Below are 57,671 nucleotides of genomic sequence, written 5' to 3' on the forward strand. Positions count from 1 at the left end.
GATACCTGTGTTGTAGCCGGTACTATACTGAACGGCATTATCCGGGCCACGGATCCGGACGGTGACTTTATAAGGCTTACGGCCACCGGCGGTATTATACCGCCAGCCACCTTTAGCCAGACAGTAAATACCGCAGGTGCTGCTACAGGAGCATTCAGATGGTCTACTACCTGCTCTGATGTGCGTGAACGCCCTTACCAGGTTATCTTTAAGGCAGAGGACGTACGCCCACCGAACGAGACAAAACTGGCAGACCTGCAACCCTGGAACATTACCGTGGTGGGGCCGCCGCCTCAAAACCTTGCCGCTACTGTTTCTAACAGAACGGCTACAATAACCTGGGACTCATACATCTGCCAGAATGCCTCTACTATCCGTATTTACCGGCGCGAGGGACCTTCAGGCTTTGTGCCGGATGCTTGCCAAACGGGTGTGCCTGCCAGCACAGGATATGTGCTGATAGCGGAGGTAAAAGCCAGTGAGACCTCTTACACAGACAACAACAACGGCGCCGGCCTGAAAGCCGGGGCAGAATATTGTTATATTATTTATGCTGAGTTTCCGGGCCCGGCTAGGGGTAAGAGTATTGCCTCCAATGAGACTTGTATTACCGTTGAGCAGGATATACCTTACCTGACCAATGTAACCGTAGACCAGACAGATGCAACTAATGGCCGGATAATCGTGAAATGGACACAGCCACGGGATGTGTCGAGATTAACACAACCGCTGGAGTACCGCCTTTACCGCAAGGAAGGTATGCAGACAGGAGCAGGTTTTACAGAAGTGAAACGTACCCGTAATATGGCTGACACTACCTTTACAGATCAGGGACTTAACACAGTTGAGAAAGCGTACCGTTACAGACTGGAGTTTTACCAGGCACCAACTGCCGGAGCTCAGCCTACCGAGTTGCGCGACAGTTCAGAGGCATCCAGTGTGTTCCTCACGCTTACCCCGTCTGCAGGCGACCAGAAGGAGATCAAACTGGACTGGACCTACAGCGTGCCATGGCAAAATGAAGTGCGCAGGCACTTAATATACAGGCAAATAAACGGTACTTTTACCCTGATAGACAGTGTGACTGCAACAGCTACCAGCGGAACATATACTGACCGTGGTACATTTGGCGGCACAGAGCTGATGCGGGGCGTAGAATACTGCTACTATGTGCAAACAGTAGGAGCCTACGATATAAAAGACGTGCCAGCGCCGTTACGCAACAACAGTCAGCAGGTATGCGCAGCATTGCCTAAAATTGTGTGCGCGCCTGTGTTAAGTATCGAGCAGCTGGATTGCGCCGCCTTCAGCCAGAACCCTACGCAGCCGCCCTACCAGAACCTGCTTTCGTGGGTGCCGCAGATCACCGGGGACTGCACCGACGAGATTGATTTTTACACGGTATACTTCAAGCCGACGGACGACGCCGAGTACGTTAAGTTAGCCACGACCAAAGAAACTACCTTTGCTCATACAGGGCTTCAGTCGTTTGCCGGGTGCTACGTGGTGACGGCCACCGACCTGCTGGGGCGCGAGAGCCCGGTGAGCAACGAGGTATGCAACGACAACTGCATCACCTTCATCCTGCCAAACATCATCACCCCGAACGGCGACGGGCTCAACGACGTGTTCCGCCCCGACAAGCGGGCCGCCTTCATCAAGAGCATGAAGTTCAAGGTGTTCAACCGCTGGGGCGTGCAGGTGTTCGAGAAAACGGCCACCACCGGCGACGACGTGTTCATTAACTGGCGCGGGGTGGATAACGATGGCAACCGCCTGAACGACGGCGTTTACTACTATGAGGCGGAGGTAGAGTTCTTTACCAGAAACCCGGCTGATTCGCGCAAAAAGTATAAAGGCTGGGTAGAGATAGTCCGATAATACATGATTTTAGAAAATATAGAAGAGCTTAGCAAAAGAGCCATCGTGTTTTACGATGGCTCTTGCGGCTTTTGTCAGGCGAGCGTTCAATTTTTACTAAAGTATAATAAAAAACAGGATTTATACTTTTCTGCCCTGCAATCCGATGTTTTGCAATCACTTGTTCCGGATGCTCAACTACCTGAACCGCTGCCGGATTCCATACTTTTTTGGGAAGGCGGAAAATTATACACAGAATCGGAAGCTGCATTGCGCATAACGCGGCATCTCAATTTTCCGCTTTCTATACTTTACTATTTCCGGTTTATTCCTTTATCTTTCCGTGATTTTGTGTACCGCTTTATAGCCAGGCACCGCTACAGCATTGCAGGCCGCACCGACAGCTGTATGTTGCCAAGCCCAGCACAGCGAGCCAGGTTTTTAGAGTTTTGATTGTTAGTTGTTCTGATAAAGTATAATGTTTTGTATACGCAGCAACCAATCTTTAGCGATTAAGCAATTTAACAATCAACAATTAGCAATTAACAATCAAATAATATAGAATGAAAAAAGCATACGTTTTCCCGGGACAGGGTTCTCAGTTTGTTGGTATGGGCAAGGATCTGTATGAGCAGCACGTGGAGGCGCGCCAGTTATTCGACAAAGCAAACGAGATTCTGGGCTTCAATATTACAGAGATCATGTTTAACGGCACCGATGAGGAGCTGAAGCAGACCAAAGTGACACAACCTGCCATTTTCCTGCATTCTGTGGCACAGGCTGCTGTAGCCAAGGATTTTGCTCCTGATATGGTGGCTGGTCACTCTTTGGGTGAGTTTTCTGCACTGGTTGCCAGTAAGGTGTTGAGTTTTGAGGATGGCTTGCGTTTAGTGTCTAAAAGAGCTTTGGCGATGCAGGCTGCCTGCGAGGCTAACCCATCAACGATGGCCGCTATACTTGGCCTGGAAGATGAGAAAGTAGAAGAAGTATGTGCCTCTATTGACGAAGTAGTTGTTGCTGCAAACTATAACTGCCCTGGACAACTTGTAATCTCCGGTTCTAACAAAGGTATTGAGATCGCCTGCGAGAAAATGAAAGAGGCCGGTGCCAAGCGTGCCTTGCCGTTACCGGTAGGAGGTGCTTTCCACTCGCCGCTGATGAAGCCTGCAGAGGAAGAACTGGCAAAAGCTATAGAAGAAACAACGTTCAGCCAGGGCATTTGCCCGATTTACCAGAATGTAGATGCCCAGCCGCACACCGACCCAGCTGAGATCAAAGAAAACCTGATAAAGCAGCTTACAGCCCCGGTGCGCTGGACGCAGTCTGTACAGCAGATGCTTGCCGATGGTGCCACACATTTTGTTGAATGCGGTCCGGGGAAGGTATTGCAAGGTCTTGTGAAAAAAATTGAGCGTACGGCAGAGGTTAGCTCGGTAGAATAGAGGACCTAAAAACACAAAAGGCCTTCTCCTGACAGTGCAGGAGAAGGCCTTTTTGTTCTTAAGCTTTTCAGTACCCTTAGAACATATAGCTTAATCCAGCTTTAAAGAAGAAAGGTATGCCAGGTGTAAAGTGTATTTCTGATGTAGGTTCTACCTCATTTCGTAGACGGGATTCCGTATCGAACTGGGCTTCTTTCCATTCTTCGTTTAGCAGATTCTCAACTGTTAGCTTTAGCTCAAACTTTTTTAAAGTATAGCCAGCCACTGCATCCAGCAGTAAGTAACCGTCGGCAGTAATGGAGTTGTCTTCGTTGGCCGGCCTGCTTTGGAGGTAGCGGTACCGCAGGCTTCCGTTAAAGCCCTGGGCGTTACTGCTGCGGTAGCTGATACCACCTGTGCTGGTTACAGCAGGTGCTAACGGAATGTAGTTGTTTCCTTCTGGCTCCTCTTTGGCTCTTGGCTTTGCCAAAGACAGATCTGCATCTGCAAAAAGGTGTCTGTTGAACTGGTAGCGTGCTGTCACATCAATACCATAGCGACGCGTTTTACCGGATGGCTCTACAATTCCCTCGTCTCCCACATATACAAATTCCTGGTCCAGGTCCAGAGCCCACAGCGCGGTCTGTAACAGCAAGCTTCTATGAGGCTTAAAGATAACGCCCAAGTCTGTGCCGTAGGCTGACGGTAGAATTCTATTCCTGTCTGCTACTACAGAAACACGGGCATCATTGGAGTGGAAGCCGATGCCGGCGCTGGCGTAGATACGTAGGGTAGGAGAATGAGTATAATAAACATTAGCTTTTGGACTGAACTTGTGCTGTGCTGCTGACTGGCGGCTAAAGGTAGAGTCGGGGGAGATGTCGCTGGCATAGTTAAAGTATAGCTGATCAAACCGCAGTGCTGCATTTACGGACCATTTTGGCGATAACTCCAGTGTTTCGCTTAGATAAGCGTAGGCATTGGTCTCAGTAATGTCGCCTAGCTGCTCGTTAGATAGCGTGGTGTTGCGGCCAATTGTGCGTGATAGTTCTGAGTTACTTACTACATCGTGGCGAAGCCCTATGCCTGCCTCACTTCTTAATTGTATGCCAAATAAACTATGTTCGTGGTTATAAGAGCCGTTATAGCCATAAATGTTACGGCCCTCTTTTTGCCTTATCTGGTCTCCGTTTACAGGGTCGTTCAAGAAAAAGGTAAAGTTAGAGTACAGCTCAAAGTCATACTTTACAAAGTATACCTGGTTCTGCAGTATATCCCCGTTGGGAAGTATATTTGTCAGACTTACATTTGCATTCTGCCTGGAGGTGGTTCCTCCTTCAGTGTCATCGATAGCCCCGAAGCGGGTAATTTGGCCGGACTCTATGGCGCGTACCGGAATCTGGCCAGAGGCATCCCAGGTGCTGGTAAACATAGAAAGGGAAGCAGAGAGTATTTTGTTTGTGCCAAACATGCCCTGGTAGCGCCCGAACACATTTAGCCGGTTGAAATTTTGCGGAGACTCAAAGTAGCCGTCGCTGAACATGTATTCTGTGGCCAGGTAAGCATTTTGATGCTTCATCCGGGCAGAGTCACCGAGCAAATCAAACATACCTACAGCCCGATACGTGTTAAAGCGACCCGCCTCCAGTTTAACCAGGCTGTTATCCAATGAGGAGCGTGTATTGAAGCCGGCATAACCCGCGGTGGCAAAATTACCTTGATCTGCGCGGTAGGGACCTTTACCAAAGTCTATGGATTCTATCGTTTCAGGTATGATAAAATGCAGATCGGAGTACCCCTGACCGTGTGCGTGAGATACCATATTTACGGGCATGCCGTCCACTGTAAGGCGAATGTCGGTGCCGTGGTCGATGTCGAAGCCGCGCAGGAAAATCTGCTCTGCCTTGCCGCCACCGGCATGCTGGGCAATAAACAGCCCCGGCACGTTCCGCAGCACATCCTGTGAATTCTGGATTGGACGGAGACTCATGTCAATGGTGCTGATGGTGTTGAGCGGTTCCTCGTCGGCGGCTGCCACAGTAACCTCTGTCAGGTCGAAGATGCCGCGCTCCAGCCGAGAGGTCATCTGAGTTGTTTCGCCTTCCTTCACTTCCAAAGTATAACTGGCAGACTTATAACCTAAGTATGATACATATAGTTGGTAAGTACCTTGTGGCAGGTTGGCGAATTTAAAGCGCCCAAACATATCGGTGGTAGTTCCTTTATCGGTATTGTCGAGTACTACAGAAGCGCCTGCCAGTGCAGTGTTGTCTTCTTTACCCAGCACAGTTCCTTTTATCGAGCCGCTGTGTCCGTAAGCTGTAGTTATAAACGAAGTTAATATGGTTAGAAGGAATAAAAATTTTTTCATAGTATAGGCGTAGTAATCCTTCAGACATCTGTAGAAGATGTCGCTTAGCATCGGGTATATTTTAGAGTGATATAGTTTACAGGCTAGACAAGCTGCGACTCAGCAAAGCCTTACCTTCTGTACTGACGCTACTGCTTTGAAAGGGATCTATGGAAAAAGCTTTCCGGATTAACTCTTCACCGTCAGTTTTTTTACCCAGCTTATAGTTTACCAGTCCATTTAACGTTAGCAAAGACGCGTCCTGCTTTTGTGTGCGGATAGCTTTTAGCAAATACTTGTTAGCTGTCGCATAATCCTTCTTTTCATAGTAGATAGATGCCATCATCTTACACACGTCAATATTGTTTGGCCGGCTCTTATACTCTTTTAAAGCGTATTCAAGTGCCTTGTCTGGGTTATTGTCCAGTTCAAGGTATACATTGGCAATTTCCATGTTCATGTTGTGGCCGGCTTCTTCGTCTTCATCAAAGCCTTCCAGTAGTTGCTCCATTATTTCCGCAGCCTTTTGTTTCTGGCCTGTCTTTTTATACAAATGCGCTAGTTCTTCCTGAAAAGAAAACTCCGGGATTGTTCCGGCTGCTTGCTGGAGTAGCTCAATTGCTTCTTTATCATTTCCTGTCTTCGCTTTTATTCTACCTAAGCCTGCAGTTGAGAAAGCATAGGAAGGGCGCTCTACCAGTGACTGTTTGTAATAGATTTCTGCCATTTGAAGATCACCGATTCTCTCATAAAGATTTGCCAGGTTATACTTAGCCCACGCCGTTTGCTCCAGTCCCGGATAACCCGCGTTGGCGGCCATCTCCATGGCGCGTATAGCGCCAGCCATATCCCCGTGTATTTCCCTTAAATAGGAAATTCGTGCATAAGACATTAAATCCGGGCGAATGGCTACCATTTGGTCTGCCATCTCTATAGCCTTCTCGTAATCACCCAGCTCTACATAGGCATCGCACAAAACACCATAAACTGATGCTCTGTTCGGATTTAGTTTATGTGCAAGCTTGCCTGTTTCCAGCGCCTTGTCAAAATGATGCAGAGACAGCTGTATCATTGCCTTCGCAACGGTAGCTTCAAAGCGTATGGCCGGGTCTATGTTGTTGCGGTCAAGCACATCTTCCACAAGTTTAAGGGCCGCAGGAAAATAGTAGGGGTGTTCGCCTGTTACACGCGCCTCCTGCATGTAGGCCATGGCAAGTAATAATTTGCTTTGGGTATCGTTGCTGTTTTTGCGGATTTTGTATTGCAATCCTTCGATAGCTGCTTTTGTGTTCAACCATTCGCTGGTAGTAGATATAGGACCCTGTCTTTCTCTTAGCGGAGGAATAGGTTCCTCGTGGTTCCTGCTATAAACAAAGACGCCAGCAGCAATAACAAGAAGAAGCACAAAACTTATTGCGTAGATATTTCCTCTTTTCATATATAATTCTTTAGTGAGATGAATAAAAGCAGGCCGGTGCAAAACCGGCCTGCCCTTGATTATTTAGATACAACTATTTTAACTGTCTGTGTTTTGCCGTCGCTGTTTTGCATGGTGGCGTAGTAAATTCCGTTTCCGAATTTGCTCACGTCTACTTTCACCTCATGCATGCCGGCCTTAAGCTTTCTGTTAGACATTGGTGTTGCCACCAAACGTCCGGCCGCATCAAACACTTTCATGGATACAGCAGTGTCGTCTCTTAAACTGTATCGAATGGTGGTTGTCTCGGAGGCAGGGTTAGGATAGGTTTCAACCTCTTTCATCATGATGTCCGGCGGCGCTACGTTCAGGTTCATGCCCTGTATGTTCTGCATTTGTGACATGCCGTTTTGCTCACCGCATTCACAGGTGCTGCCCTCCAGGCCGCTCCACGGCTGAGCCACATAAGGGAATCCCTGCAGGTATGGTTTGTCGTTAGTATCCACACCATCATAAGGGTAAGTAAGCACCGTTAGCAGATCCTTGGTTACCGGGTTAGGGCTACCTGGTACATAATCATCATACCAAAGACCGATGGCTGCCAATACCACACCACTTACGGCCATCGTCTCGATGTCCACTACGTCATCCTCTATGCGTCTGCCGTTCGGGAAGCCATCCATGTTCGGGATAAACTGCATGTCAGAAGTTTTGTTGAACCGTGGGTCTGTCAGACCAAGAACTGCTGCCTGCACCAAGCCCAGTCTGCTAAAGTCTGGGGAGTTTCTTTGCGTAACTGGTACGGCCATGTTTACGCGTAGCATGTCACCAAATGTAGGCAGGAAGTTATTGATGAATGGCTTGCCTTTTGCCAAAGGATTACCTCCTTTGCCTGTAGCCAACTGGTACGGAGCCAGGTTAGGTACTCCTGTGTTAAATATAGGAAGTATGTCCACGGAGCGAGGTGCATTCGGACGAAGCAAGTAGTTACCGAAAAGAGCTGGATCAAGAGCTGTGCCTTTTACAGCCTGTGTGTTGAGCAGCGGGTATAGCCCTGCTTTATTGTTACGGAAGTCATACTTGCCTAGCGAGTTCATTTGTAATGGCAGCGCACCAAGTTGTGGAATCTCATCTCCAAATGCGGTATTGTCTATGTAAAGCGAAAGCTCTGGATTGGTGAAATACTGCTCAAACTCTTTCTCATTATAAGGTGTGGCGGCATTCCACTCGTCCTTGCGGCCTACAGGTATAATTACCTCATTTGTTAATGGCATACCTAAACGGGATACCTGTACCAAAGGTCCGTTGTGGTTCACTTTTCCGCCTGCTTCGCGCACGGTTATTTTCGGACGGCTGGCAGAAGCCCACACGCCGATAATATAGTCAGAGTCCAGTATGTTTTTAGCCATGTCTGGGTGCTTACCGTCTTTTTGCAGTGTGGTTATAGGTATGTTCAAAGCGATGGTATGCACGTTTTTGCAAGCAAGTCCATCCACAGCATTGTTCGGTCTTAGGTTGCCTAAATCAAAAAAGGCACCCACATCGATAAAGAAGGGATCATCTACTGGGCCAACAAATATTTTTTCACCTGAAGGCAGTCGTTGTATACCTTCTATCAGTGATTCTTGGTGGTAATTACTGTTAAGACCCACGGCACTCTCAATAGAACGAGGTCCCTGGTTTGGTGGTGGTACTACAGCGTTGCTAAGGATGGTAGTAAAGCTTTTTCCATTGTCAGTGCTTTTCATTACATTGTATGTTACCTTCTGGTTTTCCTTTCCAAGTCGGATGTTAAAGAAGGTTGTCGGGTCCTCGTTTTTCTTGCTGAAGTCGAATCTGTAAATGATGTCATCCCCTTTTGTGTTTGGGTTGTTCTTGATGTGGATGTCATACATTACCTCTTCTCCGAAATTGTAATAGTAAGGCCCTGCCTGCGGGAGTTGGAACGGGATATAGTTGGCTATAATAACCATCCTACTAGGGTCGGTAGGATTTCGAAAGGCGTAAACGTCAGTGTTGTCTGCAAGTGGGTCATTCATGATCATTGGCGCCTCCCTGTGACTCGACGACTCCAGGAAATTTGTTTGTGATCCAATACCTACTATGCCGACAATGGCCAGTAGTGTTAGCCATAGTTTCAGGCTAACTTTAGTAAAATACTTCATAAGCAAATAAATTAAAATGTAAAAAATAAACATCGGGTGATGTTAACACTCATCGAAAGGGCTGTGATGAGAATGGTGTGGCAGGTACTTTAGCGTGTACAGAGAAATGTACGATGCCTGTTTTATATCGGATTTCTTAAATATCCTCTATATAAATTTACTTAAATGCACTTTAAGTAAAAAAATAATAATTTATATTTTAAAAGTATAAATTATTGGTTCGGTTAATATTCTGTATTAGAAAAAGTGAGGGTAAACGTGTAGTATTTTTTAGGGAAAAGTTTATACGTTTATTTTGCAAGAAAATATTGGTCAGTTATTAAGCATATATAAGTTAACTTAACTCCTAATATTTGGGTTAGTAGCAGGCATTATTGTATAAAGTATATACGTTAGAGTATAAACTTTTATTAAATAGTTGCATAAGGGGTAAGCTTATAAATGCTTGTCTTTTATGGATGCAAGATCAGAGCAACGTAATTTATAAATTACTGCTTCTAGTTGAATATTTCAAAATTTGGCAACCTGTATACCAGAAAGCTATGAGAAGGCACAAATTTAGGGCTAAGCTAATTAACCCAAAGTATTTATACTCGCCTTCATGTTCTCCAGGAAGAGGTGTATATGATAACCATCTACCAGCGCATGATGCACACGCACACTTACCGGAAGTATAACTCTATCGTCTTTAAACTCCAGTCTGCCGAACGCCAGTTTTGGAATAGAGTCGTCTGGTTGGTCGATATGCGCGTGCTCCATACCTTTTAGCGGAAACCAGGGAAGGGTAGTGGCGTGCACCAGATCAGGACCATTATAACCGTAAAACAACCTGTTGCTTTTTTTTACTTCAGCCACAATCTCAGAGGCCTCATTGCAGAAAGTATGCAGATCGGGGTGGTGTGGGAGGTGCACAAAAGATACTGTTTTGTTATCTTTCAGAACAGTGGTGGAAATATCCACGGCCTCATATTTTACCACACCTTCGCCCTCCAGCCTTAACAGGAAATTCTCAGTGGCGCGCACTCCCTCGGTGGCAGCGTGCAGGTAAGCCAGGAACACCGATAGCTTCTCCTTTTTGGCGTAGTGGTACAGGTTGGTAATGTCTACTTCGGTGTGTACGTTAAAGAAAGGCTGTGTAAATGCCTTAAAAAAATGAAAGTGCTCTTCGCGTTCCCAGCCCTTCGTTTCGAAATTGGTTTTACTGTATTGTGTTTTCGTATGCATGTATTTTGTGCTGCAGCAAATGCAGGTTTATTTCTTTGATAATGGTTTGCTGTGTTTTAATGATATGCTCAGCTTCAAGTTGTACCAGCAGCCGGTTTAGATTTCGGGTAGAGGTGCCCAATGCCTCTGCCAGCAGTGCCTTTGATATCTGAAGTTCGTTTAGTTTCGAAAACTCCCGCAACACGATCATCAGCGAGTAAAACAACTTGTTAGTGCTTTGTATGGCTGCTTTATGGGATGTATTCAACAACTTCGAGATCACGTTGCGGTGAATGAGCAAATTAAATTCCGGCTCCTGCGACAGCATTTTCAGGAACTGCTGCGGAGCAATCCTCCAGAAGGTACAGTTCGTAATGGTCTCTACGGTACCAAAATGATGCATCTCCATGATGGCCTCCACATCTCCTAGTACCTCTCCTCTGTCGAAAATGCCCAGTGAGTAAGCCTGGCCCAGCGATGTAGTACGCACCACCTTTACCAGTCCCGACTGAAGTATAAACACACTATATGGAGATGCATCCTGTTTCAGCAACTGGTGCTGCGGCCCGAACTGCATAAACGCAATGCCATACTTCTCCAGCAAGTATGGCTGGGAGTCCATATAATAGATAATGGCACTCCTGTACTCGGTTAATAGATGCTCTTGCATGGTACAAAGGTAAGGTATACTGCTACATCTCTAAAAGGACATTTGTCCGGTGTGCATATCTTTCTGGTAGTAGTGTAGCGTAGTTTAATTTATTACAAAGCATAAAAATTTAGGTTAATTAATTTAGATTAATTCCAAATAGTGTTTGAGCTTAGTACTTTTACCTGTAGTTTTGCGCAGTTCATTTCGTATAGATGTTTTGCCTGTTTAAAGAATGGCAGCAGACAAATGGGGATCTAAAGGTACAAAGACTTGAAAAAGCGGGTAAAGAAAACGTATTCCATTCATCATTGGCTGGGCCTGGTGGCTGGGCTATTCCTGCTTATTTCAAGTATGACAGGCTCGGTACTGGTTTTTCACCGCGATATCGACCATGCGCAGTTCAGGCAGCTTTCTACGTTAGAATCTCCGGCTTCTGAACTAAAGATTGATAACTCGTTTGAGCGCATAAGAAAGGAAAATCCGGAGAGTGATATCCGGGTGCCAAAGCTGCCGAAAGACCTGAATGAGGCGCTGAAGTATGAGATTCGAAAAGGAAGTGTTCGGAAATGGTTTTTTGTTCACCCTGAAACAGGAGAGACTTTAGCGACTATAGACCGTGCTGATAAACGCCTGGTGCACGTGCTGCTGGACCTGCACTACAACCTGCTTTCAGGCACGCCGGGTAAAATTATTGTGTTGCTGGGCGGTTTATGTCTTATCGTACTTAGCATAACCGGTTTCTTGCTGTACCGCACGTCTATACTTAAAGTGCTTTTATTTAAGCAACTGGTATCTTTCAAAAGCAGGAGGTCTTTTTTCTCCAGTCTGCACCGGGTGGTTGGGGTTTGGAGCCTGATTTTTAATTTATTTATAAGTATAACCGGCACCTGGATAGCCTATACTATCGTAGAATACGCATTATCGCCGGCAGCAACTGCTGTTGCCGAGGTTCAGCCAGCAGCCGTTTCGGTAGATGAGGTTATCCGGAAAGTGAAAGCAGATCACCCTAAGTTTGAGATAAATTACCTGCGCTTTGCAGGCGGTAATCTTTCTGTATTGGGCAGACACCAGGAAGACCCAGCCTATTACGGCTTTACTTACAGCAACATTCAGGTAGATCTAAGCACAGGTGAAGTTAAAAGCGTGAACATGTTGCGCGACCAGCCGTGGCATAAGCGCCTGCTTGCCATCCTTAAACCGCTGCACTTCGGCGATTACGCGGGTATCTGGGTTAAATTGCTTTATAGCTTCTTCGGCCTGCTGCCGGGCATTCTGGCTATTTCAGGGTTTGTGATCTGGCGATTACGTAAAATAAAGCCAGCGCCTAAAATGCCACGCAGAAAAATCTCCAGGGCTCATACTTCCGCAGCCTAGCCGTAGACCTAATTTGCCTTTTACAGTCCCATTAAACCCTTCTTTGGGTTAAGACTTACGCCTTGTTAAGTGCATTAGCACCATTCTATACTATGCATTTGATGGGGCAGGAAGAATCTCCAAAAATATATACTTGTTTATTTGGACTAATTCTAAATAGTGAATAATATTGCAGCGTCATCTATTTAAATTTAATCTAAATAACGATATGCGAAAGATTTTACTATTACTCCTGTTACTGGTGCTTACTAAGGTTACCTATGCTCAGGTAAGTTCAGCAAAGCTTGTGGGTACAGTAAGTGATTCTACAGGCAGTGCAGTTGAATATGCAACAATAGCACTCCTTAACACCACAAAAGGCGCTACATCAGATGCAAAGGGCAACTTTACTATAGCAGGTCTTCAGGCTGGCAGGTATACAGTTGTTGTTTCTGCTATTGGCTACCAAACTAAAAGACAGGTGGTGGAAGTACAAGACAGGGAGCTAAGAGAGCTTTCTTTTGCGCTACAGGACGCCAGAAGTATGCTGAATGAAGTGGTAATTACCTCCCGTAAGCGTGACCAGCATAAAGAAAATCTCACTTCTTCTATTACCTCTGTAAATTCGCAATTGCTCCAGGAACAGCAGCAGGTAAGCAACAACCCAATCGATATATTGGCTGTAACGGTGCCGGGTATGGGGCATTCTTCTGGTACAAGCAGCAACTGGGCTCAGACGCTTAGAGGGCGCCAGGTGCTGGTAATGGTGGACGGGGTGCCGCAGTCTACGCCGCTACGCAATGGCTCTGTGGATATGAGAACCATAGACCCACACGTGCTGCAGGGCATTGAGGTAATTAAAGGCGCTACATCTATTTATGGAAACGGTGCCGCTGGTGGTGTGATCAATTACATTACAAAAGATACCGATGCGATCAAGAAATTCTCTTCTAAAACCCAACTGGCCTCTACAGGTTCTTTTACAAATACCAAAGAAAGTATAGGTGGCCGCCTGAACCAGTCGTTTTTTGGCAAGGCTGGGAAACTAGGCTATATTGTAAGCGGCGGTTACGAACAAACAGGTGTAGCCAGGGATGCCGATGGTGATATTATTGGCCCGATATACGGCATGAGCAACCTCGAAAACCGCAATGCTTTTGGTAAACTGAGTTACGACATTACCTCTAAACAGCGCGTGCAGCTTAGCTACAATTACTTTGGCAGCCAGGTAAAAACGCACCTGAGTGAGGTAATGGGAAGTATAAAAGAAGACCGTAAAACCACAGCTGTGCCAGGTGCAGTACTGGGCTCTCCGGAAGGCACCCGCTGGAACCACAACGGCTTACTAAAGTATTCTTACGATAGCCTGTTTCTGAACACAAGCCTGAACGTGAGTGCTTATGTGCAGGACATCAGCACTGTGTTTGTGTACAGCCCAACGTTTGAGGGTGGTGGTCAGTCTACTATTCAATCCTCTAAAAAAGGTGTTCGCCTTGATCTGAACACACCTTTTGGAATTGGCGCAAATGTTATCGGAGACCTGATCTATGGCCTTGACCTGCTGAACGACATAACATCACAGCCTTTGCTGGATGGCAGAACCTGGGTGCCGAAAATGGACATGGTGAGCACAGCTCCGTTCCTGCAGCTACAGGCTAATTTTCTCAACGACCTGGTGTTTAACGGTGGTGTTCGTTTTGAAAACATTAACATAGGCATGCCGGATTATACTACCCTTAAGCCTTATAATAATAACACAAAAACCTTTGGCAACAGCGTAGATGTAAAGGGTGGCGAGTTGCAGTATAACAACCTGGTGTTTAACAGTGGCTTGAAGTATAACCGATTCAATTTATTTAAACCATTTGTTAACTTCTCGCAGGGTTTCTCTGTGGCTGACCTGGGTGTGCTGCTTCGTCGGGCAACTGTAAATGATATTGCGCTTATCCAGACAGAGGCTGTGATCGTGAACAACTATGAGGTAGGCTTTGCCAGCGAGAACAGAATCTATAGAGTAGAGGCAGCGGCATACATTAGTCAGTCAGATTTGGGTTCCAGCTTTATGGAGCAGAACGGCTTTTACAACATTATTCGCCTGCCGGAGCGTGTGCATGGTTTTGAGGTTGCAGCAGACGTAAACCCAACCCGAGACCTGACAGTTGGTGCCACTTACTCTTATGTAGAAGGCAAACGCGACGTAAACGATAACGGTAGTTTTGATGATGCAGAAGATACTTACCTGGGTGGTGAGCGAATTTCTGCGCCAAAGTATACTGCCTATGTGCGTTATACCCCGATCAAGAGCCTGAGCCTGCGAGCAGACCTGATCGGTTCAGGTGAAAGAGATCGCTTTACAGTGCAGGAGTCTACTGGACTTTACAAGGTTTATGAAGGCAAGATTAGCCCTTACAGCATAGTGAATTTTGCAGCTTCTTACAGAATGTCGCCATCTACTACCTTTAACCTAGGTGTGGAGAATGTGTTAAATGCAGATTACTTCCCGGCACGTTCGCAGTTCCTAATGTTCGACCAGTACTACATTAAAGGCCGCGGTGCCAGCTTTACGCTTGGTTTAACGGTAGAGATATAATATTAACAATGCCCGCTTAGTTTTGCTAAGGCCATTCCGGTATATCTGGGGTGGCCTTTTTTATACTCGAGGGTTAACTAGGTTTATTGTTTAGTCTGGATTAGCAGTTCAACTCAATAACTCTGCCACGTGTTTTCTAATGTTATGGCAGATCTGGTCAGTAGGCAGGTCATTGTCGTCGGTACCAAAGGGGTTTTCAATTTCCTCAGCAATTAGCTCTAAGCTAGCCAATGCGTAAAGTATAAGTACCACTACAGGTATAATGTAATAGCCCAGGCTAAACGACCAGCCAAAAGGCAGCGTCATCACATAAAAGAACACGAATTTTTTAATGAACACGCTATAGGTAAAGGGTATAGGTGTGTTTTTGATGCGTTCGCAGGCGCCTGTGTGGTCGGTTAGGGCATGTACGTCGGCACTAAGGGCCAGCATCTGTGAAGTAGAGAGTGTGCCGTTTTCGTGCAGGGAGTTTACACGGCTATAAATAGCAGATGCGATCTGGTTAGGCAGGTGTCGGCCTCGCTTTAAATCCAGTACCGGGTCCAGTTCCTCGAAGTTTTCATTCTCGCGCAGCATGTTCTTCAGGGCAAAGGCAAAGTTTGGGATCATGAGCCTGAAAAAGCGGCGGTCTTCTTCGTGGCGCAGCATGGCGCTTACTTTAATAGCCATGTTACGGGAGGTGTTGGTAAGTCCTCCCCATACTTTGCGGCCTTCCCACCAACGGTCATAGGCAGTGTTGGTCCTGAAGACAAGCAGCAAAGAGATCACAAAGCCCAGCACCCCGTGAATCATTCCAAAGTTACGGATATACTTAGATTCGTCGGAGGTCAGGTAGTTTAGTTCTACAAAGGCAATACCACCGGAATATACGCTTACAGCCACCATAAGCGGCAGCAGCTTACGAAACGTATCGGCCCTCGAAATCCTGAAAATAAAGATGAACCATTCTTTGGGGTTATAATTGATCACAGTGTTTAGGTATGTGGGTGATGGTGCTTATACTTTGCAAATTAAGAAAGCCCGCTTTTGGCTGAACCTGATAAAGTATAGATCAGATAATTTTGGCGGCAAGATACAAATTCTTTGAAGTATGGGTAGATTTAAAGAGAATCAAGATACGCCCTCACAGAATCAATGATGGTAATTTGTGCTGGTGCGAGCTTGCAGCTCGTACCCCCCTTGTTAGATAGGAAAGGCTACATTGATGAGGGGTATATTACTGACAGGCGGTTTTAAGTACGAGTTGCAAGCTCGCACCATCAGAGGGAATTGACTCAGGTTATACAAACTTATACTTTACAATTTCGGGGCAGCAGCAGAGCTTATCAGTTGCTGTTCTTTCCAGCGCATGCGGTAGGCGTTCATGGCGGTGTTACCCAGTTTCTTTAGCAGCCTGTAGTTAACTACAGCGCCTATAGGTGCCCCAACCAGCGGAATCATCTGGGCCATTTTTGCCAGGTCAATGTAATCGCGGTACTCCTGTTGAAAGGCACGCCAGTTAAATTGGTCAATGTCTTCAGGCAAGTGCTGTTTCTTGGTTTCCCAGTCTTCCATTTGCAGGTATACTTCGCGGCGATGCTCGTGGCTACTAAACGCTAACTGGAATATGTGCAGTAAGTACACTCGTTCGCGGTAGTCTGCGGCATCGTAACCATAAATGGCGGATATCTCAAATAGCAGTTTTAGTTTTAGGCTGAGAAGCAAGGGGAAATCTGCAAAACCTAAAAGTATACCTCCAGCCCCTGTAATACCTCCCTCAGCAGCGGCTGCATTCTGGTAAAATTTGATCCTGTCCTGCACCATTAGTTCCCGTTGCTGCAAACTCAGGCCCTCCAACGGTTTTGTGGTTACAAGTCCGGCACCAAAAAGCATAGCGCGTGTCATTTGCTTAATAGTGGCAGTTATGGCAGCGTGTACTTTATCTGGTATGTAGCTGTTTATTTTATACTGCAGCTTACGCGCCACAGCATTTAAGAAAGAGGGCGACTGCAGCATTTCTCCCTGCCATTTTCTTAGTTCACCAAATGCAAAAGTGTTATAGTAGGCAGACATAGGACTTTAAATCAGAACTTAAGCAGCTATACGGGGGTAGTATACATCTAAGGTAAAAAACTAAAATGAAACTTGTTTCTCAAATTCAATGTATATACATTTGATGTATGTATATGTAATGTGTATCGGTTTATAATATACTTGCAGTTTAAAACTACATAACAACTATACTTTACGAAATTAAACAATTGAGATTTTAGCGAGGTATAGATTAAGTCAGAAATTCATAACACTAAAAATAAGATTATGGCAACTACTAAATGGTCGATAGACCCAACCCACAGCGAAATACAGTTTAAAGTAAAGCACCTGATGATCACAACTGTAACAGGCTACTTCGCAAAGTTTAACCTGGAAGTGGAGACTGAGGGCGATGACTTTACAAAAGCTAATAAAGTTGTTTTCACAGCTGATGTGGACTCTATCAACACCAATAACGAGCAGCGCGATACGCACCTGAAATCAGCAGACTTCTTTGATGCAGATAACCACGAGCAGGTAAGATTTGAAGGAAAAGACTTTGAGAAAGTATCGGATGAAGAGTACAAACTGCACGGCGACCTGACTATTCGTGGTACTACGAAGCCAGTTACTGTAAAGGTAGAGTTTGGTGGTATTGTAGTAGACCCTTATGGCCAGACAAAAGCAGGCTTTACTGTTGACGGCAAGATAAATCGCAAAGACTATGGCTTAACCTGGAGTGCTGTAACTGAGGCTGGCAGCATAGTAGTAAGCGACGAGATTAAACTGCATGCTGAGATACAGCTGGTGAAGCAGGCCTGATAAATATCAGGACAAAAAACGTTTGGCAAAGGACAAAAGACTTCTGAAGATTTCCAGTAACCGTTATTTGGTCTCTGTGTATACTTTAGGCTATGTCTGTCCTCATTGATAAGTAGAATAGAGACGCAAAATTTTGCGTCTCTATTTCGTTTTATACTTTACTGAAAGCATATAACATCTCACGGCCAATCTGCAGCGTTTTTTCAAAGTATACTTCATCTTGCTCGGCTGTCCCGTCTGATGCTTTTGGATCTTCGTACGTGATGGCAATACGCTTTTCAGCGCCTGGTACAAAAGGGCAGTTGCCATCGGCATCGGAGCAGGTCATGATGGCGCCAAAACCGGAGGCAGGGTTCGCCGCATCATCAAACTTTTTAGACCATACTTGTACAGGATTTCCGTCTGAAGCATATTTAACTTTATACTTCGGATTTTGGCCTTCCTCAGCTTTTTCAATTTCGAATCCTGCTGCCTTCATGGCCTTTACTGCTGCCGGATAAAAGGCTGTAGCCTCTGTACCTCCTGAGTAAGAGATTACCCTTTCAATACCAAAGTATACAGCTGCTGCCTGTGCCCATAGTTGCGCCATGTGGCTGCGACGGGAATTGTGGGTGCAGATAAACACTAGTGGTATCGGCTGGCTCGCTGCTTTCTTATTCCTGATATAGTCGCTTAGCTGCTGTAACAGTTCTTTTCTTTCTGCGGGTATCTGATCAAATGTTTGAGTCAGTTGTTGGGCAGTTTTGGAGAGTACAGGTAGTAAACTCATGCTAATTTAGAGTTGGTTTATTGTGCATAAAATCTTTTTCTGAGCCAGAAGGCCACGTTAACCAAAGCAATAAGCGCCGGCACCTCCACTAGTGGCCCCACCACACCGGCAAAGGCCTCACCGGAGTTAATACCAAACACGGCAATGGCAACCGCAATGGCCAACTCAAAGTTATTACCTGCAGCCGTAAATGCTACTGATGCATTTTCAGAATAGTTTGCTCCGGCCGCCTTGCCTATAAAGAAGCTTATCAGGAACATAATGGCAAAGTATATTACCAGTGGCACGGCAATACGCAGCACATCAAATGGTATACTTACAATAAGTTCTCCCTTTAAGCTAAACATCACAAGTATGGTAAACAGCAGTGCTATTAGCGTAATAGGGGAGATGGCAGGTATGAATTTGGTCTGGTACCACTCCTGGCCTTTTAATGGCACAAGTATAACCCGGCTCAGCACACCAGCCAGAAACGGTATCCCCAGGTAAATCGCTACGCTTTCCGCAATTACGCCGATGGAGATGTCTACAATAGCACCCTCGAATCCAAAAAGCGTTGGGAGCTTGGTAATAAATAACCAGGCATAAAAACTGTATAGGAAAACCTGGAAGATACTATTCAGCGCTACAAGCCCTGCTGCGTATTCACGGCTGCCTTCCGCCAGGTCGTTCCATACTAAAACCATGGCAATACAGCGTGCCAGGCCTATAAGTATAAGTCCGGTCATGTACTCAGGGTAGTCGCGCAGAAAAGTAATGGCAAGTATAAACATGAGCAGCGGCCCGATCACCCAGTTCAGGATTAATGACAAGCCGATGACTTTTACATTTCCGAACACCTTGGGCAGCAGCCGGTAATTCACTTTTGCCAGCGGCGGGTACATCATCAGGATCAAACCAATGGCAATAGGTATATTAGTGGTGCCGGTTGACAGGGAATTGACATAGCCAGAGCTTTCTGGTAAAAAATATCCGATTCCGACGCCAATCAGCATCGCCAGGAAGATCCAAAGGGTGAGGTAGCGGTCTAAAAAGCCAAGTTTCTTGCGGTTATAGGCAGGTGCGCAATGTTCCATGTCAGGGTGTTAAAGTGGTAATGTAGTTGGGTTTTAATCAGTTTTTTGCTGGCGCGAGTTTGTAACTCGTGTCTTATAATGATGTTGAGTTTGTAACTCAACTGGGCCGGGGGCCCACACTATAGCCGGTCACGAGCGAGGACGCTCGCGCCATCAAAAACCAGTTCAGTTTAACAGCAGCCGGCACCAGGCTCGCAGCACGCTGAGGTAAGAGGCTTATCACCGTAAACTGTAATGCTGAAAATGCCGGTATTGCTGTTTCTAAATTCTTTGATCTCTGTTTCGCTCAGGTAATCCTTCAAGATCTCGTCGGGCACCTGTATCGCCTTTTCCTTCTGTACGGTAATGTTCTCAAAGCCAGCCTCACGAATAATCTGCATGTAATCCTCTTTCTGGATAGCACCTGATACACAACCTGCATACATTTCGCTGGCTTTTACCAGGCCTTCAGGCAACTCGCCTACCAGCACCACATCCGAAATACTGAAATGGCCACCGGGCTTAAGTACACGGAAGGTCTCGGCAAAGGCTTTCTGCTTATCCGGCACCAGGTTCAGGACACAATTACTTACCACTACATCGGCACGGTTGGCGGCAATGGGCAGGTCTTCTATCTCGCCCTGACGGAATTCTACGTTGTTAAAACCTAGCTTTTCAGCATTGTCTCGTGCTTTAGCGATCATAGCCTCCGTCATGTCTACGCCTATTACTTTGCCGCCTTCGCCTGCTAAAGCACGGGCCACAAAGCAGTCGTTGCCGGCACCGGAGCCAAGGTCTATTACCGTGTCGCCTTTTTTGATCTGGGCAAATTCTGTTGGCAGGCCGCAACCTAAGCCTAAGTCAGCATCGGCATTATAGCCTTCCAGTTCGGTGTAGTTATCGGCAAATATAGCGTAGTCTACGGTGCCGCAACCGGTGGCGCCGCAGCACGAAGCTGAATTCTGGTCTTTGCTCTGGTTGGCTATTTCGCTATACTTCTCGCGAACGATCTTCTTTAATTCTTCTGCATTGTTCATAGTTTCTGGGTTTAAATTTATCGGTATTTTACGATTAAATAAATCAAATTTTTTTAACAGCAGCTGGTATCGCAGGGTTTATACTTGCCAAATATTATCTGCAGCAGTTGCTGCGCTTCTTGCCATGCTTGTGCATCAATGCAGTAGCATACTTTTTTGCCCTCAATGTCGCCTTTTATCAAACCGGCCTCTTTCAACTCCTTCAGGTGCTGCGACACCGTAGACTGCGACAGCGGCAGTTCTTCCACAATATCGCCGCAGATGCAGGAGGTGCGTTCCAGCAAAATACGAAGTATGGCAATGCGGGCAGGGTGTCCCAGCGCCTTCGCATACTTTGCCACCGTTATATCGGCGAGTGTGAATTCTTCTGTTTTTGTAGCTCCCATAGTTTTATTATCGTAAAATTACGATTAAAAGTTTCAGATGCAAGAGGTTTTGTTATGAAAATATTTTAAACAGACTGTTGTCATTTCAATCAGGCTGTCATCTCCACGATAGGAGAGATCTTTATAGAATTCCGGATAGATCTCTCCCGATGGTCGAAATGACAATTGAGCAGGTTATAGATGAAACAAACGCAAAAAGCCCCGGAGAACTTTATACTTTCCGGGGCTTTCTGATTCATACTTTAAATAGCTTACGCCATTACTTTTTTCTGTAAGGCTGCTATTTGCTGGTTTAGTTCGTCGATGCGGTTCATTTCTGTTTGCAGGTCGCGCTTCAGTTTTAGTTCTTTTTCGCGGGCCGATTTCTTTACTTCCTGCAGTTCAGCGTCAATCTCGTCGTAAGCTCTCTTTTTCTCGTCGGTAACTACTTTGCTGTTTTTATACTGGAAGTATAAAATACCAGCAATAAGCAACAATACACCTATTACAGAGAACATCATGATCACGAAAGCCTGCTTAGGGATGTAAAAAACACCAAAAACAGAGATACTGTCACTTTTCTTTACTTCTTCGTCCTTTAAAGCATTGTCTTTTTCCAGTGCCTGAATCTGAGCTTGCTGTGCGTCTATTTTAGACTGCGCCTGCTCCAACTCTTCTTTAGAGCCGCTTCTGGCTTTTTCAAGTTTAGTTTCGGTGGCTTTAATGTTGCCTTCTACGCTCTTCCAGAAAGCATCCATTGCGCTAACGCTAACAACTTTATACTCACGGTTGCCTTCTCTGTAACTGTTGGCGTTTTCTTTCAGGCTTTTAAACTGATTTTGCAGTTGGTCCGAAGCTTTTACCTCTTTGGTTGCCGCGTCCTGTGCTTGCGTTACCACAACAGACGACATAAAAATCAGGGATAAAATAAATGCCTTCTTCATCTTGAACAATTATTTAAGTAATGTAAAAAGGTTGAAAAATTTTACCGGAGCAAGCAAAACAGAAAAGTTAAAACTGCCCGGCGCAGGTATTAACACCTGTTAAGCTAAACCCTATAAAGGATTCATTATTGTATTTAGTTCGAAGAAAACCTTTATTTTTCAAAAATCAAACTTTTTGTATTGCATATTTCCAATCTGATAATGCTTCTTAGTAAGGTATTTCGAATAGTATAAAAAAAGGAGGCTGCCGTTATAAAAGCCTATAAAGGGTGGTGCTCATTAAATTTTTCTGATACATTTGCTTTAACCATTAAACTCTGAAACTATGGAAGCGCAATCTACACTTCAGGTATTTGTAAACGGAGATTTTGTACCGGCGCAACAGGCTTTTCTGCATATAAGCGACCTTGCCATTCAGCGGGGTTACGGTGTGTTCGATTTTTTTAAAGCAGATAAACATAAGCCCCTGTTCCTGAACGATTACCTGGAACGCTTCTACAACTCAGCCAGCCTGATGTACCTGCCAGTACCTTATACTAAAGATGAATTAAGGCAGATACTGCAAAAATTGATCAGCCTGAATAATCTGGAGGAATCTGGGGTAAAGATGATCCTGACGGGTGGTTACTCTGAAAATGGTTTTGACCCGGCCGCGCCCAACCTTATTATACAACAGCAGCCACTGGTGTTGCCTTCAAAAGAAAAAGTAAAAAAGGGCATTAGCATCATCACCCACGAATACCTGCGCGACCTGCCGATAGTTAAAAGTATAAACTATACTACAGGCATCCGGTTGCTGCACCATATGAGAGAACAGAATGCAGAAGAAGTGCTATACTTTAACTCAGGAATTATAACTGAATTTCCGCGCTGCAATTTCTTTATAGTAACTGAAGATAATACACTTGTAACGCCTGCCCACAACATACTTAAAGGCATAACCCGCAAAAACGTAATGGCCCTGGCAGCTAAAAAGTATAAAGTAGTAGAAAGAGACATAACCCTGCAAGAAGTAAAGCAAGCAAAAGAAACTTTCCTGACCAGCACAACCAAGCGTATTTTGCCTATTGTGAAGATAGATGGCGAGGTGATAGGAACAGGCAAACCAGGTCCGATTACGCTGGAGTTGCTACAGGATTTGATGGCATTGGAGCAGGAGGTGCTGGCTGAGACAGTGAGGTAGCACAGTTTATACTTTAAAAATATACCCACGGCACGTTTTTACTTGCTCCATCGTTTCCAAAGTATGAAAATGTTTGTGAATGAGAACTCTGTTGTGCGGGAGATCTGGGGTAAGAGCGATACAGTGCTTTTTATCTTTGCCGGAGCCTCAGCAGAGTTTGCCTTAAATAAAGCTGTTGACTGGTTATACTTTACTGGCCGCCTGCCAGCAGACCCATTGGGACGATTGTTTTCTACAGTTGGTTATGCCCGTCAGATTGTTTTCTCTACAGAAGAAATAGCGCATAAAGCCATCGATAAAATGGCTGCCATACATGCCGGTGTAGAGCAGAAACGCGGCCAAAGTATACCTGACTGGGCTTACCGCGACGTACTTTTCATGCTGATAGATTACTCGATCCGGTCTTATGAACTGCTGGAACAAAAACTGTCTGAAAGCGAGAAAGCGGAAGTGTTTGAAACGTTTTACAGGGTAGGCAGCCGCATGGGGCTGAAAGATTTGCCACAAACTTACCAGCAATGGCTTATTGCCCGGGAAGAGCACCTTGTTCAGAATCTGCAGGAAAGCAAGTATACTTCAGACCTTTACAAACAATACAGAAAGCACCTGGGTCCGATCCGATATTTACTGTTACTGGAAGCACAAAAGCTTGTAGTACCAAATTTAGTTAAGACTTTGCTTAACTTTAGTAGTACTGCCTGGCTTGTGCCGGTGCTGGCTGTTTATAAAATTGCCCGCAAATTTAACCTCGACTGGTTGCTTAAAGAGGCCATACTTCCGGGAGAATATAAATCCGATATCAAAGCGCTGGATCGTATGCCGGCGTAAAATATCATCAAGATAAGTCAAAAGTGCTGGCTCAAAAGACCTCACAGGTCTCTAAGACACTGTGAGGTCATCGCAAACTATTAAATATTACAATAAACACCTTTCTAATCGCGGCCCCTGCCTTTCTTTCTCTTTTCTTTACGTTCTTTTCGCCTTTCCTTCCAGCTTTCTTTCCACTCCTCAAAAGATTGGGCTGCTTTACCAGTTACTCTATCCAGTACCCGCTCCAGGAAGTTTTCACGGGGTGGCTCGGCTCGGTAAGATTCACAGTTCAGACTGGCAAGTACACGTGGCGGTAACCTTTCAAACCTACTGTTGTAGTAACCTTTGTATGCTGGGTCAATGGCAATGCGTCGGATATAGTCTCCCCAAATAGGGAGGGCAGTACGAGAACCCTGGCCTAACTCTAATGTCCGGAATCGTACCTGCGGACTCTCACCGCCGACCCATACGCCTGTTACCAACTGCGGCGTAATGCCTATAAACCAGCCATCTGTATTATCCTGTGTAGTTCCTGTTTTGCCGGCAATATCCATCTGCAGTCCAAACTGCGAACGTAGTTTGTTTGCACTGCCTTCTTCCACAACGCCCTGCATCAGGTACAGCATGATAGCAGCTGTTTGCTCTGATATTACCCGTTTAACATCGCGGCCGTCCTGGTGCTGGCGAATAATGTTGTCGTTTCGGTCTGTGATTTTGGTTATGTATACCGGCTCTACACGCAGCCCACGATTGGCAAAAGTGGCATAAGCTGTTACCATTTCCTGCAGCGATAGGTCTGCTGTGCCTAAGGCAAGCGAAGGTACTTCGGGTAGATCGCTTTTTACGCCCAGGCGGTGAGCCATGTTCACCGTTCTGTCAACGCCAGTTTTCATGATGATCTGCGCGGATACCGTATTCACAGAGTGGGCCAGCGCACCACGCATGGTATATTCGCCGCCATACTGCTCGTTGGCGTTTCTCGGCGACCAGTTGTCATTTGTAGGGAAAGTCATGCGTTCGTTTGGGAAGTAGTCGCAGGGTTTCATGCCTCTTTCCAGGGCCGCGGCATATACTATAGGCTTAAACGTTGATCCCACCTGGCGCTTAGACCGCACATGATCATACTTGAATATGTTGTGGTTGATGCCGCCCACCCAGGCACGTACATAGCCTGTATGCGGCTCTACTGAGAGCAGGCCAGTGTTCAAAAACCGCTGATAATACGCAATAGAGTCCAGGGGGCTCATGGTACGCTGGTTACTGCCGTTCCAGCCATATACCTGCATTTTTCGGGGCTCTCTGAACGCTTTTGCAATTTCTGCCTCTGATGCTCCGGCTGCCTGCATTTTTTTATACCTGTCGGAGCGTTGCATGGCCACCTGAATTACATCGGAATTAGCACCCCAGGGGCTGCGGCCACGCCAGTGTGCATCAAAAGACTTTTGCAGTTGGGCCATTTGTTTGCGCACGGCTGCTTCGGCATGGCGTTGCATGCCTGCATCAATGGTAGTATAGATCTTAAGGCCATCTGTGTAAAGATTATAAGGCTGTCCGTTTTTCTTTTTCTTGCTGGCAGCCCATTCAGCCAATTCCTGTCGTAGCTGCTCTCTGAAGTATGGAGCCAGTCCGTCGTTGTGGTTGGTTACTTTGTAGTCGAGTTTTAGTGGCAACTGTTTTAGCGAATCAGCCTGGGCAGGAGTAAGGTAGTTATACTTTGCCATCTGGCCCAATACCACGTTTCGTCTTGTTTTAGACCTCTCCGGGGAAAGCCTTGGGTTATAAGTGGTAGTAGCTTTTAGCATTCCGATTAGTACGGCTGCCTCTTCGGTTTTAAGCTCGTTGGCAGATTTGTTAAAGAAGCGCTGCGCCGAACGTTCAATACCATACAAATTACCGCCCATAGGCACTGTGTTCAGGTACAGTTCCAGTATCTGTTCTTTTGTGTAAAGGCTTTCCAGTTTTCGGGCAATGATCATTTCGCGCAGCTTGTTTACCGCCATGTCGCCAAACCAGTAGTTTTTGCGCGGATACAGGTTCTTGGCCAACTGCTGACTTAATGTACTGCCGCCACCGGAACTCTCATTCTGCATCAGCAGCGATTTGACCACCACACGGCCCAGGCTTCGGGGATCCACGCCGCTATGCTCGTAAAAGCGTACATCTTCTGTTGCAATCAGGGCATCAACAGCAGCAGGAGAGATGTCAGCATACTTTACATTTGTACGATCCTGTATGTAATACCGGCCCAGCAGCTCACCGCCTTTAGCATATACTTCGGAGGCAGTATTGTTGTGCACCGACTGCATCTCTTTAGTAGAAGGCATACCACCCAGCAAACCGGTATAAATGGCAAAATAGAAGAGCACCAGAACAAGTACACCAACAAGTGCCAGTTTGTAAAATATCCTGAAAAGGAATTTGTAGTTAGATTGGCTGCGGCTTTCCTGCCATTCTGCCCATTTTTGTTTCCAATAAGTGCTGGTAAACTTTGGTTTAAGGCTACTGAAAAAAGCAGATAGTTCGCCATGAACCAGCCGCACAAACGGCGCCATTATTTTCGTAACAATGAATTTTATTATCTTCTTAAGCGTACGCTTCATGTTCTGTTTCTGATCATTTGCATGCCTAGGTTGATATTTTACCGGGCATACTGCATACAAACGATGAATGAGTGATTTTGGTGCACTATCTGTTTAGCAATAACTGGACCGGTGATTAAGGAGATTAGATTGATTTTTAAGATTTCTCAGCAATACCGGGTCCAACCACCCCTGCAAGTTTACCTCACCCCAGCCCACTCCTAAGAACAGGAGAGGGAGTTTTTGCATTTTATTCCCCTCTTGAGAGGGGCAGGGGTGTGTTTTTGCTCTGACGCGCCAGCTTAACCTCCCTTCTATCAAAATCCTTACAGGATGACAAAAGAAAAAGTAGCAGCTATTGTGATGGCAGTTGGTATAGTAAGTAAAACTCGCCGCCTTGGACTAGTGAGAACGGGAGTTCGAAACTAGCGAGCGTAGCTCTGAGGGGTAGGGGTAGTTTGACCTGGTATTGCTAAAAAACACCCCTTCAATCTATCTAATCCTCATAAATCTGTGGTCCTCTACAGCGGCCTCTTCTTGGTGCCTCTCGTTGCCTGCGCCTCCAGTGGATTATCCGGCCAGTGGTGCTTTGGATAACGGCCGCGTAAATCTTTGCGCACATCAAAATAGCCGGTATTCCAGAAGCTGCGTAGGTCGCGGGTAACTTGTACGGGGCGTGAGGCTGGGGAAAGCAGGTGCATAAGCAAAGGTACTTTTCCTCCACCGATTTTTGGCGTTTCCAGCATGCCGAAGACCTCTTGCAGGCGCACTGCCAGCACAGGCGTTGTTACATCTGTGTAATCTATGGAAATTCTGGAGCCGCTGGGTACCTGCAGGTGTGTAGGTGCAAGTCTGTCCATGTCCTGCCGCTGTTCCCAATTTAAATCAGATAGCAGTACTTCATTAAAGTCCAAACGTGCCACTTGGTCCAAAGAACGGAGGCCGGAGAGGTGCGGACGAAGCCATACTTCCATACTTTCTTGTAGAGTCTCATCCGATACATCTGGCCAGTTATCAGGAGCTAGTTGGTGCAGAAACGCCAGCCGTTTACGGGATTTTATAGCCTCATCAGACCATGGTAAATTAGCCACGCCCTTCTCCTGCAACGCCTTAAACAGCGCATCAGCAATCTGCTCTGGGTCTGGCTTAGGCTGTTGTTTTTCCTCCAACACTAGGGCTCCTAAGCGTGTTATACTTCGGGCTACTACACGACCAGTTGCATCATCCCAGCGTACTTCATCTATTGTCTCAGTTTGATCACCAAAGTATTTCAGGATCTCAGATTTAGAAAGTGGGGCAGCCAGTAAGGCCCGTGGTTTAGCGCCAATCTCCAGGTGAGCTATGCTATAAAAAGGAGCTTCTCCGAATAATTCTGTCTGTAGTGCTACACGCTGGCCGGTTACCAATCGCACTCGCCCTGATGTTTCCAGTTGGGCAATACGGTCAGGGTAGGCGAGGGCGGTAAGTATACCGGCAGTCTCATGATTGATAGTGGCTTTTTGCTCGCGCAAACGCAGGCGCATGTGCTGTGCCTGCTCTTTTACTCTACGCAAGGCATTTTCATCTACTACAAAACCTGGTAGGTATGGCCTCTTCCCCTCCAGAAGCTCCAGGCGCACCTGCAGATCTGGGAGCGGCTCCGACCAGGGTTGTTGCACCGACTTTAGCACATCTTTTTCAGAAAGTAATGCAGCCAAAGCACATGCCGTAGAAGTATGGCCAAGCTCACGACCACGAATTACCAGGTGACCCAGGCGCGGTGTTAACCCCATAGAGGCGATTGCTTTTCCGTGTGCAGTAGCGTTGCCAGGTTCATTAATAGCCTCCAGGCGCAAAAGCAGGTCATGTGCCAATGATAGGGCGGCGGCAGGCGGTACATCCAGCCACTTTAGGTCTGTTGCATCTTTTACTCCCCAGATGGCAAGCTCCAGGGCAATACCTGTTAAGTCTGCCTCGCAGATTTCGGGAGTCTGGTTTTCGGGTAGTTGCAGTTGGTCGGCAGTAGACCAGAGCCGGTAGCAGATGCCGGGGCCAAGTCTGCCAGCACGACCACGGCGTTGGTCGGCAGCTGCTTTAGAAACAGGAATGGTTACGAGGGTAGTTAGTCCGGTGCGGGGAACAAATCTTGGTACGCGAGCAAATCCTCCGTCTATTACTATTTTAACGCCTTCTATAGTTAAGCTGGTTTCGGCGATGCTGGTTGCCAGTACCACTTTGTGCCTGCCTTGCGGAGCAGGTTGTATGGCAGCCAATTGCTTAGATAGCGTCAGGTCACCATGTAAAATGTGCAGGTCTATACTTGGAGCTAAACGCCCTTCCAGTTGCTCGGCCACTCTTCGCATTTCACCCATGCCCGGCAGGAAAACAAGTATATCGCCCTCCGGTTCCTGTTCCAGCGCCTGCCGGATGGCTTTGGGTACCAGGTTTGCCAGACGTTGTGCCGGACGTGTACCAGCTGCGGCTACTTCGGCGTTAGACAAATAAGTTGTTTCTACGGGATACTGCCGTCCCATACTTTGCACCACCGGCGCATCGAGCCATTTGGCTATGGCAGCGGCATCCAAAGTGGCACTCATCACCATAATGCGCAGGTCTGGCCGAAGTAGAGCCTGAGCATCCAGGGCAAGGGCTAAACCTAAATCGCCCTGCAGGTTGCGTTCGTGAAACTCGTCGAAGATAATAGCGGAGATGCCTTCCAAGGCCGGGTCTTCCTGCAACAGGCGGGTAAGTATACCTTCGGTTACGACTTCTATCTGCGTATTTGCCGACACCACGTGCTCCATCCGCACCCAATAACCAACAGTTTGCCCAACCGTCTCCGAAAGTATATCCGACATGCGCTGAGCAGCGGCACGGGTAGCCAATCGGCGTGGCTCCAACACCAGAATTTTACCACCGTTTCGCCACGATGCCTCCAGCAATGCCAGCGGCACAAGCGTAGTTTTACCTGCTCCGGGAGGTGCTTCCAATACCACGCGGGTATGGTTATCGAGGGCAGCCAGCAGTTGCGGTAGCGCCTCCTTTACAGGTAAATCAGGTAATCGGTGGAATAAGTCTGTAGTAGCCATCTGCTGTAAAGGTCTGAAAAATATTGGTGGGATGCAGTAGGGGAGGGAAGGTTCATGGCGCGAGCGTCATCGCTCGTGATTGACTATAGTATGGGCCTCTGGCCCAGTTGAGTTGCAAACTCAACATCATTGTAAGACACGGGTTACAAACCCGCGCCAGTATAAAATAAGTTGAGCCTACAAAATGCTTAATAGTGTTTACCTGAGCGAGTCTGGAGACTCACATACACCTAAAGTCACAGGAGTGATTCCTGCGCCAGTAGCTTTAACTCCCTCTCCTGTTCTTAGGAGAGGGTTGGGGTGAGGTACCTCCCTAAATCAAGCCCCTGGCCTTCAATTCCAGATACTTATTAATCGTGTTCACCGTCAGGTCCTTAGGAGGGGTAAGTATAGCATGAATACCGTGCTGCTGTAGTTGCTTCACGATCTGGCGTTTATCGTAGTCGAATTTCTGGGCGATGGCTTTGGTGTATACTTCTTCGGTGTTGGTGGCTGGTTTGTGAAGTTCAGCGTGCAGCTCTGTGTTCTCAAAGAAGATGACTACCAGCAAATGATGCCTGGCCATGGCGCGTAAGTAGGGCAGTTGGCGTTGCGCCCCGTTAAGCGTTTCGAAATTGGTGAAGAGCAGGAGCAAACTGCGCTGCTTAATTTTGTGCCGGATAGTGGCGTAAAGGCGTTCGTAGTCAGTTTCCTGGTACTTAGTTTTCTGATTGTAGAGCAGCTCCATGATGCGCCGTACCTGGTCTGCTTTGCGCTGGGCCGGCAGCATGTTGCTAATGTTGTCGGAGAAGGTGATCAGGCCAGCTTTGTCGTGCTTTTTAAGAGCGATGTTGGAGATTACCAGCGATGCGTTTATGGCATAGTCGAGCAGGGTAAGGCCTTCAAACGGCATTTGCATCACACGGCCTTTATCAATCAGACAAAACACTTGCTGCGATTTCTCGTCCTGGTAGCTATTTACCATTAGGTCGGATTTGCGTGCGGTTGCTTTCCAGTTGATAGTGCGCTGGTCGTCTCCGGCTACGTAAGGGCGGATCTGCTCGAATTCTGAACTATGGCCGAGGCGACGTACTTTTTTCACGCCTACCTCGTGCAATCTGTTCGAGATGGCCATCAGCTCATACTGCCGCATCTGTATAAACGACGGATACACCGACACTTCCTGGTTCTGGGCAAATTTGTAGCGGCGCTTTACCAAAGCGAGTTTACCCATGGCAAACACATTGATTGCCCCAAAGTTATAGCTGCCGCGCTTAGTTGGTCTTAGGGTGTAATGGATGATATGTGTACGGCCTGCTGGAATGCGTGCTTTAAAAACAGTATCACGGCGCTGAAACTGGAAAGGCAGTTCGTCTATCACCTCGGCGTCTACGGCAAAGTTATACTTGTTCTCAAGGTATAGGTAAATGTCGTTGTCGCTACCATTAGAGAGTTTTTCCTGCATGCTGCGACTGGCGAACACACCCTCTTTGTTGCGATAAAGTTGTAAGAGATCTAGCAGGGTAAGTAATAGCAGTACCCCGAAGGCTACTTTGGCTAAGACCAGTAGCACGGGTATGAAAAAGGCCACAACAAACAAGCAGACTAAAGCTGCCAGGCTGAAGTATAGGCGGTTGGTGAAGTATAGACTGCGGATGAACTGCACTATTGGTTTATTGTTTTAAGTTGCATTAAATGCTTGCTGATTTTCATATTAGCTTCCTTGCTTTTAGCCAGCTTTCGCCTCGCCGGCTGGGCCCTACTTTTTGTCCCCGAATCAAGTTCAGGATATTCTACTTGACACAAGGAACCACCCCGCCTGCGGCACCCCTCCTTGAAAAAAGGAGGGGTGTGAAAAAAGTCAAGTGGCACATCCCGAACTTGATTCGGGGACGCTCCTTTCCCGATGGCCCCTACCCCCACTCGCTGAACGCTCTTTATCGATGGCCCCTACCCCCAACAGTGGACCGTCGTTAGTGCACCTGGCTGTAACCGTTGCTGCGTATCCAAATTTAGTTCTATAAAGGATAACTTAGGGTTACTACTTTTCTTCTTGTCATCCTGTAAGGATCTTGGTAGAAGGGAGGTTAAGCTATTCTATAACACACCCCCAACCCCTCTCAAGAGGGGAATTGTTCCTAGCTAAAGTCCTCTTTGAAGTCGCATATTCAATATTAGTTTCGGGAGGGGATGATTTTCCTTACCTCGGCACCTCTATTTTCTGAATGATCTGCTTGATCACGTCGTCAGCGGTTAGGCCTTCCATTTCGCGTTCCGGGGTTAGCAGGATACGGTGGCGTAGTACTACCGGGGCAAGCTCTTGCACATCCTCAGGCGTTACAAAGCCACGGCCGCGTAGGGCGGCAAAGGCTTTGGAGCTGTTAAGTAAGGCAATGGATGCACGCGGTGATGCGCCTAAGTATAGCGACTTGTTCGTGCGGGTTTCGCCAACGATCTGGGCAATATACTCCAGTAGCTTCTTATCAAGGTGCACCTGCTGTACGGCTTCTCTTAAGGCGATTAGCTCATCCGCAGAAAGCACCGGCTGCACGCAATCCAGGTCGCGCTTCAGTTTTTCGCCGTTGTGCTGCAGTTCAAGTATGGCAATTTCTTCCTCCAGGCTTGGGTACTCTACCAGCACCTTAAACATGAAACGGTCCAGCTGGGCCTCTGGCAGACGGTAAGTGCCTTCCTGCTCAATCGGGTTTTGAGTAGCCAGCACCACAAATGGAGATGCCAGTTGGTATACTTTGCCGTCGTGGGTTACGTGCTGCTCTTCCATTACCTCAAACAAAGAGGCCTGGGTTTTGGCTGGGGCACGGTTTATTTCATCTATCAACACAATGTTAGCGAAGATAGGGCCGCGCTTATAGTCAAATGTTATGGTGCCCGGGTGGAAAACCGAAGTTCCCAACACATCTGATGGCATTAGGTCCGGCGTGAACTGAATTCTGCTGAAATCCACCTGCACGGTGCGGGCAAGCAGTTTAGCTGTTAAGGTTTTTGCAATGCCGGGTACACCTTCGATCAGCACGTGGCCTTCTGCCAGCATGGCTACCAATAGCAACTCTATCAGGGTTTCCTGACCAACGATTACCTGGCGCAGCTCTGCTTTAATGCGGTTTGTTGCTTGGCGCAGGTTGCTGTAGTCTGTTTTGTTTTCCTGTGCTGTTATCAATACTTCTTCTTCCATCTTTATGCGTGAGCCTTTGGCCCTATTGATGTTTGTCTGTAAAATTCTTCTAAATAGTTGTTGAGCATCATCAGCGTTTGTACACCGATGCTGCTGCTTTCCCGGATGCTGCTAACCAGGTTGAAAATGTTAGTTACCAAGGCTTCGTCTGCCCCGGATTTATTTACAAGCCTATCTTTTAACTCTTCGTCCCAGGTGTTGGTGCTGATGTGGTAATGCAGGCGCAGGTGCTCCAGAAAGTATGATATCTTCTTCTCGGCTATATTCTTGTGGTCGCCGTTGTTAAAGTATAAACTGCCGATGGTCTTGACAAAATCAAGCGTAGTGTTGCGTGGTGGCTCAACAACCGGAATAACACGCTGTGTGCGTTTGCTCTTGAACAGCAGGAATAGCACCATACTTACCAAAGCAATGTAATAGGCCCAGGTAAGCGGCTCATACTCCATCAGCACCCGAAATACAGATTGATTCTCTATTCGACCCTGTTTCTGGTACTCGTCCCAATAAACCGTTTTTACTGGTAAATGGGATAAAGCTGTGGCTGCATATTCGCTTTGATTTTGGGTAAGCAACTGGTAGTTTGTAAAAGCCAGCGGAACAGAGCTGATGTAAAACCAGCCACGGCCAAACCGCACTTTCATGAAATTAAGATAACCGGCTTTGTTTCGGCCCAATGCTATGTGCCCGGCTTTGGGGTCTGCGTCTAAGTATACAGCTTCCTGGTTTTTAGGGTAAGTATAAACAAGGTGCGCTTGCTGGCTCGTAAAGTATAAAGCAGTAGAATCAGGAGATGTGCTACCCAACGTTTCTGTGTCAAACTTTAGCGTATCGGTCAGAAACATAGAGAAGTGCTCTGCAGCAATGAAAACCTGGTTACCACGGCTCACGAAGTCCAGCAAAGCATTAGTATCTACACTATCTGCCTCAAAATTATTATGGATAAACACATAGTTGCCCGACAGGGTAGAGTCCTGCAGCAGATTATAGATTGGCTCCCGGACTTCCTGTGCTTTTTTGCCCGGAAATATGCCTGGCAGCAGGTCGTACAGGGCATAGGTGCCAAACGGTATCTTATCTTTACGTGAGTAAGTATGCGTCCAGTCTACAGGCTGCGGACGGAAGTACTCCAGCAGTACCAAGGCGCCGAAAAGCAGCACGATCAGGGCGATATATCTGCGGTAGCCTTTCATGCGTACTGTTTTATCTGTTTGTCGAAAAGTATAAATTCTGCTCTGGCGGAAGTAAAAAGCTCGTCGCCGAGGGCTGCGCCGCCGTACCATACATACTCAAACATGCTGGTAAGCTGCTCAAACTCACGGCGTAGTTCAGGTGCTTTAATTTCGTTGATGTAGCTACGGTTGGTCTTGCCCGGTTTCCAAAGTATAAATCCATGGTCGGTCAGGTTCTTTAGGCTTTGCAGGTAGTGCAGGCGTATGGCCTTACGGAAATCGCGCTGCCCTATGGCTTCCTCGATCAAAGACCTGATGTCCATTTCGTGGATGTTCTCTTCATATACTTCATAAGCCATTTCGCTCTCAATTGATTTGCGGGAGAACAGGTTGGTCATATCCATTCTCAGCAGCTTTACAATAATAAAGATGATGCCCGCCACGATAAATGCATAGATCAGATACTCCCAGACAGGACCGGACTTCGTACTGTAAAATACTTTGCTAAGCCACCTGGTAAACTTGTTCCATACTTTTTCGAGGAAGGTCTTGTCGGGTTTAACCTCTTCAAAATACTGGAAATCCTTATCGGAGCGTAGTTCCTCTACCTGTTCTGGGTCGAACTGGCGCACCGTAACAGGTACCTGCGAAGCCGGAATGCTATCTTTTGACTGGGCATAGGTAGCTGGGCCAAAACCAAGAAGCAGGCAAAGTATAAGTATAAAAGTATAAGGTTGCTTAAAAGTCTCCTTCATTCTTAAAAGTATGGCTGTCACGCTTGCCGATCAGGTTTACCTGCTCCATCCATCCGATGCCGTCTTTCTGCTCTACCAGATGAAAGTACTGAAAAGCAATGGCAACCATGGTAATGCAGGAAATATAAATGTTGAAGACAGAGGAGATAGTATTAGCCGCTACAAGTAGTACATCACTGTCTACGCCTGGCACCTCTAGCATACGCAGCATAGTAATGATACCTGCAGGTAAGGCAGCCAGCCAGCCAATCATTCCCTGAATAAACGCTACGATAAGCAGAAAGCCAAACGTGGCCCACCAGTTGTGCTTGATAAGGTAAAAGCAGCGCTCCACCGACTCGATCACTCCCAGTTCTTCGCGTATCATCACCATAAAGAACAAAGAGCAAACTACACCCAGGTATAAGCCAAAGCCTAGTAAGAAGAACCCGAAAAAGCAAACTAGGCCTATGCCTATGCCAGCGTAGATGGCCTGTACCATGTTAACCTTTATATGCTCCCACACAGCGGCAGGCGATACCTCATCGTCGGAATCCATATACACTACAATAAAACTATACACCACCAGCGACACCATAATATAGCCCAGCATGGTAAAGAACAGCATGACAATGTAGTTAAGCGACGTTACCTGCTGAAAAAAGCTGAACTCGCCGTAGGATCTATAATCACCGGTGCCGGATATAGACTGGAACAGGCGTGCCTGGTATAAGCCCGAAAAGATACCAGCCATTAAGGCAACCGGTGTTACGTAAAGCAATAAGGCTCTGGATAACGGTTTTAAGTTGTGCTTTATAAAATGGAAGGTGGCATTTAGTTTTTCGCCGAAGTCGCGCTCTTGCCTCAGGTTAATTTTCTGGCTTGTCTGGTACATGTTGCTTGTGCAGTAAACGTGGGTAAAGTATAAAGTAGTAAAGTATAAATGCTGCGGATGATAGTATGATAAACAAGCTAAGTGCCAGCGGCATATCAGTGTGGCGGGTAACAAAGCCCTCTAAAAAACCTGCGGTGATAAAAATTGGAACCAGCCCGACCACGATCTTGAGTCCGCGGCGGGCGCCTTGTTTAAAAGAGTGCAGCCGTGAATAGGTTTTCGGGAAAAGCAGGCTGTTGCCCATCACAAAACCGGCACAACCGGCAATTACAATGGCCGCTATCTCCAGGGTGCCGTGTATCCAGATGGTGAGTACGGATGTTAAAAGCAGGCCTTGTTTGTAAAAGAAATACTGGAAAGCCCCCAGCATGATTCCGTTGCTGAACAAGACCCAGAAAGTGCCCAGCGAAAAAAATACCCCCAGCACAAATGCCACAAAAGATACCTTTATGTTATTCAGCGTGATGTAGAGGAACATTTCTGTTTCGCCCTGACTTTTGTAAACAGCCATCGGGTCTCCGTTCCGGATATTCTGCAAGGTCTGGTTTACATAGCTGTCGCCGAGAATAAGCCGGACAAAGGTATCATCCATGGCAGCAGAAAGTGCGCCTATGCCGCAGGCTATGGCAAAAACCAGGAAGGCATAGAGTAGCTGGCGGTGGTGCTCCCGAAACAGCAATGGCAACTCATACTTCCAGAAGGTAACAAAGCGGTTCTTCTTTTCTTTCTTGTTTTTGTAGATGGCCTGGTGTGTTTTGCCAGCCATGCTGTTCAGGTAAGCAGTTGTGTCGGAAGTAGGGTAAAAGGTACGCGCATAGGCCAGATCGTCGGTGAGCTCTATAAACCTGTCGGCTAGCGCATCGGGGCTGGTTGCCGCCTCAGTTTCGTAGGATTTCCACTTAAGTTTGTTTTTTCGGATAAAAGCTGCCTCGCGCACGGTACGGTGTGTGTTGTGTTATAAACCAAATATATATATCTTGTGATGTAAATAAAAGAAAGCAAACTTTTTTCTCAGATGAATACCGTAAAAATCCAGACAACGCAGAACGTTGAGGTGGAGTACCCGCTGGCTAGTGTAGGCGACAGGATCGTAGCAACTATTATTGATGGGGCTGTTTTTGTTGTTTGGTTTATGGCAATGGCTGTGGCATTTCAGTTCAGCAATTTTGTAAATGAGGTAGTATACTTTGTTTTGCTGATGCTGCCACCGATGTTTTACCACCTGCTCTTCGAGATTTTTATGAACGGGCAAAGTATAGGCAAAAAAGCCCGCGATATTAAAGTGGTAAAGCTGTCCGGAGAAGCACCATCTGTTGGCGATTACCTGCTGCGCTGGCTTTTCAGGTTAGTAGATATGGGAATCTCGAGTGGTTTAGTGGCTGTAATTACGGTTGCCGCCAGCAGCAAAGGTCAACGCCTCGGCGATATGGCTGCTGGTACCTGTGTTATCCGTACACGCGCTGTGCAAAGACGGGCTCCTTTGATGATGAAAACCGAAGAAAATTACCAGATTGTTTTTCCGGAAGTGAGCCAGCTTAACGACCAAGACCTGGTCCAGATACGGAAATTGGCCTATAAGGCAAAACAGCATCAGAACTACGAACTGCTAGAGAAAACAGCTTTGCGCGTAAAAGAAGTTACCGGTATTCAAACCGATTTATCTGACTGGGAATTTCTTAAAACTGTTGCCAAAGACTACCACCATTATACCCATGGCGAGATAGAGGTACGTTAGTTGACGAAAATATAACATACAAAAAGTTTACTGCTAAAAGCCGTTCCCAAAGTATGGGGACGGCTTTTGTATTTTAAGGAATAGCAGTCAGATCTAAAGCCGGTTTATTAAATGAAATAAAGTATACAAATTGTTTCTATAGTATAAATTGAATATTTATATTAGATGTTATGAAAGTATTATCTTGCTAGAATAAGTTCGCAACCATACTTCCTGATTGGTTAAATGCTGCCCTGGTAGTCTAAAATATATGTATGCAAAAAAACATCTTGATTATAGAAGACGAACGACTGGTTGCAGAGTACATATCTTCCATACTTAGGGAGGCAGGGTATAGCGGGGCTGCCATAGCAGACAATCGTGCCGGTGCTGTTGCATTCTATACAAATAATCCTGTAAGCCTTATCATCAGTGACCTTAACCTGTTTGGCGTGTATGAGGGGCACCTTATCGTGCGCGAACTGCAAAAGATAAAGCCTGCTCCTGTAGTCTATTTAACCGCTTACTCTGAGCAGCAAACCCTGGAGGATGCCCTGTCTACGGAACCTATAGCTTATGTACTAAAGCCTTTTACCGAAAGGCAATTGCTGGTAGCTGTTAAAATGGCTTTACGGCAGCACGCTGAAGCCTGCGTAAATGGCAGTGAACAAAGACCCTCGGACCGGGAAATGGACATTGTACGCTACCTGGCAGAAGGATACAAAAGCAAGGAAATTGCCGAGAAACTTTTTATCAGTGAAAACACAGTAAGAACACACCGCCGTAACCTGCTCCGCAAATTCGACCTTAGAACCAGTTCAGAGCTTATAGCCATGGCCGTTAAGTTGAAGTGGATAAAGTCTTAGGCCGGGAAGTATGCAGCAAATCAAAAAGTATGTCAGTGCTATAACCGGCGACAGCCAAGCCTTTCGCCTGGAGCATCGCATCTTTAATATCTCCAGTTTCTTAATAACTACTTTCGCTATTGTAGGAGCTGTAGCCAATTACCTGATAGACTTGCCCCCGGCCACTGTCTGGCTAAGTGTAGCCGGAGCCCTTATCTCAGCGTGGTTATACTTTGTTGGGCGAGTAAAAAGGATTTTTTCTGCCAGCCTGATTTTTTGCTATGTAGCTGCTTCGCTGGGTTTGCTAAGCGTAATGCATTTTTATAACGGCGGCATCGATGGCAACCTGTTTTACCTGATCATCATGCTGCTGAACATCTTTCTGCTGATGGTGCCGCCGCGGTATCAGTACTGGGTGTTCGGAATTATGTATACAGATTTGCTCTTGTTGCTGGTGCTGGAATACTATAATCCGGGCTGGGTGATACCCTACGACTCTCAGGAAGAAAGAATGATAGACTATGGGGTAACATTGCTGTACTCCATGTTCTACACAACTATCGTTATTGTTACCTTCCGGAAGAGCTACAATTCAGAAAGGCAAAAGGTGGTTGAGCAGAATAACCAGCTATTAACCCTAAACGAACAGATTCTGAGTCAGCAGAAACGGCTGGAGGAGAAAACCCATGAGCTGGAGGCTTCCGTTAAAATCGCCAACGAACGTAACGAGCACATAAACATGCTGTTACGCGAACTTAACCACCGTGTAAAAAACAACCTGCAGGTAGTAAGCAGCTTGCTAAACCTGCAGGCCTATGCTATAACCGATGAGAATGCTAGAAGGGCGCTGCTGGAGGGAAAAAATAGGCTGCTATCTATGATTCTGATACATCAGCGGCTGTACCAAAACGATAACGCCACGGAGATATACATGCCGGATTACCTAAAAGACCTTACTGAAACCATCATGTTTACCTATAGCAACGAGTTTGACGAAGACATGCTGGAATATGACGTTGAACCTATTTGGATGAACGTAGAAGCTGCAATACCTGTGGGCCTTATCTGCAACGAGTTAATTACAAATGCCTTTAAGTATGCTTATGCTGAGATAGATGAGCCATTACTTCACATCAAACTATCCGCTATGCCGGATAAATACCTACTGCAGGTAAGCGACAATGGACCGGGTATGCAAGATAATGGACAAGCTAAAACCTTCGGCCTGGATCTGATCAGCTCGCTTTTAAAGCAACTAGACGGTAACATGGAAATGGATACAGATGCCGGAACAAAAGTAACGGTTAAGTTCAGTAAAGTACTCAAGCCTGTATTGTTGGAGTAGGGTGATTTTGATTGTTATACAGGTCCCAACCACCCTCCTGTATTACCTCACCCCACCCCTCTCCTAAAAACAGGAGAGGGAGTTTTATACTTACTGCTTTTTCTGCCATCACAATAGTTAAAGCACTTCCTCTTTGTCATCCTGTAAAGGATCTTGTGAGAAGGGAGGTTAAGCAACAGCTACTAAGTTTACACAAATGCTAAAGTAATAGCAGAACTCTCCGCCTTATCTAAGTCATAGATTCCAGACTTGTTTAGGAGAGGGGCCATGGGTGTTTGGATAAATAATGTGCTGCTACTATAAGAACCTCACTGTAATGTAGCTATCCGTGTTCCTGCCCTGGTCATCAGTGCAGGATATTTTATACTTACCGGCCTGCTTCGGCTCAAAAAAAACCTTCTCGTTAGCGGCTGTGGCACGAAGGAACTTGTCGTTGATGTACCAGTATACTTGCTTTACCTCGTTGTGCGTGTTGCAATGCAGCATCAGTTGCTGATACTCTTCCTGCTCGAGTAAATACTCCATACCTGCTGCAGGAGAGGTGATAACAGGAGCATGTTCTTTAAAAATGCGGCTACATTTAGGGTTGTGGGCCGGAATCTGTTGGTACGGTATCCTTTCAGAATCGTAAAAGGTGAGTAGCTCCGGTGCATGGTTTGGGTACAGCTGTTGCACAAAACCTGTGGCAGGTTGGCAACTGGTGCAGTAGCTATACTTTTTATCCTGGGAAACAGAAATGCGCTTCAGGTGGCTGCACTTTTGTGTGGACGATATGCCGGGTATAAACGTATCCATCACCTGGTTACTGCAGAAGCTGTTGGCGGGGCTACCGCTTTCTGAGCATACTACTCTTAAACCTATGCCTTTAGGTTGCTGAAACCACCTATCTGTGGAGTTATAATCGATGCTGTTAAAGATGTCGAAGAGCAGGGGAGTAGCTGAGTCGGTACCGTTCAGTTCTGGTACGCCCTCGCCGGAGAAATTGCCAACCCACACGCCCACCGTATACTTTTTATTGTAGCCTATGCTCCAGGCATCTTTGCGGCCATAGGAGGTTCCGGTTTTCCACGCAATTTTGGGCAGGTTAGGGCTATTGTGTGCATTATGCGGCAGGTCAGGACGCGTGAGCTGCGTCAGGACCTGGTTAACCATAAATGCCGAGGCAGGCGAAAGTAACTGTGTTACCTGTTGGGTAGTATCCTGTTGCAGCCATTTGATGGAGTTATACTTTCCCTGGTTGGCAAAGGCAGCATATAGCAAGGTGAGCTCTTCCAGCTTTACATCACATCCTCCCAAAATCAAAGACAGCCCTAATTGGTTGCCATTACGTTTCATTTCCGAAAACTCTGCCTGCTTCAGCTTCTGTACAAACGTATAAACGCCCAACTGGTCGAGCACTTTTACAGCAGGTACATTAAGCGAGGTAGCCAGCGCATGTGTTATGGTAACATTGCCGTTGTAGTTGCCGAAATAGTTCTGTGGACGGTAGCCGGCATAGTCAATCGGCACATCGGTAATTACAGTTTTAGGAGTGAGCAGGCCTTTGTCGAAAGCAGTGGCATACAGAAAAGGCTTTAAGGTACTGCCTGGTGATCTTGCTGCCTTAATGCCGTCAACCTGCCCGTGGTGCGCAAAATCGTTGAAATCTGCAGAGCCCAGGTATGCTTCTACTGCTTTTGTTTGGTTATTGATAACTAGTACCGCTGCGTTGTGAATGTTCTGGTAGCGCAGCCGTTGCATGTAGTTATAGGCCAGCTGCTCTACTTTTTCCTGCACCTGCCTGTTAAGCGTGGTTTTGATGATAGGCTGATTTTTATACTTGCGGTACATTCGGTAAGCAAAATGCGGAGCTACTTTGGGTGCATCCAGTCTGCGTGCCTCAAGCGGCTCCAGCAAAGCATCTTCAATGTCTGCAGCTGGGAAAGCCTGTTGCGCCTGGTAGTAGTGCAGCCATTTATTCCGGAACTCCACGATGCGTTCGTTTTGTTCGCCAATTCTTAAGGAGGATGGCTTGTTAGGAATAACCGTTAAAGTAACCGCCTGCGCCAGGCTAAGCTGCTTCGGCGACTGGTGGAAGTATAAAACAGAAGCCGCCTTTATCCCCTCGATGTTTCCACCAAAAGGCACCAGGTTTAAGTATAGCTGCAGGATCTCGTCTTTACTGTAATACCACTCCAGTTGCAACGCCCGGAACATTTCGCATAGCTTGTTGGCGTAGGTGCGCCGCTGCGGGTAAAGCAGTCGGGCTACCTGCATGGTGATAGTAGAGGCCCCGGAAGTTTTCTTGTCTTGAAGTAAGTTGTTGGCTAAAGCTCTGGTAATGGCAAATGGGTTGATGCCGGGGTGGTAATAAAAGTACTTGTCCTCCTTCAGCAGCACCGCCTTCTTCAGGACAGGGTTGATTTCGTCGGGCTCCAGCTGCATCCGCCACTTATCATCCCGGCTCAGAAATGCATTGATCACGCTGCCATCCGAGGCGGTGATAACAGGGGAATAGGAGATGTTTACTTTTAGAGGATAGAGATAGTTGAGTGTGGCAAAGGCAATGCAAAGTATAAATGCAAAGTATAAAGTATACTTTAGCAGGGGCTTGCTGTAGGTTAGCAGCCTTTGGTGAAGTATATACTTTGGTTGTTGGGTTTGCATGTTGAATTTATTAAGCTTTGCTTCCCATTGCGCGAGCGTCCACGCTCGTGACTAATTATAGTGGGGCCTCTGGCCTGGTATTAAATTTTCGGTCCCAGGTCAAACCACTCCTTATCCAAGGCAGGGAATCTTTACTGTAACTACTTTAGCTGAGGTTAAAGCTTAATTGCTGCTTTCCTCAAGCGGACAGGTCGCGACCTGTCCCTACAAAATATATCATTCAATTAATGACTCAACTATAATGGGCCGGAGGCCCCGCTATAATTAGTCACGAGCGTGGACGCTCGCGCCATGATAATTAACTCCCAAACTCTACTTCACTTTCACAACCCCACCGCCCGAGTAACTATGATACTCCGCATTGTACATAGCATCAGCCCCAATCGGCCCTAACTGAAAATCACCTTTGCTAACCGCGCGTACCTGGTAGAAAAAATACTGCTTCTCCGGCTTGGCGGTGGCGTATAGGTTTATCCTGTCGTCTCTAATATCAATATGATCCGGAGTGGCAGGTTCCTGCGCTTCAATCCAACCAAACTCACGGGCAGTCATCAGGCGTGGGTTCTCTATCTCGAAACCGGCAGGCAGCATATCGGTGATGGCTACATTAGGTATACTTCTGCCGTCCAGCGATTGCAGCTCCACACGCACTACTACCAGGTCATTTTGCTTAAAGGTGTTATTCTTAATCTCTTTGCCGTTTCTGTCGAAGAAGGTTTTGCGCACTTTTAGGTAACTGTCTTCTTTTTTGATATTGCCGCTATGGCTGATGCCTTCCAGTTCCCAGAAATAGTATAAAGCGCCAGTGCCTTTGCCTCGGATGCTGATCGGGCCGCTGCTGATGTTATTCGTTAAAGTAAGGTCGTTGCCGGTAAAGGTGCCGATCTGTTTACCATTTTGGTATACCTGTGCCGTTTGGCTGCCTCTGTTCCTGCTCGAGAGCTTGCCTAAAGCCATTAAGGCGAAAGCACGTTCCTGGGTATTGTACCAGCGTTTGGAGCGCAGCTCCTGCGACAGGTGCCTGGATAAAGTACCGATCTGCGGATTATCCGGATCAGCCTCAATTAAACCATTCAGAGATATAGCCATATCGCGTAGCGGAGAGTAGAAACTGCCATCCAAAGCACGCAACGAAGTTTCGCCGGAGAAGGAGCGGGGCAGGATCTGGTTAAAGCTTTCTCGGCTGCCGTTCAGGGCATAGGTGCTGGCCAGCAGATAGCGGGAGTCTATTGATAACAGCTCCGGTTTTGCCTTATAATAGTTCATGGTAGACCAATCCACTTTGCCGGCTATACTTAGCACGTACAGCGAATAAGTGGTTTCGCGGGCTGCGATATACTTGGTCTGCACCTGGCGGCTGGCATCATAGTAGCGGTACTCTTCCAGCGCTTTGCCTTTTACCTTTTGCTGCAGGTAGCGCACAGCCTTCTCCAGCACCTCCTGCGTTACCGGGAACCCGGCTTTTTTGGCCTCCAGTAAAAAGTGCGTGGCATAGGTGCTGCTCCACCAGTCGGTGTAAGTGGCGCCGGGCCAATAAGTAAAGCCACCATCATACTGCTGCATCAGCTCAATTTTGGTGATGGCCTCCTGCACCAGGTAGTTCGGGTTAAAGCTGCGGTTCTTTTTATCCTGGTGCAATGACCGGGCAAGGTCGGTATAGTATAAAAGCGGGAAGGCTGTAGAAGTAGTCTGCTCCAGGCAACCGTGCGGGTAGCGCAGCAGGAAGGTAATATCGTCGGTAAACTGTGCCAGCGGCGAACGGCTTACCACCAGCTTTGCTGACACAGACGAAGGGATAAAATCGTTGGCCAGTTTGATATCGGCTATGGCTCCATCTTTTATACTGCCGGCCTCTGTTACTTTGGTAAGCGGCGCTATAGGGCGAACGGTAATGTCGGTGTTGCTGGCAAATTGCTCATTCAAGGCATTTACCAGCACTTTTACAGATGCCTGACCAATGGCGGGAGTAGCCACTAATTTGTAAGTTACCTGCGCCTCCGCATTCGGATTTATACTTGATGATTTTCTGGTTTCGCCTACCACACGCAATGGACCCGTTACCGATATGCTGCTACCAGCTGTTGCTTTGGAGGCAGTAGTATTGCTTAGTGTTACTGGAACAAGTATGGTATCTCTAGGACTCACAAACCGAGGCAGCGCCGTACTGATAACCACCGGATCAGAAACGCGCATCAGCTGCTCGGTAGAGCCGAAGGCATTGTCTTTATAAGCCACTGCCATAATACGAACGGCTCCAGAAAACTCCGGAATGCGGACACGTATGTTTACCTCACCATTGCTGTTGGCCTTTAAATGCCCACTCCACAACGATACTAGCTTTACACGTTTTGAGGTTAACGGATTGATGCGTTTTGCCAGATCATAGCCATCGCCGCCTGTGCTGGAGCGTGTACCCAGCTCAGGGAACAAGTATGGATAAAGATCATAGCCAGTTACTTCCAGTGCGCGCTTTTGATAAAAGTAGGCATGCGGGTCAGGAGTCTGATAGTCTTTTATCTGCAGAATTCCTTCATCCACAACAGCCAGTGTCAACTCTGCATTAGGTGCAGTTTTTATTTTTACCTGCTGTAATCTACTGGACCTGGATGCCTCAGGAGCAAGTATGGCAACATTCAGTTTCGTGTTTTTCTTCGTAACGGTTATGGGTTTAAAGCCACGGGCAATGGTAAGTGGCATTCGACTGTCTTTTACCTGCCGCAGTGCAATAGCCGAAATATAAGCTGTTGGTAAATGCTCATCTTTTATAGGCAAGGTAAGTGAGGCAGCTTTTTTATCGGTTTTAAGGTAATAGTAACTCAGGATATTATTCTGCTCTACAGTCACCAATATTTTGCCAGCAAACGGTGATTTGAACAGGATTTTGGCTTCATCACCTACTTCATATTTTTCCTTATCCAGCGAGATGTCTACTTCGCCTTCGGTGTTCACAGCAAAGGAGGTGCTTTCAGTGTCGCCCCAGCCGTAGGCATAAAACTCCTGCGCCACATAATTGTAAGCGCCGGGCCGCATCACACGGATTTCGTACTGTCCGGAGGTAACAGGCGTAAAGTTAAATGTAGCTCCGCTGGCAGGTATTTGTATGTTTTTGCTGATGATAACGTTTTCTCTACGCTGCGATTTATAGTTGTACTCCTCGCTGTGGCGCTCTATTACCGACTCGTAAGTATAGCGCACCAGCTGTAATTTGGCCGTGGCCGTAACAGGGGAACCGCTGCGGTCTAAAGCGATTAAAGGAATATTCATCGCGCGGCGGGTGCTTACGTAATCATCAAAGTTTCTGATACCGAAAAATACCTGCTGCGTGCTCACATCAAACTTGTTCAGGCGGTTTACAGGCCGGCCAGTTTCGTCGAAAACGGTAGTATAAAGCGAACCATCCAGCAAACCGATGTCCTGAAAGTTTTCCAATTCAAATACCTCCTGCGCTTTGCCTTGCTCATCTGTCTCTCCTTGGCGGGTGCTTGTCTGGATGTTCACATCACCGGAGGTTTTAATATCGAAAGTATAATCGAGGTAACGTTTGGCCTCGAAGGTTTTCTTTTTCAGGTTGAGTTGTGTTTCGTAGTTGCGGCTGGCGGCTGGCGGTCCGAACAGGTTTTGCGCCGTGAGGTTAAGTATGAGTTTCTCGCCGGAATTATAAACGCTTTTATTAAGCACAGCCGTCACCTTCAGGCGGTCCGGCATAAACTCTTCTACGCCAATTTTCTTTGCGTTAAGCAGCACATCGTTACCAGAGTATACTTCTAAAGTATAAGTACCTGTTACGGCTGCGGAGTTAAGTATAAAGCTGGTTTCGCTGGCACCCTGGCTGTTTAGTTTGCCTTTGGTGCTACGGTATTCTTTGCCGTTTGGCAGCAGCAGCTTTACCTTGATGGGCAATCCGACAACTGTTTTCCAGTCAGGAGTGCGGATAACAGTGTTTACATGGATAGTATCGCCGGGGCGGTAGAGGTCGCGGTCGCCGTAGATAAAGGCATCGTAGTTCAGTTCGCTCAGGCGTTTGCCGCCTACCTCAAACCGGGACGTGTTTACCTGCGTCTGGCTGTAAGACATGTAGTTAAAGTCGTCGCCTTTACGGGCCGTGATCATACCTACCTTAAAGTCCGGAGCCGTTGTGCCAATGTTGCTGAACCGGGCCACGCCATCTTTATCCGTAGTGGCTTTGTGAATTACCTGATTATTGGTGCTGATAAAACGAATCTCCACATCTTCCATCGTAGTAGCTTCCCGAATGGAGTTGGCAAACACCACCACTTCGTCTTTGCCCTGTTTAGCTATTAAACCGATATCTGAAACCGAAACGATCTTGGAATCTTTCAGCCAATTTTTGTCAGTACTGGAAACGGTCATCACATACAAACCTTTAAACTGGCTGTCGAAGTCGAGGTCGTGCAGGTTGAGGTTTAACAGGTAGGAGCTACCTTGCTTGCGCAGGCTTTCGGTATTGTATTCACGCTCGAAAAGGGTATTGCCGTTGTTCTCGTTTACATCATAGTAGGAATTGGAGTAATATTCTTGGGTTTCCTCGTCGTAGTAGCCATCGTACATTTTTCCGTCGCGCAGGTAGTACAGGATGTTGTTCTCGTATACTTTGCTGATGCTGACCTTTATGCGCGGTACCTTTGTAATGTTGAGGGCAATGTTTCGGGCACCCTGGCTGCTGAGGTAAATGCTTTTTGCGTTGGCAAAACTCACACCCGGTTGCACATCGGCAAAAGTTACGCTGTGCCGGTAAGGTTGTCCCATCTGCTTGCCTTCTATGCCCATCAGGTTGCCTGATAGAGTCAAAGTATAAGTACTGCTCTGGTCGAAGCTCCCTTTTAATACAAAACCATTCTGGAGGCGCTCTACCGTAAATTCACGTCTTGGGCTTAGACTTATCAGTTCGCCCAGGCTGCTATTGGTGATAGGTTGTGTAGTTAGAACATAAATCCGTTCCTGGCCTTCTTCCAGCGCAGTAGTAACCTCCATTACCTGAATGCGCTGGCGGCTCGGGAGCAAAACATCCCGCTCTATTGTATGGTCGGTTTGTTTTGTGCTGCCGGCAATGCTTAGGCCTTTAGCTATACTTAAACGCAGCGGAATCTCTTTTGCGATCTGTCCTTCCACGTTCTTTACCCGAATGGTGATGTTGTCGCGGTTTCCGCTTGCCAGTTCTATGGGCAGTTCCTTGTTGCCGGCATATACTCTTAAATGTTCCCGCAACTCCTGGAACAGCACCGGATAGTTAAAATCCAAAAGCAAACTTGCCTCCAACTGGTTTGGGTTGTTCTCGTTGGCTACCCAATAGCTTTTTACCTGATGCAGCCTTAAGTAGGGTGTATGGAAAGTGAAACCCTGTCCGGCTGGTATTTTATACTTGGTAGGGGAGCGGATAAGCAGGTTTTCAGATAGTTCGGCTTTATAGTTGGTGGCCGGGGCAAAAGGCTTGTCCGGCGAGAAGATGAGTTCGTTTGGTGCTGTCCACTTATACTTTCCGGGTATTTGAGGCCAGAACGCTATATAAGTAGTGGTGTCCCATTTGTTCAGCAGCGAATCGCCTACTAAATCTTTATCAAACGTAAACACCAGGTTCTGTTCACGGGCTATTTCCTGGTCAAAGTTCTTACCTTCCAAACGCAATTCATCGCTGTTACTCCGACAATTTGTAAGTAAAAACAGGAGTAATATGGCCTTAAACCAGGTATGGAACTGTAAAGAGCGGGGTGATGGCTTGGAATTCATGGTGCGCGTGGGTACTGGAATGTTTTACTAAATGTAAGCATTGTTTAGTTATAACGAAAGACATAATAATACATGTAAATATACTCTTGAAATATGATCTAGTAGGCGGGTTGTACTTATTTGTACAAATTGTGTTAAAATTTTATTGCTGATTTATAGCTAGTTATGGGTAGATAAAGGCTTTTTAACAGAAGTTTTTCTTACGGACAGCTGTTATTGGCACGCATGTTGCAAATCACTTGATCAGTTAGTTTTAGTTTCAACAAACTATCAATGTTATGAAAAAGATTAGTCTAGTATTAAGCCTTACATTTTTAATGTTTATAGTGATGAGCAGCTCATCACAGGCGCAGGAAAGAAAGAAATGGAGCCCACAGGCTAAAGGTGCAGTAATTGGCGCAGCCACAGGTGGTGCAGCCGGAGCCATTATACATAAGCGTAACCGTGTTGTAGGTGGTGTTGTAGGTGGCGTAGTTGGTGCCGGTGCCGGTTATGGCGTAGGTAAGATCATTGATAACAAGCAAAAGAAAAAAGAAGCCGAGGCAGCAGCTGAGCGTATAGCCGTAATTGAGAGATCAAACGACTATAAAGTAGCTTCCTCTACAAGATCATCTGCTCCGGCACGAAAAACTAGAAAAGCCGCTGTTACACCGGCTGCTCCAGAGCCTGCAACTATGGCTTATGCAGAGAACAATGAGAATGTATTCTTTACGTCTGGCTATGTGCTGAACCCACATTACGGCGACCCAAGCAAGCCATATTATACTTCGGAATATAGAGTGAAAAGCTGGTAATTTGGATCTATACTTAATATAAGACCAGGCCCGGCGCCTGGTCTTTTTCTTTAAAGCGTATGCACCCTTATTTTAAATCTTACGTGTATATGCAAAATGAAAATATCAACATATCTAAATTTGAGAATCATGAAACCGATTAGCTATATAACATTTATACTCATGTTTGCCTTCCTGGTAGCTTGTGATAGCAAAAAGGAAGAAATGAATGTGCAGCAGTTAAATCAGGATTTTATTGCTGCCTGGAATAGTAAAGACTCAGAGAAAGTTGTTTCGATGCTGGGTGATGATGTACAGTTTCTGCAGGGCAAGATGCACTTAAGAGGAAAATCTGATGTGTCTAATCGCTGGGTGCGCGAAACAATTAATACCATCAACAACCTGAGATTAAGCAACGTGAGCTCTGCTGTAGACGAGAACCTTGCTTATGGCGCTGGTACTTTTACGGTAGATGTACTGCCTGCCGGACCTCAGGAGCCCCATGGAACAGGCGAGGGTAACTATATCCTACTTTGGAAAAAAGGCGAAGACGGCGAATGGAAACTTAACTATGCGCAGTTAGAGGATATGCCGGTTCAAGCCAGAAACTTCTAAAATAATATAAATTCATTAAAAAGGCCGCTGAAGATTTATACTTCAGCGGCCTTTTTTTTGTCAATTCTATATCACCGCAAAGTCAGAATCCGGATTGTTGAAAATCTACTTGAGCTAATTAACATTTTGAAATTGAGGTGGAAGAAGTTTTTAGTGTCCTATCTATGCATGATTTAGTTAATTCTACTTGAGTACATACCAGCTCATTTGAGCTCAGTTTGACAAATAGTAAAAATCTATTAGCCTTTTAGATAAAAAAAGTAGCATTATACTTTAAGAGAATTATCTTTGCTGCATTAAAAAATTAAACAATTAATGGGTAACCATCAGATAATGCGGATTTTAGATCCGCTCTTTCAGTTGCAAATATTTACCTCTTGATTGTTGCCTTATCGAACGGACTTTTCTCACGAGTCTTGTCTAATACACTGAACTCCTATTTCGGAACTATGATTAAGTGGTTTTCCGCTTGTAGAATTATTGTGTCCAGACCAAAATTAAAAGTAAATAACCGTTGCCCTTTATCCCATTTCAACTTTTAGCTGAATGAAGAAACTTTACTTTCTGTCTTTTTTACTTCTTTGCTCTTTTTTATCGTTTGGCCAAACGAAAGGCTTAATTTATAAGCCCGCTTCTACAGCGGAGGGCAGAGCCATACTTGACCCCAACAAGGATGGCTATACGTCAAAAACCACGGCTGGTTTCAAAACCAATGATCGGGGTAATGGCGAAAGCGAAATCAGTTATAAAAACATTCCAATTCTGGAGAATGAACCCATTCAGGACCCACTACGCGGACCAGGTTGCGGGTTTACAGATATGGTAGATTCCGGTGTCGGGGATCCTGTGATGTTCTATTTCGATGGTACGAATTTCTTAGTTCGTTTCAGGCTTAATAAAACATCTCCAAACTCCAAAGGCTATAGTGTACTTATCGATACAGACCAAAAATTTGGTTTTAGCGGACCAAATGCAGACCCGAATGCTGTGGCAGGTAACCCGGGTTTCGAGATGGAGATGGTGCTAATGTCCAACCATGGAGTAGCACTTTATAACATCAATGGCACTACAACCCCAACGCTTATTGTAAAGAAAGATTACGAGTCGCATACACAGAAATCCATTGCCTTTACGCAAGAGTGCGGCGACCCGGACTATTTTTACGATTTCTACATGCCATGGTCAGAGTTTGGCCTGCCTGTAGACACCAAACTGCGCATGGTGGCGCTTACCGTGATGAACCCACACCCTTCTATGGGTAACAATGCCAAATCGGATGTGGGTGGCGTGGACGACAGAAAGTATGGCGGCAATTATGACAAATTGTTCGATGACTTTATCAGGAACTATAATCCAACCTCCCCACAGGATAACAACTCCGGTATCAGCGGCAGAACGCTGTGCCCTTCTGTTGATGCTGGCGTAACAGTAACATCTACAAGTATAACTGGTACCTCTACGGAAGCAGCCGGTACAGCTATCACAGTATATAAAAATGGAGTTGCCTATGGCACGAAGGCCTATGTTACCGCTTCCAATACCTGGTCGTTAAGTGTTGCCGGATTGGCCGAGGGCGATGTGATCACCGCCTCTGCTAAAGCTACGAATAAAGAGGAATCAGAAAGCAATTGTAGCGGCGTGCTTGTAGGTCAGGTATGTACAAGGCCGGCGGCGCCAACCTTGAGTGGCTCAAACGGTAACAGTAACAAGTACGTGACTATTACGGTTGCGACCTCAGGGACACTAAATTTGTATTTAGGATCTCAGAGTTTGGTGACAAACTTTAACGCTGTTGCGGGCACTACCTATTATTTCTGCCCTTCAGCAGGAATTGTTACTCAGCAGAATGGCTGTAATGGCGGGAATAATTTAGCAGCAGGTGTGTATAGGGTCACACTTACTGTTGGCGGCTGTACTTCAAATTCTTCATTTTTGTGTGTTAACACCTCAACGAACTCAGCCACACCTACCGTTGATATCCCAATTACTACAGCGTCTAGGTTTATTACGGGTACCGCAATAGCCAATGCGCAGGTTATACTTAAAATAAACGGTGCTGAAAAAGTTAGATTGACGGCTTCAGCTACTGGTACATGGTCTGTACCTGCCTCCTCTTTAGGTCTGGCAAGCGGCAACACCATAACAGCTTATGCTCTAGAGGATGGCAAATGCCAGTCAGCAGAAACTGCAGCCATCACCGTAACACAACCGGTAACTTTTGTGCCTTCGATCACAGGTACTTACTGCGGAACGTCCACTACTATTACCGGAACTTCAGCAGAGGCAGCTGGCACTACAATTAAGCTATTCCTGAATGGCTCAACCACAGCTTTGGCTACAACCACTACTGGAGCAAATGGAAACTGGAGCATCACAGGTGTTTCGGTTGCGCCAGGAGCAACATTAACGGCAAAGGCGACAGCTGTTGGTAAAACAGAAAGTTTAGCCTCGAGTGCGATAGCAGTTAAGGCCATCTCTAGCAACGCCGGTATCACCATAAACAGCACCACCGATCCGGTCACTTCTGAGAAATACATCATGGAGGACGCCACCAGCATTTCGGGAACGGCACCAGGCGGGTCTGGCATTATTAGTTTATACTTAGACGAGATGTTTATCGGCTCCGGTACCTTAAATGGCGGTAACTGGACGGTTTCAAAAGCATCTTTCCCGAATGACTTTTATTTATTTGCTGGTGCAAAACTTACAGCCACTTTTACGGCTGTCGGCGGCTGCGAAAGCGACTTTACAGTACCGACGGTTGCCATCCGCTGCGCCCCGCCAGCAGACAGAACCGTAACACCTAACGCTACAGTAGAATGTACAGGGGCAATGCCTCAGGTTACCGTGAATGCCTCTGAAGCATCCCTCATTTACCAACTTTACAACGGCGCTACCCCGATCAGTTCTTCTGTTTTGGGTAATGGCGGCAATATTGTGTTACAGACTAGCACGCCGCTTACAGCAACAGCGGCCAACACGTTGGTAAATCTTAAGGTGGTAGCTTCAAAGATACCTTATGTGGCTGGTGTTAACTGCGATACAGAAATGTCGCAGAAGGTTGTTGTGACAGTTAATCCGGTTATCGAGAACAACACCATCAGTTTACCCTCTGGTGGAGGCAGTTATTGTGGCCCGGCAAATGTTGGGGCCATCACGGGATCTACGCCAACTGGTGGCGATGGAAGCTATGCTTACCAATGGCAAAATAACGCCAGCGGAACCTGGGCCGATATCTCAGGTGCTACAGGCAAAAATTACAGCCCTGGCCTGGTATCTACCACCACATCTTACAGAAGAAAAGTATTTAGCGCCGCCTGCTCAAATGAAGATGCCAGCGCCTCTGTAGAAGTAAAGATTCTCGCTACAGTAGCTAATAACGTAACCTATAACGGTCAGACATCCTTTTGCGGAAGCGGAACGCCTACTCAGATCTTGGGTAATACAGATGCCGCATTTATAAGCTACCAATGGCAAAGCAGCCAGGACGGTACTACTTTCGGCAATATCGCAAATGCAACGGAGGCAAGTTACACACTTGGTAATTTAACCCAGACAACCACTTTCAGAAGAGTGGTAAACAACGGCACCTGCGAAAGCTACAGTTCAGTTATTACCATCACTATTACACCGGCCGTTTCTAATAATACCATCACGGCACCTGCTACAGTTATACTTTGTGCCGCAGGTAATGTAAGTGAGATTGTGGGCTCAGCACCAACTGGCGGAGTTAACACTTATACTTTTAAGTGGCAGCAAAGTACCGACAACGGTATCACGTTCAGTGATATTTCTCCGGCAGTTACTACTCAAAACTACACACCAGGCACAGTTTCTTCTACCACTTATTTCAGAAGAATCGTTACCAGCGGCCCATGCACTGACTCGGAAAGCAATGTAGTTAAGATAACCGTAGTTTCAGTAGCTAAAACGACTATCACAACCGATGAAACAACGCTAGCTGCAAATGGTACCAGCAGCACAACTATTAGAGTGCAGCTTAAGGATGCTTTCGACACTATTGTAAATACAGATGCATGTACTCTGAATTTAACAACTGACAAGGGTACCATCACTAACAGGGTGTATGCCGGAAACGGAGCTTACACGGCCACGCTGACAGCTGGTACTACGTCAGGTATTGCCAATGTAACAGGAAATATAAACAGTGCAGCTATTTCTGATAATGCAGAAGTAACACTTGAGCCAGCTCTTAAATTAGCAGCCACAACAATCACAGCATCCCCAAGCTCCCTTTATGCCGATGGCACTAGCACATCTGTGGCTACTGTAGCCTTTAAAGACTACGCTGGAAACGCCATACTTGTAGACGCCACTAAAGTTGAAGTCTTGCTTGATGGTGTTGTAGTAACGGCTACAGATAAAGGCAATGGTGAGTTTACTGTAATAGTGCCAGCCAGAAGCGCAGCAGCATCAGTAGTTGTTACTGCAAAGTATAACGGTGTAAGCACAGGTGCACAAGCTACTGTAGATTTTGTACCGGTTCCGGTTGTTGTACCAAATCCAAGCCTCACGGTCTCAACGGTTACAGCTGCTCCTACTCAAATTAATGCTGATGGAATGAGTACATCTCTTGCATCCGTTCAGTTTAAAGGTGCTGACGGTTCTGCAATGATTGTAGATCCGACTAAGGTTCAGCTGTTTTTTGATGGTGTTTCGGTAGTCATTACTGATAAAGGAAATGGTTTATATGAAGGAACAGTACCGGCACGCACTATAGCAGCAGTTGTAAGTGTCACAGCAAAGTATGACGGTGCTTCTCTGAGCAGTACTGCATCTGTATCATTTGTCCCTGCGGTAAACCTGGCTGCTACTCTCATCACTGCGTCACCGGTTACGGTTAATGCTGATGGAACAAGCACTTCGACAGTTACCGTCACTTTTAAAGATTATGCAGGCAATCTGATAGCCGTAGATCCAGCCAATGTAGGTATACTTTTAAATAATGTTGCAGCAACTTTCACAGCAGGTGCTACAGGCGTGTTTACAGCCACTGTGCCTGCCAGAACAACAGCAGCTGTTATAAATGCAACTGCTACTTATAATAGTTCCGCCTTAAGTGGCAATGCCACTGTAACGTTTGTTCCGGTTGTAAACCTGACTGCAACAGTTGTGTCAGCTTCTCCGGTAACAGTTGATGCCAATGGCACAAGCACATCCACAGCAAAAGTCGAGTTTAAAGATTATGCAGGCAATGCCATAGCTGTAGACGAAGCCAAAGTGCAGTTGCTGTTGGACAATGTGGCCGCAACGGTTCTGGCAAAAGGAACTGGTGTTTATGAGGCTATAATACCGGCCCGTACCATTTCACAAATGGTTACTGTAACAGCCAAGTATGATAATATCCAGGTTACAGACAACGCAACCGTAACATTCGTGCCGGCTATAAACTTGGCAGCGACAGAAGTGACTGCTTTACCGGGTACGGTAAACGCAGACGGAGTAAGTACCTCAGTAGCACAACTTACTTTTAAAGACTATGCAGGAAATAGCATCGAAGTAGATGCCTCTAAAGTAGAGATTCTTTTAGGTGGCGTTTCTGTGACGGTAAATGCAGGGGCTACAGGAGTATTTACAGCTACAGTGCCTGCCAGAACAACTGCAGCCACAGTAACAGTTACCGCTAAGTATAATAATGCAGCTGTTGGCGGAAGTGCAACAGTAAACTTCGTGCCTGCCCTGAACTTTGCCGCTACAAGCGTAACTGCCAGCCCTGCGACTGTGAACGCAGATGGCACCAGTACTTCTACTGCGACTGTGACTTTCAGAGACTATGCCGGCAACACCATTGCCATAGACCCAGCCAAGCTGGGAGTCTACTTCAATGGCTCATCCGTAACGTTTACATCAGGCACAACCGGAGTATATACGGCGCTTGTACCGGCCAGAACGACAGCTGAGGCCGTAGAGATCACAGCCAAATATGACGGAGCAGCAATAAGAGAGAAAGCTACCGTAACATTTATACCTGTACTTAACTTAGCTGCCACTGTTGTAAAAGCTACTCCTTTATCAGTTAACGCTGATGGTGTGAGCACTTCCATAGCCAGAGTCGAATTCAGAGATTTTGCCGGTAATGCTATTTCGGTTGATGTGGCAAAGGTTGGTCTTTTTGCAGATAACGCGCTACTTACTGGCCTTCAGGGCAAAGGAAATGGCGTATTCGAAGCCGAGATTCCTGCCAGAACAGTTGCAGCTATAGTTGAAATTACAGCAAGGTATGATGGAACCACCGTTGCCGATAAAGCGCATGTAGAATTTGTACTTGTTGTACAGAACCCAGTTCTAAGCCTTCAGCTATCAACTGTAACAGCTAACCCAACAACAGTTGTTGCCAATGGTGTGAGTGCTTCGCTCATTACAGTTCAACTGAAGGATACGAATGGGAATAACTTCACGACTACCGAGGCGGTGAGCATTACAAGTAACTTCGGTACGATAGCGGCTTACACGAACAATGGGAACGGTAACTATACAGCTACCATTGCTTCTGCTGTAGTTGGTACAGCCACTATAACTGCACAGGTTGGCACAAGCGAACTGGTAGCCAAGCCGGTTGTGAACTTTGTGATCGGAAGTGCAAATGGTGCTACATCTACTATAGTTGCCTCCGTGCCTTCTATTCCTGCGGATGGCGTGAGTTCGTCATTGATAACCGTGACGCTGTATGATGCACAGAATCGCCGCATTACGACAGGTGGTAACAATGTGGCGCTTACAACTACACGTGGCACGCTGGGAACTGTAACCGATAATAACAACGGAACATACACAGCTACATTGACTGCAAGCACAACTGCCGGCATAGCAGTAGTAAGCGGTACAGTGAACGGAAGCGCCATCAGCAGCACTGCAAGTGTAACATTCACAGCCCTGCCAGTTGCAAATCGGGCACCTGTAGCTGCAAACGATGCTTATACTGTAAATAACCACGAAAAGCTCACAGGCAATGTGTTGCTCAATGACACGGATCCTGACGGGAACCAGCTGGTGGTGAAGACGGCGCTGATACGGCAGCCATTGTTCGGTACTGTTATCATGCAGGCAAACGGCAGCTTTACCTACACGCCTAACAAAGGCTATGCTGGCGAAGACAGCTTTACCTACGAAGTATGCGATACCGGAAACCCATCATTATGCGCACAGGCCACAGTAACGATCCAGGTGAAACAAGGATTAGTGTTTATACCTGAAGGCTTCTCGCCGGACGGTGATGGTGAGAACGATACCTTCGTGATCTATGGAGCCGAGCAGTATAAAGTGTCTCTTAAGATATTTAACCGTTGGGGAGATGTGGTGTACGAGAACAAAATCTACAAAAACGACTGGAACGGCGCTGCCAATGCAGGTCTTGTGATCGGAGATAAGCTTCCGGACGGAACCTACTTCTACATAGTAGATCTGAACAACGGAGAAAAGCCGAGAACGCACTCACTAATCATCAAAAGAAAATAAGTACCATAACAGCACAGCCGGCAGGAGCAAAAAAGCTTTCTGCCGGCCATGGCTGCCTAATTTTTATACCTTATGAAAAGTTTTTTACATAAGTTTTACCTGCTTGCCTTTTTCCTGATGCTTACGTCAGGGGCAGCTTTTGCCCAGCAGGAGGCCATGTATTCGCAGTACATGTTTAATGGTTTGATCCTTAACCCGGCTTATGCCGGAAGTCAGGGAGGTTTAAGTGCCGCCGCACTTTACCGTAACCAATGGGTAGGAGTTGAGGGTGCACCTGTTACGCAAACCCTTTCGGTACATGCGCCACTGCAGAACGACAAAGTAGGTCTTGGCCTGTCTGTTGTAAATGATGAGATCGGGGTAATGAACACGCTTAATGTGAATGGGGTTTATGCTTACCGCATCCGCTTAAACAAAGGTGTGCTTTCTATGGGTTTACAGGCCGGTGTTACCAAATTCAGGGCAGACTATACCAAAGTGAAACTGAACCCACAGGATAATCCGGACCAGCAGTTTAACGAGGTGCAGAACTTCCTGATGTTTAATTTCGGTAATGGCTTATACTATTACACTGATAGGTTCTATGCTGGCCTTTCTGCTCCCAATCTCTTCCGTACCAGGCTGTCCAGTGATGTTGATGATGAGGATGCCTACCCTAAGCATGGGCGTCATTACTTTCTGAGCTCAGGATATGTGTTTGATCTAAGTGACAACGTGAAGCTGAAACCATCTACTATTATCAAGGTAGCAGAGGGTGCACCAGTTCAGTTTGACATCAACACAAATGTATGGTTGCACAATTTTATAGGATTGGGTGCATCTTACCGCTCCAGCAACGCTTTGGTTGGCCTGGTAGAACTGCAGGTGTCAAAGCAATTCAGAGTTG

Annotated in this window: 39 protein-coding genes (2 of these 39 cut by a window edge); 15 read left to right on the forward strand and 24 right to left on the reverse strand. The window is 46.5% G+C overall.

From position 1 onward, the window contains the following. From K0O23_RS13730 to fabD, 3 genes are all read left to right on the forward strand, one after another. A protein-coding gene (locus tag K0O23_RS13730; RefSeq protein WP_246597112.1) for a T9SS type B sorting domain-containing protein crosses the window boundary here: on the forward strand, positions 1-1,881 show its 3' portion. It extends 897 nt beyond the left edge of the window; only the last 1,881 of its 2,778 coding nucleotides appear in the window; its start codon lies beyond the left edge, outside the window; it ends in the stop codon at positions 1,879-1,881. Between the two features lie 3 nt (positions 1,882-1,884). Continuing rightward, positions 1,885-2,313, forward strand: a complete 429-nt coding sequence (locus tag K0O23_RS13735; protein ID WP_219878007.1) for a thiol-disulfide oxidoreductase DCC family protein — start codon at positions 1,885-1,887, stop codon at positions 2,311-2,313. 110 nt (positions 2,314-2,423) lie between these two features. Next, positions 2,424-3,302 carry an ACP S-malonyltransferase gene (fabD, locus tag K0O23_RS13740; RefSeq protein WP_219878008.1) on the forward strand — a complete coding sequence of 293 codons (879 nt, stop codon included), beginning with the start codon at positions 2,424-2,426 and terminating at the stop codon, positions 3,300-3,302. 76 nt (positions 3,303-3,378) lie between these two features. Here fabD and K0O23_RS13745 read toward each other — a convergent pair whose 3' ends face one another. From K0O23_RS13745 to K0O23_RS13765, 5 genes are all read right to left on the reverse strand, one after another. Then, positions 3,379-5,652 carry a TonB-dependent receptor gene (locus K0O23_RS13745; protein ID WP_219878009.1) on the reverse strand — a complete coding sequence of 758 codons (2,274 nt, stop codon included), beginning with the start codon at positions 5,650-5,652 and terminating at the stop codon, positions 3,379-3,381. A 76-nt stretch (positions 5,653-5,728) separates the two neighbouring features. Then, positions 5,729-7,069 (reverse strand): tetratricopeptide repeat protein, encoded by a 1,341-nt coding sequence (locus tag K0O23_RS13750; protein WP_219878010.1) that lies wholly within the window; start codon positions 7,067-7,069, stop codon positions 5,729-5,731. Positions 7,070-7,128: 59 nt separating this feature from the next. Next, positions 7,129-9,213 (reverse strand): T9SS type A sorting domain-containing protein, encoded by a 2,085-nt coding sequence (locus K0O23_RS13755; RefSeq protein WP_219878011.1) that lies wholly within the window; start codon positions 9,211-9,213, stop codon positions 7,129-7,131. A 573-nt stretch (positions 9,214-9,786) separates the two neighbouring features. After that, positions 9,787-10,437, reverse strand: coding sequence for a CatA-like O-acetyltransferase (locus tag K0O23_RS13760; protein ID WP_219878012.1), 651 nt, complete (start codon positions 10,435-10,437; stop codon positions 9,787-9,789). Next, positions 10,412-11,086, reverse strand: coding sequence for a Crp/Fnr family transcriptional regulator (locus K0O23_RS13765; RefSeq protein ID WP_219878013.1), 675 nt, complete (start codon positions 11,084-11,086; stop codon positions 10,412-10,414). Before K0O23_RS13765 ends, K0O23_RS13760 begins: the two co-directional genes overlap by 26 nt. Positions 11,087-11,338: 252 nt before the next feature. Here K0O23_RS13765 and K0O23_RS13770 point away from each other — a divergent pair, with 252 nt between their 5' ends. Together K0O23_RS13770 and K0O23_RS13775 are read left to right on the forward strand one after the other, a co-directional pair. After that, on the forward strand, positions 11,339-12,442 hold the full coding sequence (locus K0O23_RS13770; protein WP_219878014.1) for a PepSY-associated TM helix domain-containing protein: 1,104 nt from the start codon (positions 11,339-11,341) through the stop codon (positions 12,440-12,442). Between the two features lie 208 nt (positions 12,443-12,650). Further along, positions 12,651-15,011: a TonB-dependent receptor gene (locus K0O23_RS13775; RefSeq protein ID WP_219878015.1), complete on the forward strand. Its 2,361-nt coding sequence runs from the start codon at positions 12,651-12,653 to the stop codon at positions 15,009-15,011. Between the two features lie 108 nt (positions 15,012-15,119). Here the strand turns inward: K0O23_RS13775 and K0O23_RS13780 are convergent, their stop codons facing one another. Together K0O23_RS13780 and K0O23_RS13785 are read right to left on the reverse strand one after the other, a co-directional pair. Next, entirely contained in the window at positions 15,120-15,980 is an 861-nt protein-coding gene (locus K0O23_RS13780) for a bestrophin family protein (protein ID WP_219878016.1), read from the reverse strand. Positions 15,981-16,307: 327 nt separating this feature from the next. Continuing rightward, entirely contained in the window at positions 16,308-17,063 is a 756-nt protein-coding gene (locus K0O23_RS13785; RefSeq protein WP_219878017.1) for an EcsC family protein, read from the reverse strand. Positions 17,064-17,309: 246 nt separating this feature from the next. On the opposite strand from K0O23_RS13785, the gene K0O23_RS13790 reads away from it, so the two are divergent. Beyond that, on the forward strand, positions 17,310-17,846 hold the full coding sequence (locus tag K0O23_RS13790) for a YceI family protein (protein ID WP_219878018.1): 537 nt from the start codon (positions 17,310-17,312) through the stop codon (positions 17,844-17,846). 151 nt (positions 17,847-17,997) lie between these two features. Here K0O23_RS13790 and K0O23_RS13795 read toward each other — a convergent pair whose 3' ends face one another. The 6 genes from K0O23_RS13795 to K0O23_RS13820 all read right to left on the reverse strand — a co-directional run bounded on the left by K0O23_RS13795 (position 17,998) and on the right by K0O23_RS13820 (position 22,016). Further along, entirely contained in the window at positions 17,998-18,615 is a 618-nt protein-coding gene (locus K0O23_RS13795; protein ID WP_219878019.1) for a low molecular weight phosphatase family protein, read from the reverse strand. 17 nt (positions 18,616-18,632) lie between these two features. After that, entirely contained in the window at positions 18,633-19,691 is a 1,059-nt protein-coding gene (arsB, locus tag K0O23_RS13800; protein WP_219878020.1) for an ACR3 family arsenite efflux transporter, read from the reverse strand. Between the two features lie 170 nt (positions 19,692-19,861). Continuing rightward, a complete protein-coding gene (locus K0O23_RS13805; protein ID WP_219878021.1) occupies positions 19,862-20,707 on the reverse strand; it encodes an arsenite methyltransferase in 846 nt (281 codons plus the stop codon). A 53-nt stretch (positions 20,708-20,760) separates the two neighbouring features. Next, positions 20,761-21,093 carry an ArsR/SmtB family transcription factor gene (locus K0O23_RS13810; protein WP_219878022.1) on the reverse strand — a complete coding sequence of 111 codons (333 nt, stop codon included), beginning with the start codon at positions 21,091-21,093 and terminating at the stop codon, positions 20,761-20,763. 89 nt (positions 21,094-21,182) lie between these two features. Beyond that, positions 21,183-21,332: a hypothetical protein gene (locus K0O23_RS13815; protein ID WP_219878023.1), complete on the reverse strand. Its 150-nt coding sequence runs from the start codon at positions 21,330-21,332 to the stop codon at positions 21,183-21,185. A gap of 12 nt (positions 21,333-21,344) precedes the next feature. Beyond that, positions 21,345-22,016: a hypothetical protein gene (locus tag K0O23_RS13820; RefSeq protein ID WP_219878024.1), complete on the reverse strand. Its 672-nt coding sequence runs from the start codon at positions 22,014-22,016 to the stop codon at positions 21,345-21,347. 325 nt (positions 22,017-22,341) lie between these two features. Here K0O23_RS13820 and K0O23_RS13825 point away from each other — a divergent pair, with 325 nt between their 5' ends. After that, a complete protein-coding gene (locus tag K0O23_RS13825; RefSeq protein ID WP_219878025.1) occupies positions 22,342-23,199 on the forward strand; it encodes an aminotransferase class IV in 858 nt (285 codons plus the stop codon). Positions 23,200-23,262: 63 nt separating this feature from the next. Further along, complete coding sequence (locus tag K0O23_RS13830; protein ID WP_219878026.1) at positions 23,263-24,027, forward strand: oxygenase MpaB family protein; 765 nt, start codon at positions 23,263-23,265, stop codon at positions 24,025-24,027. Positions 24,028-24,131: 104 nt separating this feature from the next. Here K0O23_RS13830 and K0O23_RS13835 read toward each other — a convergent pair whose 3' ends face one another. From K0O23_RS13835 to K0O23_RS13870, 8 genes are all read right to left on the reverse strand, one after another. Next, on the reverse strand, positions 24,132-26,609 hold the full coding sequence (locus tag K0O23_RS13835; protein WP_219878027.1) for a penicillin-binding protein 1A: 2,478 nt from the start codon (positions 26,607-26,609) through the stop codon (positions 24,132-24,134). A 500-nt stretch (positions 26,610-27,109) separates the two neighbouring features. Further along, positions 27,110-29,656 carry an ATP-dependent helicase HrpB gene (gene hrpB / locus K0O23_RS13840; protein ID WP_219878028.1) on the reverse strand — a complete coding sequence of 849 codons (2,547 nt, stop codon included), beginning with the start codon at positions 29,654-29,656 and terminating at the stop codon, positions 27,110-27,112. A 313-nt stretch (positions 29,657-29,969) separates the two neighbouring features. After that, positions 29,970-31,208: a DUF58 domain-containing protein gene (locus tag K0O23_RS13845; RefSeq protein ID WP_317195694.1), complete on the reverse strand. Its 1,239-nt coding sequence runs from the start codon at positions 31,206-31,208 to the stop codon at positions 29,970-29,972. Positions 31,209-31,835: 627 nt separating this feature from the next. Next, complete coding sequence (locus K0O23_RS13850; RefSeq protein WP_219878030.1) at positions 31,836-32,828, reverse strand: AAA family ATPase; 993 nt, start codon at positions 32,826-32,828, stop codon at positions 31,836-31,838. A gap of 2 nt (positions 32,829-32,830) precedes the next feature. Beyond that, entirely contained in the window at positions 32,831-34,018 is a 1,188-nt protein-coding gene (locus tag K0O23_RS13855) for a DUF4350 domain-containing protein (RefSeq protein ID WP_219878031.1), read from the reverse strand. Next, positions 34,015-34,752 (reverse strand): DUF4129 domain-containing protein, encoded by a 738-nt coding sequence (locus K0O23_RS13860; protein WP_219878032.1) that lies wholly within the window; start codon positions 34,750-34,752, stop codon positions 34,015-34,017. Before K0O23_RS13860 ends, K0O23_RS13855 begins: the two co-directional genes overlap by 4 nt. Then, a complete protein-coding gene (locus tag K0O23_RS13865) occupies positions 34,736-35,626 on the reverse strand; it encodes a hypothetical protein (protein WP_219878033.1) in 891 nt (296 codons plus the stop codon). The genes K0O23_RS13860 and K0O23_RS13865 overlap by 17 nt, the downstream gene beginning before the upstream one ends. Continuing rightward, positions 35,601-36,563 carry a stage II sporulation protein M gene (locus K0O23_RS13870; RefSeq protein ID WP_219878034.1) on the reverse strand — a complete coding sequence of 321 codons (963 nt, stop codon included), beginning with the start codon at positions 36,561-36,563 and terminating at the stop codon, positions 35,601-35,603. Before K0O23_RS13870 ends, K0O23_RS13865 begins: the two co-directional genes overlap by 26 nt. Positions 36,564-36,641: 78 nt before the next feature. On the opposite strand from K0O23_RS13870, the gene K0O23_RS13875 reads away from it, so the two are divergent. The 3 genes from K0O23_RS13875 (at position 36,642) to K0O23_RS13885 (ending at position 39,530) form a co-directional block, all read left to right on the forward strand. Continuing rightward, positions 36,642-37,361, forward strand: coding sequence for an RDD family protein (locus K0O23_RS13875; protein ID WP_219878035.1), 720 nt, complete (start codon positions 36,642-36,644; stop codon positions 37,359-37,361). A 254-nt stretch (positions 37,362-37,615) separates the two neighbouring features. After that, positions 37,616-38,206, forward strand: a complete 591-nt coding sequence (locus K0O23_RS13880; protein ID WP_219878036.1) for a response regulator transcription factor — start codon at positions 37,616-37,618, stop codon at positions 38,204-38,206. A gap of 10 nt (positions 38,207-38,216) precedes the next feature. Next, a complete protein-coding gene (locus K0O23_RS13885) occupies positions 38,217-39,530 on the forward strand; it encodes a sensor histidine kinase (protein WP_219878037.1) in 1,314 nt (437 codons plus the stop codon). Here the strand turns inward: K0O23_RS13885 and K0O23_RS20310 are convergent. The 3 genes from K0O23_RS20310 to K0O23_RS13895 form a co-directional block, all read right to left on the reverse strand. Then, positions 39,508-39,639 (reverse strand): hypothetical protein, encoded by a 132-nt coding sequence (locus tag K0O23_RS20310; RefSeq protein ID WP_262902627.1) that lies wholly within the window; start codon positions 39,637-39,639, stop codon positions 39,508-39,510. The two genes, K0O23_RS13885 and K0O23_RS20310, sit on opposite strands and share 23 nt — an antisense overlap. 188 nt (positions 39,640-39,827) lie before the next feature. Next, positions 39,828-42,176: a penicillin-binding protein 1C gene (gene pbpC / locus K0O23_RS13890; RefSeq protein WP_219878038.1), complete on the reverse strand. Its 2,349-nt coding sequence runs from the start codon at positions 42,174-42,176 to the stop codon at positions 39,828-39,830. Positions 42,177-42,488: 312 nt separating this feature from the next. Then, the gene (locus K0O23_RS13895) at positions 42,489-47,921 is read right to left on the reverse strand and encodes an alpha-2-macroglobulin family protein (protein WP_219878039.1); all 5,433 of its coding nucleotides are present in this window, start codon (positions 47,919-47,921) and stop codon (positions 42,489-42,491) included. Positions 47,922-48,250: 329 nt separating this feature from the next. Between K0O23_RS13895 and K0O23_RS13900 the strand changes: the two genes are divergently transcribed. From K0O23_RS13900 to K0O23_RS13915, 4 genes are all read left to right on the forward strand, one after another. Then, positions 48,251-48,715: a glycine zipper domain-containing protein gene (locus tag K0O23_RS13900; RefSeq protein ID WP_246597113.1), complete on the forward strand. Its 465-nt coding sequence runs from the start codon at positions 48,251-48,253 to the stop codon at positions 48,713-48,715. Positions 48,716-48,844: 129 nt separating this feature from the next. Continuing rightward, a complete protein-coding gene (locus K0O23_RS13905; protein WP_219878041.1) occupies positions 48,845-49,309 on the forward strand; it encodes a YybH family protein in 465 nt (154 codons plus the stop codon). Positions 49,310-49,855: 546 nt separating this feature from the next. Next, complete coding sequence (locus tag K0O23_RS13910) at positions 49,856-56,785, forward strand: invasin domain 3-containing protein (protein ID WP_219878042.1); 6,930 nt, start codon at positions 49,856-49,858, stop codon at positions 56,783-56,785. Between the two features lie 72 nt (positions 56,786-56,857). Beyond that, a protein-coding gene (locus tag K0O23_RS13915; RefSeq protein WP_219878043.1) for a PorP/SprF family type IX secretion system membrane protein crosses the window boundary here: on the forward strand, positions 56,858-57,671 show its 5' portion. It continues 122 nt past the right edge of the window; only the first 814 of its 936 coding nucleotides appear in the window; the start codon lies at positions 56,858-56,860; its stop codon lies off the right edge, out of view.

It is taken from the genome of Pontibacter aydingkolensis (genome assembly GCF_019443125.1).
In the GTDB taxonomy this organism is placed as follows: Bacteria; Bacteroidota; Bacteroidia; order Cytophagales; family Hymenobacteraceae; genus Pontibacter; species Pontibacter aydingkolensis.

What these genes read in the sequence shown, in the direction of transcription:
- K0O23_RS13735 (WP_219878007.1), top strand. Translation starts at nt 1,885, where the DNA reads ATGATTTTAGAAAATATAGAAGAGCTTAGCAAAAGAGCCATCGTGTTT.
- fabD (WP_219878008.1), top strand. Translation starts at nt 2,424, where the DNA reads ATGAAAAAAGCATACGTTTTCCCGGGACAGGGTTCTCAGTTTGTTGGT.
- K0O23_RS13745 (WP_219878009.1), bottom strand. Translation starts at nt 5,652, where the DNA reads ATGAAAAAATTTTTATTCCTTCTAACCATATTAACTTCGTTTATAACT.
- K0O23_RS13750 (WP_219878010.1), bottom strand. Translation starts at nt 7,069, where the DNA reads ATGAAAAGAGGAAATATCTACGCAATAAGTTTTGTGCTTCTTCTTGTT.
- K0O23_RS13755 (WP_219878011.1), bottom strand. Translation starts at nt 9,213, where the DNA reads ATGAAGTATTTTACTAAAGTTAGCCTGAAACTATGGCTAACACTACTG.
- K0O23_RS13760 (WP_219878012.1), bottom strand. Translation starts at nt 10,437, where the DNA reads ATGCATACGAAAACACAATACAGTAAAACCAATTTCGAAACGAAGGGC.
- K0O23_RS13765 (WP_219878013.1), bottom strand. Translation starts at nt 11,086, where the DNA reads ATGCAAGAGCATCTATTAACCGAGTACAGGAGTGCCATTATCTATTAT.
- K0O23_RS13775 (WP_219878015.1), top strand. Translation starts at nt 12,651, where the DNA reads ATGCGAAAGATTTTACTATTACTCCTGTTACTGGTGCTTACTAAGGTT.
- K0O23_RS13785 (WP_219878017.1), bottom strand. Translation starts at nt 17,063, where the DNA reads ATGTCTGCCTACTATAACACTTTTGCATTTGGTGAACTAAGAAAATGG.
- K0O23_RS13790 (WP_219878018.1), top strand. Translation starts at nt 17,310, where the DNA reads ATGGCAACTACTAAATGGTCGATAGACCCAACCCACAGCGAAATACAG.
- K0O23_RS13795 (WP_219878019.1), bottom strand. Translation starts at nt 18,615, where the DNA reads ATGAGTTTACTACCTGTACTCTCCAAAACTGCCCAACAACTGACTCAA.
- arsB (WP_219878020.1), bottom strand. Translation starts at nt 19,691, where the DNA reads ATGGAACATTGCGCACCTGCCTATAACCGCAAGAAACTTGGCTTTTTA.
- K0O23_RS13805 (WP_219878021.1), bottom strand. Translation starts at nt 20,707, where the DNA reads ATGAACAATGCAGAAGAATTAAAGAAGATCGTTCGCGAGAAGTATAGC.
- K0O23_RS13810 (WP_219878022.1), bottom strand. Translation starts at nt 21,093, where the DNA reads ATGGGAGCTACAAAAACAGAAGAATTCACACTCGCCGATATAACGGTG.
- K0O23_RS13815 (WP_219878023.1), bottom strand. Translation starts at nt 21,332, where the DNA reads ATGAATCAGAAAGCCCCGGAAAGTATAAAGTTCTCCGGGGCTTTTTGC.
- K0O23_RS13820 (WP_219878024.1), bottom strand. Translation starts at nt 22,016, where the DNA reads ATGAAGAAGGCATTTATTTTATCCCTGATTTTTATGTCGTCTGTTGTG.
- K0O23_RS13825 (WP_219878025.1), top strand. Translation starts at nt 22,342, where the DNA reads ATGGAAGCGCAATCTACACTTCAGGTATTTGTAAACGGAGATTTTGTA.
- K0O23_RS13830 (WP_219878026.1), top strand. Translation starts at nt 23,263, where the DNA reads ATGAAAATGTTTGTGAATGAGAACTCTGTTGTGCGGGAGATCTGGGGT.
- K0O23_RS13835 (WP_219878027.1), bottom strand. Translation starts at nt 26,609, where the DNA reads ATGAAGCGTACGCTTAAGAAGATAATAAAATTCATTGTTACGAAAATA.
- hrpB (WP_219878028.1), bottom strand. Translation starts at nt 29,656, where the DNA reads ATGGCTACTACAGACTTATTCCACCGATTACCTGATTTACCTGTAAAG.
- K0O23_RS13850 (WP_219878030.1), bottom strand. Translation starts at nt 32,828, where the DNA reads ATGGAAGAAGAAGTATTGATAACAGCACAGGAAAACAAAACAGACTAC.
- K0O23_RS13855 (WP_219878031.1), bottom strand. Translation starts at nt 34,018, where the DNA reads ATGAAAGGCTACCGCAGATATATCGCCCTGATCGTGCTGCTTTTCGGC.
- K0O23_RS13860 (WP_219878032.1), bottom strand. Translation starts at nt 34,752, where the DNA reads ATGAAGGAGACTTTTAAGCAACCTTATACTTTTATACTTATACTTTGC.
- K0O23_RS13865 (WP_219878033.1), bottom strand. Translation starts at nt 35,626, where the DNA reads ATGTACCAGACAAGCCAGAAAATTAACCTGAGGCAAGAGCGCGACTTC.
- K0O23_RS13875 (WP_219878035.1), top strand. Translation starts at nt 36,642, where the DNA reads ATGAATACCGTAAAAATCCAGACAACGCAGAACGTTGAGGTGGAGTAC.
- K0O23_RS13880 (WP_219878036.1), top strand. Translation starts at nt 37,616, where the DNA reads ATGCAAAAAAACATCTTGATTATAGAAGACGAACGACTGGTTGCAGAG.
- K0O23_RS13885 (WP_219878037.1), top strand. Translation starts at nt 38,217, where the DNA reads ATGCAGCAAATCAAAAAGTATGTCAGTGCTATAACCGGCGACAGCCAA.
- K0O23_RS20310 (WP_262902627.1), bottom strand. Translation starts at nt 39,639, where the DNA reads ATGGCAGAAAAAGCAGTAAGTATAAAACTCCCTCTCCTGTTTTTAGGA.
- pbpC (WP_219878038.1), bottom strand. Translation starts at nt 42,176, where the DNA reads ATGCAAACCCAACAACCAAAGTATATACTTCACCAAAGGCTGCTAACC.
- K0O23_RS13895 (WP_219878039.1), bottom strand. Translation starts at nt 47,921, where the DNA reads ATGAATTCCAAGCCATCACCCCGCTCTTTACAGTTCCATACCTGGTTT.
- K0O23_RS13900 (WP_246597113.1), top strand. Translation starts at nt 48,251, where the DNA reads ATGAGCAGCTCATCACAGGCGCAGGAAAGAAAGAAATGGAGCCCACAG.
- K0O23_RS13905 (WP_219878041.1), top strand. Translation starts at nt 48,845, where the DNA reads ATGAAACCGATTAGCTATATAACATTTATACTCATGTTTGCCTTCCTG.
- K0O23_RS13910 (WP_219878042.1), top strand. Translation starts at nt 49,856, where the DNA reads ATGAAGAAACTTTACTTTCTGTCTTTTTTACTTCTTTGCTCTTTTTTA.